This is a genomic window from Serratia sp. JUb9 (assembly GCF_014298095.1).
GTDB lineage: Bacteria > Pseudomonadota > Gammaproteobacteria > Enterobacterales > Enterobacteriaceae > Serratia_B > Serratia_B rhizosphaerae.
This window is the reverse complement of sequence record NZ_CP060416.1, coordinates 3,448,063-3,505,086: the sequence shown is the minus strand read 5'-3', so window position 1 is coordinate 3,505,086 and position 57,024 is coordinate 3,448,063. Positions and strand designations below refer to the sequence as shown.

54 protein-coding genes (2 of these 54 cut by a window edge) are annotated in these 57,024 nt (G+C 58.0%); 29 read left to right on the top strand and 25 right to left on the bottom strand.

What is annotated here, in order from left to right:
* Positions 1 to 1,134, top strand: partial view of a M3 family metallopeptidase gene (locus HF675_RS16470; RefSeq protein WP_111737480.1) — the 3' portion only. It extends 720 nt beyond the left edge of the window; 1,134 of the gene's 1,854 nt are visible here — the last part of the coding sequence; the start codon falls outside the window, past its left edge; it ends in the stop codon at positions 1,132 to 1,134.
* A 16-nt stretch (positions 1,135 to 1,150) separates the two neighbouring features.
* Here HF675_RS16470 and HF675_RS16465 read toward each other — a convergent pair whose 3' ends face one another.
* Entirely contained in the window at positions 1,151 to 1,786 is a 636-nt protein-coding gene (locus HF675_RS16465) for a flavin reductase family protein (protein ID WP_105230338.1), read from the bottom strand.
* A 142-nt stretch (positions 1,787 to 1,928) separates the two neighbouring features.
* Between HF675_RS16465 and rlmF the strand changes: the two genes are divergently transcribed.
* The gene (gene rlmF / locus HF675_RS16460; RefSeq protein WP_187043436.1) at positions 1,929 to 2,894 is read left to right on the top strand and encodes a 23S rRNA (adenine(1618)-N(6))-methyltransferase RlmF; all 966 of its coding nucleotides are present in this window, start codon (positions 1,929 to 1,931) and stop codon (positions 2,892 to 2,894) included.
* Between the two features lie 84 nt (positions 2,895 to 2,978).
* Here the strand turns inward: rlmF and HF675_RS16455 are convergent, their stop codons facing one another.
* Positions 2,979 to 4,037 carry a nitronate monooxygenase family protein gene (locus HF675_RS16455; protein ID WP_187043435.1) on the bottom strand — a complete coding sequence of 353 codons (1,059 nt, stop codon included), beginning with the start codon at positions 4,035 to 4,037 and terminating at the stop codon, positions 2,979 to 2,981.
* 89 nt (positions 4,038 to 4,126) lie between these two features.
* Here HF675_RS16455 and HF675_RS16450 point away from each other — a divergent pair, with 89 nt between their 5' ends.
* Complete coding sequence (locus HF675_RS16450; RefSeq protein ID WP_187043434.1) at positions 4,127 to 5,014, top strand: LysR family transcriptional regulator; 888 nt, start codon at positions 4,127 to 4,129, stop codon at positions 5,012 to 5,014.
* A gap of 36 nt (positions 5,015 to 5,050) precedes the next feature.
* Here the strand turns inward: HF675_RS16450 and glnQ are convergent, their stop codons facing one another.
* From glnQ to dps, 5 genes are all read right to left on the bottom strand, one after another.
* Positions 5,051 to 5,773 carry a glutamine ABC transporter ATP-binding protein GlnQ gene (gene glnQ / locus HF675_RS16445; protein WP_105230342.1) on the bottom strand — a complete coding sequence of 241 codons (723 nt, stop codon included), beginning with the start codon at positions 5,771 to 5,773 and terminating at the stop codon, positions 5,051 to 5,053.
* Positions 5,770 to 6,429 carry a glutamine ABC transporter permease GlnP gene (gene glnP, locus HF675_RS16440; protein ID WP_105230343.1) on the bottom strand — a complete coding sequence of 220 codons (660 nt, stop codon included), beginning with the start codon at positions 6,427 to 6,429 and terminating at the stop codon, positions 5,770 to 5,772. Before glnP ends, glnQ begins: the two co-directional genes overlap by 4 nt.
* 103 nt (positions 6,430 to 6,532) lie before the next feature.
* Positions 6,533 to 7,273 (bottom strand): glutamine ABC transporter substrate-binding protein GlnH, encoded by a 741-nt coding sequence (gene glnH, locus HF675_RS16435; RefSeq protein ID WP_105230344.1) that lies wholly within the window; start codon positions 7,271 to 7,273, stop codon positions 6,533 to 6,535.
* Between the two features lie 343 nt (positions 7,274 to 7,616).
* Entirely contained in the window at positions 7,617 to 7,883 is a 267-nt protein-coding gene (locus tag HF675_RS16430; protein WP_187043433.1) for a DksA/TraR family C4-type zinc finger protein, read from the bottom strand.
* Positions 7,884 to 8,002: 119 nt separating this feature from the next.
* Complete coding sequence (gene dps, locus HF675_RS16425) at positions 8,003 to 8,506, bottom strand: DNA starvation/stationary phase protection protein Dps (protein ID WP_105230346.1); 504 nt, start codon at positions 8,504 to 8,506, stop codon at positions 8,003 to 8,005.
* Between the two features lie 602 nt (positions 8,507 to 9,108).
* Here dps and HF675_RS16420 point away from each other — a divergent pair.
* Entirely contained in the window at positions 9,109 to 10,317 is a 1,209-nt protein-coding gene (locus HF675_RS16420; protein ID WP_187043432.1) for an aldose 1-epimerase family protein, read from the top strand.
* A 47-nt stretch (positions 10,318 to 10,364) separates the two neighbouring features.
* Here HF675_RS16420 and nanQ read toward each other — a convergent pair whose 3' ends face one another.
* Both nanQ and rhtA read right to left on the bottom strand, forming a co-directional pair.
* Positions 10,365 to 10,838 carry an N-acetylneuraminate anomerase gene (nanQ, locus tag HF675_RS16415; protein ID WP_105230348.1) on the bottom strand — a complete coding sequence of 158 codons (474 nt, stop codon included), beginning with the start codon at positions 10,836 to 10,838 and terminating at the stop codon, positions 10,365 to 10,367.
* A 90-nt stretch (positions 10,839 to 10,928) separates the two neighbouring features.
* Positions 10,929 to 11,816 (bottom strand): threonine/homoserine exporter RhtA, encoded by an 888-nt coding sequence (gene rhtA / locus HF675_RS16410; RefSeq protein WP_111737476.1) that lies wholly within the window; start codon positions 11,814 to 11,816, stop codon positions 10,929 to 10,931.
* Between the two features lie 398 nt (positions 11,817 to 12,214).
* On the opposite strand from rhtA, the gene ompX reads away from it, so the two are divergent.
* A complete protein-coding gene (ompX, locus tag HF675_RS16405; protein WP_105230350.1) occupies positions 12,215 to 12,733 on the top strand; it encodes an outer membrane protein OmpX in 519 nt (172 codons plus the stop codon).
* 85 nt (positions 12,734 to 12,818) lie between these two features.
* Here the strand turns inward: ompX and HF675_RS16400 are convergent, their stop codons facing one another.
* The 6 genes from HF675_RS16400 to ltnD all read right to left on the bottom strand — a co-directional run bounded on the left by HF675_RS16400 (position 12,819) and on the right by ltnD (position 18,494).
* Positions 12,819 to 13,358, bottom strand: a complete 540-nt coding sequence (locus HF675_RS16400; RefSeq protein ID WP_187043431.1) for a GNAT family N-acetyltransferase — start codon at positions 13,356 to 13,358, stop codon at positions 12,819 to 12,821.
* 76 nt (positions 13,359 to 13,434) lie between these two features.
* Positions 13,435 to 14,793, bottom strand: coding sequence for a GntP family transporter (locus HF675_RS16395; RefSeq protein WP_111737474.1), 1,359 nt, complete (start codon positions 14,791 to 14,793; stop codon positions 13,435 to 13,437).
* Between the two features lie 119 nt (positions 14,794 to 14,912).
* On the bottom strand, positions 14,913 to 15,689 hold the full coding sequence (locus HF675_RS16390) for an HPr family phosphocarrier protein (RefSeq protein WP_187043430.1): 777 nt from the start codon (positions 15,687 to 15,689) through the stop codon (positions 14,913 to 14,915).
* Positions 15,690 to 15,691: 2 nt separating this feature from the next.
* Positions 15,692 to 16,324, bottom strand: a complete 633-nt coding sequence (locus tag HF675_RS16385) for an aldolase (protein WP_105230354.1) — start codon at positions 16,322 to 16,324, stop codon at positions 15,692 to 15,694.
* Entirely contained in the window at positions 16,321 to 17,580 is a 1,260-nt protein-coding gene (gene otnK, locus HF675_RS16380) for a 3-oxo-tetronate kinase (protein WP_304573722.1), read from the bottom strand. Before otnK ends, HF675_RS16385 begins: the two co-directional genes overlap by 4 nt.
* A complete protein-coding gene (gene ltnD, locus HF675_RS16375) occupies positions 17,580 to 18,494 on the bottom strand; it encodes an L-threonate dehydrogenase (RefSeq protein WP_105230356.1) in 915 nt (304 codons plus the stop codon). The genes otnK and ltnD overlap by 1 nt, the downstream gene beginning before the upstream one ends.
* A gap of 266 nt (positions 18,495 to 18,760) precedes the next feature.
* Between ltnD and ygbI the strand changes: the two genes are divergently transcribed.
* From ygbI to HF675_RS16335, 8 genes are all read left to right on the top strand, one after another.
* Positions 18,761 to 19,525, top strand: coding sequence for a DNA-binding transcriptional repressor YgbI (ygbI, locus tag HF675_RS16370; protein ID WP_105230357.1), 765 nt, complete (start codon positions 18,761 to 18,763; stop codon positions 19,523 to 19,525).
* Between the two features lie 435 nt (positions 19,526 to 19,960).
* Positions 19,961 to 20,761 carry a winged helix-turn-helix domain-containing protein gene (locus HF675_RS16365; RefSeq protein WP_255427296.1) on the top strand — a complete coding sequence of 267 codons (801 nt, stop codon included), beginning with the start codon at positions 19,961 to 19,963 and terminating at the stop codon, positions 20,759 to 20,761.
* Positions 20,762 to 20,948: 187 nt separating this feature from the next.
* Positions 20,949 to 21,593, top strand: a complete 645-nt coding sequence (locus HF675_RS16360) for a response regulator transcription factor (protein WP_105230359.1) — start codon at positions 20,949 to 20,951, stop codon at positions 21,591 to 21,593.
* A gap of 613 nt (positions 21,594 to 22,206) precedes the next feature.
* A complete protein-coding gene (locus tag HF675_RS16355; RefSeq protein ID WP_187043429.1) occupies positions 22,207 to 22,740 on the top strand; it encodes a fimbrial protein in 534 nt (177 codons plus the stop codon).
* A 51-nt stretch (positions 22,741 to 22,791) separates the two neighbouring features.
* Positions 22,792 to 23,526, top strand: a complete 735-nt coding sequence (locus tag HF675_RS16350) for a molecular chaperone (RefSeq protein ID WP_187043428.1) — start codon at positions 22,792 to 22,794, stop codon at positions 23,524 to 23,526.
* Between the two features lie 95 nt (positions 23,527 to 23,621).
* Entirely contained in the window at positions 23,622 to 26,162 is a 2,541-nt protein-coding gene (locus HF675_RS16345) for a fimbria/pilus outer membrane usher protein (protein WP_370446997.1), read from the top strand.
* A gap of 10 nt (positions 26,163 to 26,172) precedes the next feature.
* Positions 26,173 to 27,528, top strand: coding sequence for a fimbrial protein (locus tag HF675_RS16340; protein WP_241967381.1), 1,356 nt, complete (start codon positions 26,173 to 26,175; stop codon positions 27,526 to 27,528).
* A complete protein-coding gene (locus HF675_RS16335; protein WP_187043426.1) occupies positions 27,528 to 28,259 on the top strand; it encodes a molecular chaperone in 732 nt (243 codons plus the stop codon). The genes HF675_RS16340 and HF675_RS16335 overlap by 1 nt, the downstream gene beginning before the upstream one ends.
* A gap of 53 nt (positions 28,260 to 28,312) precedes the next feature.
* On the opposite strand, the gene HF675_RS16330 is transcribed toward HF675_RS16335, so the two are convergent.
* Entirely contained in the window at positions 28,313 to 30,352 is a 2,040-nt protein-coding gene (locus HF675_RS16330) for a choline transporter (protein ID WP_105230364.1), read from the bottom strand.
* A gap of 403 nt (positions 30,353 to 30,755) precedes the next feature.
* On the opposite strand from HF675_RS16330, the gene betI reads away from it, so the two are divergent.
* The 3 genes from betI to betA all read left to right on the top strand — a co-directional run bounded on the left by betI (position 30,756) and on the right by betA (position 34,674).
* On the top strand, positions 30,756 to 31,352 hold the full coding sequence (gene betI / locus HF675_RS16325; RefSeq protein ID WP_105230366.1) for a transcriptional regulator BetI: 597 nt from the start codon (positions 30,756 to 30,758) through the stop codon (positions 31,350 to 31,352).
* A 22-nt stretch (positions 31,353 to 31,374) separates the two neighbouring features.
* Positions 31,375 to 32,847 (top strand): betaine-aldehyde dehydrogenase, encoded by a 1,473-nt coding sequence (gene betB / locus HF675_RS16320; RefSeq protein WP_187043425.1) that lies wholly within the window; start codon positions 31,375 to 31,377, stop codon positions 32,845 to 32,847.
* Between the two features lie 159 nt (positions 32,848 to 33,006).
* Positions 33,007 to 34,674, top strand: a complete 1,668-nt coding sequence (betA, locus tag HF675_RS16315) for a choline dehydrogenase (protein ID WP_105230368.1) — start codon at positions 33,007 to 33,009, stop codon at positions 34,672 to 34,674.
* A 99-nt stretch (positions 34,675 to 34,773) separates the two neighbouring features.
* Here the strand turns inward: betA and HF675_RS16310 are convergent, their stop codons facing one another.
* The 3 genes from HF675_RS16310 to HF675_RS16300 form a co-directional block, all read right to left on the bottom strand.
* Entirely contained in the window at positions 34,774 to 36,396 is a 1,623-nt protein-coding gene (locus tag HF675_RS16310; protein WP_105230369.1) for an FMN-binding glutamate synthase family protein, read from the bottom strand.
* 256 nt (positions 36,397 to 36,652) lie between these two features.
* On the bottom strand, positions 36,653 to 37,243 hold the full coding sequence (locus HF675_RS16305; RefSeq protein ID WP_105230370.1) for a LuxR family transcriptional regulator: 591 nt from the start codon (positions 37,241 to 37,243) through the stop codon (positions 36,653 to 36,655).
* Positions 37,244 to 37,265: 22 nt separating this feature from the next.
* On the bottom strand, positions 37,266 to 37,982 hold the full coding sequence (locus HF675_RS16300; protein ID WP_105230371.1) for an EAL domain-containing protein: 717 nt from the start codon (positions 37,980 to 37,982) through the stop codon (positions 37,266 to 37,268).
* A gap of 639 nt (positions 37,983 to 38,621) precedes the next feature.
* Between HF675_RS16300 and HF675_RS16295 the strand changes: the two genes are divergently transcribed.
* The 5 genes from HF675_RS16295 to HF675_RS16275 all read left to right on the top strand — a co-directional run bounded on the left by HF675_RS16295 (position 38,622) and on the right by HF675_RS16275 (position 44,150).
* Entirely contained in the window at positions 38,622 to 39,218 is a 597-nt protein-coding gene (locus HF675_RS16295; protein ID WP_105230372.1) for a fimbrial protein, read from the top strand.
* A 58-nt stretch (positions 39,219 to 39,276) separates the two neighbouring features.
* Entirely contained in the window at positions 39,277 to 39,978 is a 702-nt protein-coding gene (locus tag HF675_RS16290) for a molecular chaperone (protein ID WP_111738090.1), read from the top strand.
* A gap of 11 nt (positions 39,979 to 39,989) precedes the next feature.
* Positions 39,990 to 42,485, top strand: a complete 2,496-nt coding sequence (locus HF675_RS16285; RefSeq protein ID WP_111737466.1) for a fimbria/pilus outer membrane usher protein — start codon at positions 39,990 to 39,992, stop codon at positions 42,483 to 42,485.
* Positions 42,476 to 43,465 carry a fimbrial protein gene (locus HF675_RS16280; RefSeq protein ID WP_160027652.1) on the top strand — a complete coding sequence of 330 codons (990 nt, stop codon included), beginning with the start codon at positions 42,476 to 42,478 and terminating at the stop codon, positions 43,463 to 43,465. Before HF675_RS16285 ends, HF675_RS16280 begins: the two co-directional genes overlap by 10 nt.
* A 70-nt stretch (positions 43,466 to 43,535) precedes the next feature.
* Positions 43,536 to 44,150: a fimbrial protein gene (locus tag HF675_RS16275; protein WP_105230375.1), complete on the top strand. Its 615-nt coding sequence runs from the start codon at positions 43,536 to 43,538 to the stop codon at positions 44,148 to 44,150.
* Between the two features lie 88 nt (positions 44,151 to 44,238).
* Here the strand turns inward: HF675_RS16275 and HF675_RS16270 are convergent, their stop codons facing one another.
* The 4 genes from HF675_RS16270 to HF675_RS16255 all read right to left on the bottom strand — a co-directional run bounded on the left by HF675_RS16270 (position 44,239) and on the right by HF675_RS16255 (position 48,315).
* On the bottom strand, positions 44,239 to 44,694 hold the full coding sequence (locus HF675_RS16270; protein WP_111737463.1) for a helix-turn-helix domain-containing protein: 456 nt from the start codon (positions 44,692 to 44,694) through the stop codon (positions 44,239 to 44,241).
* 342 nt (positions 44,695 to 45,036) lie between these two features.
* On the bottom strand, positions 45,037 to 46,623 hold the full coding sequence (locus HF675_RS16265; RefSeq protein WP_105230377.1) for a malate:quinone oxidoreductase: 1,587 nt from the start codon (positions 46,621 to 46,623) through the stop codon (positions 45,037 to 45,039).
* Positions 46,624 to 47,068: 445 nt separating this feature from the next.
* Positions 47,069 to 47,665 (bottom strand): glutathione binding-like protein, encoded by a 597-nt coding sequence (locus HF675_RS16260; protein ID WP_255427295.1) that lies wholly within the window; start codon positions 47,663 to 47,665, stop codon positions 47,069 to 47,071.
* On the bottom strand, positions 47,626 to 48,315 hold the full coding sequence (locus HF675_RS16255) for a helix-turn-helix transcriptional regulator (protein ID WP_255427294.1): 690 nt from the start codon (positions 48,313 to 48,315) through the stop codon (positions 47,626 to 47,628). Before HF675_RS16255 ends, HF675_RS16260 begins: the two co-directional genes overlap by 40 nt.
* A gap of 88 nt (positions 48,316 to 48,403) precedes the next feature.
* On the opposite strand from HF675_RS16255, the gene HF675_RS16250 reads away from it, so the two are divergent.
* The 6 genes from HF675_RS16250 (at position 48,404) to HF675_RS16225 (ending at position 53,309) form a co-directional block, all read left to right on the top strand.
* A complete protein-coding gene (locus HF675_RS16250; protein WP_105230380.1) occupies positions 48,404 to 48,748 on the top strand; it encodes an antibiotic biosynthesis monooxygenase in 345 nt (114 codons plus the stop codon).
* Between the two features lie 371 nt (positions 48,749 to 49,119).
* Positions 49,120 to 49,974 carry a YPO3983 family protein gene (locus HF675_RS16245; RefSeq protein WP_187044758.1) on the top strand — a complete coding sequence of 285 codons (855 nt, stop codon included), beginning with the start codon at positions 49,120 to 49,122 and terminating at the stop codon, positions 49,972 to 49,974.
* Positions 49,961 to 50,422 (top strand): DUF943 family protein, encoded by a 462-nt coding sequence (locus HF675_RS16240; protein WP_255427293.1) that lies wholly within the window; start codon positions 49,961 to 49,963, stop codon positions 50,420 to 50,422. Before HF675_RS16245 ends, HF675_RS16240 begins: the two co-directional genes overlap by 14 nt.
* 61 nt (positions 50,423 to 50,483) lie before the next feature.
* Positions 50,484 to 50,945, top strand: a complete 462-nt coding sequence (locus tag HF675_RS16235; protein WP_187043423.1) for a DUF943 family protein — start codon at positions 50,484 to 50,486, stop codon at positions 50,943 to 50,945.
* 64 nt (positions 50,946 to 51,009) lie between these two features.
* Positions 51,010 to 51,468, top strand: a complete 459-nt coding sequence (locus HF675_RS16230) for a DUF943 family protein (protein WP_187044757.1) — start codon at positions 51,010 to 51,012, stop codon at positions 51,466 to 51,468.
* 248 nt (positions 51,469 to 51,716) lie between these two features.
* Positions 51,717 to 53,309 (top strand): ABC-F family ATPase, encoded by a 1,593-nt coding sequence (locus tag HF675_RS16225; RefSeq protein WP_105230384.1) that lies wholly within the window; start codon positions 51,717 to 51,719, stop codon positions 53,307 to 53,309.
* A gap of 71 nt (positions 53,310 to 53,380) precedes the next feature.
* On the opposite strand, the gene moeB is transcribed toward HF675_RS16225, so the two are convergent.
* Positions 53,381 to 54,142: a molybdopterin-synthase adenylyltransferase MoeB gene (gene moeB, locus HF675_RS16220; RefSeq protein ID WP_187043422.1), complete on the bottom strand. Its 762-nt coding sequence runs from the start codon at positions 54,140 to 54,142 to the stop codon at positions 53,381 to 53,383.
* A 2-nt stretch (positions 54,143 to 54,144) separates the two neighbouring features.
* Positions 54,145 to 55,383 carry a molybdopterin molybdotransferase MoeA gene (gene moeA / locus HF675_RS16215; protein ID WP_187043421.1) on the bottom strand — a complete coding sequence of 413 codons (1,239 nt, stop codon included), beginning with the start codon at positions 55,381 to 55,383 and terminating at the stop codon, positions 54,145 to 54,147.
* 113 nt (positions 55,384 to 55,496) lie between these two features.
* Between moeA and HF675_RS16210 the strand changes: the two genes are divergently transcribed.
* Both HF675_RS16210 and HF675_RS16205 read left to right on the top strand, forming a co-directional pair.
* Positions 55,497 to 56,033, top strand: a complete 537-nt coding sequence (locus HF675_RS16210; protein ID WP_187043420.1) for a DUF924 family protein — start codon at positions 55,497 to 55,499, stop codon at positions 56,031 to 56,033.
* 322 nt (positions 56,034 to 56,355) lie between these two features.
* On the top strand, positions 56,356 to 57,024 hold the 5' portion of the coding sequence (locus tag HF675_RS16205) for an isoaspartyl peptidase/L-asparaginase family protein (RefSeq protein WP_187043419.1). Its footprint extends 291 nt past the window's final position; the window shows 669 of its 960 coding nt (coding positions 1-669); the start codon lies at positions 56,356 to 56,358; its stop codon lies beyond the right edge, outside the window.

Sequence of the window (57,024 nt, the reverse complement as noted above, 5' to 3'; positions counted from 1 at the left end):
CAGCCGTGGAACATCCGTTTTGCCAGCGCCGGCGACGTTACGCGGCAGCTCGATCCCTACTTCCCGTTCTCGCAGTCGCTGGAGCGCTGGGTGAACAGCTTCAAGCGGCTGCATATCAGTTTCCGCGGCGCAGCGCTGAATCTGGATCTGCTGGTGCGGCCGGGCAAATACGAAAACGGCTTTATGCACGGCCCGGTGCCGCCGTTCGTGCAGCAGGGGCAGTGGCTGCCGGCGCAGATTAACTTCACCAGCCTGGCTCAGCCGGGGCAGGTGGGCAGCGGCGCCTACGGCCTGAATACCCTGTTCCACGAGGGCGGTCATGCGGCGCATTTTGCCAATATCGCGCAGAACGCGCCGTGCTTCTCGCAGGAGTTTCCGCCCACGTCGATGGCCTATGCGGAAACCCAGTCGATGTTCTGCGACAGCCTGCTGGACGACGCCGACTGGCTGAAGCGCTATGCGAAAAACGCCGCCGGCGAGGCGGTGCCGGATGCGCTGATCAAGGCCGGCATCGACGCGCGCCAGCCGATGCGCGCCTTTAACGAACGCCATATTCTGCTGGTGCCTTACTTTGAGTGGGCGCTGTATCAGTGGGATGATGCGCAGCGTACGCCGCAGGCGATAGCACAGCTGGCGCGTGACGTTGAGCAGCGGATCCTCGGCGTCAGCGGCAGTCCGCGCCCGACGCTGGCAATTCCGCATCTGTTGTCGCTGGAGTCGGCCTGTTCGTATCAGGGTTACCTGCTGGCGCTGATGGCGGTAGAGCAGACGCGCCACTTCTTCCTGCAGCGTGACGGCTACCTGACCGATAACCCGGCCATCGGCCCCGATCTGGCGCATCACTACTGGCTGCCGGGCAACAGCGTCAGCCACGACGACACCCTGCGCAGCCTGACCGGCGAAGGCTTTAACCCGGACTACCTGGCGACAGCCTGCAACCAGACGGTGGAGCAGGCCTGGCAGGCGGCGCAGCAGACGATGGCCGCGGCGGCGGCGCGTCCGCAGCCGGCGGCGGATTTCAATCTGCAGGCGCATATCCGCGTGGTGGATGGCGATCGCGTGCTGGCGGATAACGCCGACGGCGACGCGCAGATGTGCCGCGACTTTGCCGCAGCGATAGAGGAACGCTCGTAAGCGGCGTGCGGGCGCGTTACTTCAGCGCGTCCGGGCGCACCAGATCGAAACGGTGGCTTTCCTCGATGGCGTAGTACGCCGTCGGGCCGCCGGCGCGCAGGATCGGCTGTGCGGCGGCGGTCTGGTAGACGCCGTGCTCATCCAGCAGCGCGCGCTCGATATGCACTGCCACCACTTCCCCCAGCACCAGCCAGGTATCGACCTTGTCGCCGGCTGCGCTCTGCAGCTGGATGCACTGGCTCAGCCGGCACTCAAAGTGCACCGGACTTTCCGCCACCCGGTCGACCTTGACCTTGCGGCCGGCCAGCGGCGTCAGGCCGGCGAAGGCGAATTCATCCTCATGGCGCGGCAGCGACGCCGAGCTGTTGTTCATCGCCTCGGCCAGCGGGCGGGTCGCCAGATTCCAGACGAATTCGCCGGTTTCCACGATATTGGCCACGCTGTCTTTCCAACCGGAGCTGGCGAAGCCGATGATCGGCGGCCGGTAGTTGAAGCAGTTAAAGAAGCTGTAGGGCGCCAGATTACGCTGTCCGTCGGCGCTGACGGAAGAGATCCAGCCGATCGGGCGCGGCCCGACAATGGCGTTCAGCGGATCGTGCGGCAGACCGTGGCCGGCGGCGGGTTCATAGTAATAACGTGATTCACTGCTCATACTGTCTGTGCCCTCCCGGGCTGAATGGCGGCATCCTGACGGATAAAAACCCCTTTATTCTGGCGTGTTTCCCGCAGGCTGCAAGTTTACCCGGCGAATATGCTATCTTATGCCGCAGTTCCCGCCAGTAAGAGTACGTCAGGTGCAAAAAAAGAAAACCTTCCCGCAGCAGAAAAACGGCCTGCATCCCCGCAACCGCCACCGTTCCCGTTATGATTTTCCGCAGCTTATCGCCAGTTGTCCGGCCTTGGCGCCGTTTGTCACGCCGAATCAGTGGGGCGATGAGTCGGTAGACTTTGCCGACCCGGCGGCGGTGAAAATGCTGAACCGCGCCCTGCTACAGCATTTTTACGGCATCGAGCACTGGGATATTCCGGCCGGCTATTTGTGCCCGCCGATCCCCGGCCGCGCCGACTACCTGCATCATCTGGCGGATTTACTGGCGGCCGGTAACGGCGGCGCGATCCCGCGCGGTAAGGGCGTGGCGATCCTCGATGTCGGCGTGGGCGCCAACTGCATTTACCCCATCGTCGGCGTGCGCGAATACGGCTGGCGTTTTACCGGCTCCGAGGTCGAGAGCGGGGCGCTGCAGTCGGCCAAAATGATTGTCGCGATGAACCCGCAGTTGAAAAACAGCGTGCGTCTGCGGCAGCAAAAACAGCCGGAGCGGATTTTTGACGGCATCATCGGCGCTGCCGAGCGCTTCGATGCTACGCTGTGCAACCCGCCGTTCCACGCTTCCGCCGAGGAAGCGCGCGCCAGTACCCGACGCAAGCTGCATAAGCTGGGCAAAGGCGAGGTGGCGGCGAAGCCGGTGCAGAATTTCGGCGGCAAGAACAATGAGCTGTGGTGCGCGGGGGGCGAAGAAGCCTTCGTGTGTGCGATGGTGGCGGAGAGCGTCGGTAAAGCGCAAAACTGCCTGTGGTTCACCTCGCTGATTTCCAAAAGCAGCACGCTGCCGGCGGTCTATCAGGCGCTGCGGCAGGCGGGGGCGGTGGAAGTGCGCACCGTTGAGATGGCGCAGGGGCAAAAAATCAGCCGCTTTGTCGCCTGGACGTTCCACACGGCGGAGCAGCAGGCCGCCTGGGCCGCCGAACGCTGGCGCTGATCCTGTCCCGTTTACGCGCCGGCATCCTCGCCGGCGCAAATAGTGTCCTGACTGTTCTTTCCTTTTCGCCGGCTTGGGTGATGCTCAGCCGGCCTGCCACTCGGCGACCAGCGTTTGCACCAGCTGCGCCGCGGGCATTTCCCGCGCCAGCGTTGCGCCCTGGCCGGCCCACTGGGCGCCGAACCCCGGCTCGCCCCGGGCGGCGGCAGCGGCGGCAAGCGCTTTGCCCAGCGCATAGGTCAGCGGGTAGGGCGGAATGCTGTCCTGCGCGACGTCGCGGGTAAACCGGCAGAATGCGTTATTGATGCATCTGGCCGGCCGGCCGGAGATGGCGGAGACCATCACCGTATCGGCGGCCTGCGGGCTTTGCAAACTGCGGCGGTAAGCCTGATTGGCGGCGGACTCCGGGCACAGAATAAACGCGGTGCCCATCTGGACGCCGGCCGCGCCCAGCTTCAGCATCGCGGCCATCCCCGCGCCGTCCATAATGCCGCCGGCCGCAATCACCGGCACGTCGGTGACCCGCCGTATCGCCTGCACCAGGGTAAAGGTGGTTAGCCGGCGGTCGTCATCCTGCAGATTAAACTGGCCGCGGTGCCCGCCGGCCTCAATCCCCTGCGCCACAATAAAGTCAATCTGGCTGGCCGCAATCCGGCTGGCTTCTTCCGGCGTGGTGGCGCTGGCGAAGGTGACGATACCGTGCGCTTTTAACCGGGCGATAAACGCGGTGGACGGGATGCCGAAGTGGAAGCTGACCGCCGCCGGGCGCAGGGTTAACAGCACTTCCAGCATGCGCGCGTTATCCTGGAACGTTTGGTAGATCTCGCTTAATTCAGCGGGCGGCTCGGCACCGTACTGGCGGAACAGCGGCGCGAAGCGTTGGATCCACGCCTGCTCCAGCGCCGCATCGCGCTGCACCGGCGGGTGGCAGAATACATTGACGTTTATCGGCCCGGCCGTCAGCGCCTGCGTTTTGCCGATCATCACTTCCGCCTGCTCCGGCGTGGAGGCGCCGACGCTGATGGAGCCTAACGCGCCGGCGTTGCTGACTGCCGCCGCCAGCTCAGGGGTGGAGACGCCCGCCATCGGCGCCTGAACCAACGGGTACTGCAGATTAAGCCGGGTACACAAAATGGTTTTCATCGTTACACCTGCTTGAGTTCACGGTAAGGTAGATAAAATCTCGTGTAGAGACTTAAAAATCAATATCGTTTTCAAAATGAGAATGAAAGATGAACCATACTTCACTGGAAATCTTCAAAGTGGTGGCGGAAGAGCTGAGCATTAACCGTGCCGCCCGACGGGTGGGGCGGGTTCAGTCCAACGTCACAACGCGCATCCAGCAGCTGGAAGAAGAGCTGGAGGTTCAGCTGTTTATCCGTGAGAACCGGGCGCTGCGGCTGTCGCCGCAGGGCAAGAAATTCCTGGCGTATACCAAAAGAATGCTCAGCCTGGCGGAGGAAGCGCGCCAGTCTCTGCATCCCCACAGCCCGAGCGGCCAGCTGGCGTTTGGCGCGATGGAGTGCACCGCCGCCAGCCGGCTGACGCAGCCGCTGGCGACGTTCAGCCAGGCCTGCCCGGCGGTGCGGCTGAGCTTTACCACGCTGCCGACGCGCCAGCTGACGGAAAAGGTGCAAGAGTGGGAACTGGACTGCGCGCTGGTGGCGCTGCCGGCTGATGAAGAAGGGGAGGTGATGTGCCCTGACGGACTTGCCTGCCAGCCGATGTTTGTCGAGCGGCTGATGCTGCTGCAGGCGGCGGAAGGCTGCGACGCCGGGAATGGGCGCACCGCCCGGAAGCTGGCCGCCTTTGTTGACGGCTGCACCTACCGGGAAATTGCTCTGCGCCTGCTGGCCGGCGGCACGGGCGATCGACCGCCTGAGGTGCAGGCAGTCGGTTCTTACCATGCGATGCTGGCCTGCGTCGCGTCGGGCAGCTACTGCTGTGTGCTGCCGCAAAGCGTGCTTGAGCTGCTGTCGCTGCCGGCGGGGCTGAGCGTGACGCCTGCCGGAACGGCCGTTACCCAGTTTATCTGGCGGTCGGAGGGCCGTTCGCCGGCGGTGGAAAGTCTGCGCCGCACGCTGCTGGCGACGTCCAATATGGCGGAGATGTCACGGTGATGAGGGGGCCGGCCGTATGCCGGCCCCGTACCGGCGTCAGGAAACGTGCTGCAGGAACTCCTGCAGGCGCTGGCTTGGCGGGTGATTGATCAACTGATGCGGATCGCCGTCCTGCGCGATGCGCCCTTTGTCGATAAAGATCAGCCGCGAGGCCACCTTCTCGGCAAAGCCGACTTCGTGGGTGACGATCACCATGGTCATGCCCTCCTCGGCCAGATCCTGCATCACCTTCAGCACCTCGTGGCGCAGTTCGGGATCGAGCGCCGAGGTGGGTTCGTCGAACAGCATCATTTTCGGTTTCACCGCCAGCGCGCGGGCGATGGCCACACGCTGCTGCTGGCCGCCGGACAGTTCGGACGGATAGTGATGCGCGCGCTCCGCCAGCCCGACCTTTGCCAGCAGCTCACGCGCCAGTTTATCGGCGTCGGTTTTACTCAGGCCGCGTACGCGGATCGGGCCGAAGGCGACGTTTTCCAGCGCCGTCAGGTGCGGGAACAGGTAGAACTGCTGGAACACCATCCCGGCTTCCTGACGGATCAGCCGTTCGTCGACGTGCGGATCGTTGGCCTTTAAGCCGTCGACGATCAGATCGCCGGCGGTGATCTCTTCCAGTTTATTGATGCAGCGCAGCAGGGTGGATTTGCCGGAGCCGGACGGACCGATAATCACCACCACTTCCCCCTGATCGATCTTCAGGTCGATATCGTGCAGCACCTGGGTTTGCCCGAAGTGCTTGGAGACGTTTTTAAATTCAATCACAGGATTTTCATCCTTCTTTCCAGACGACGCAGCACAAAGCTCAGCACCAGCGTGATGATCAGATAAATGACGGCGACGGCGCTCCAGATTTCCAGCGCGCGGAAGTTGCCGGCGATGATTTCCTGCCCCTGACGGGTCAGTTCGGCGACGCCGATGACGATAAACAGCGAGGTGTCCTTAATGCTGATAATCCACTGGTTGCCCAGCGGCGGCAGCATGCGGCGCAGCGCCAGCGGCATGATCACATGGCGGATGGTTTCGCGTCGCGACAGGCCGAGCGCCAGCCCGGCTTCGCGGAAGCCGTTATGAATTGACAGCACCGCGCCGCGGGTGATTTCGGCAATATAGGCGCCGGAGTTGATCATAATGGTCACCACCGCGGCGGTGAACGGGTCGATGCGCAGGTCGGTAAACGCCATGGGCAGGGCGAAGTAAATAAACATCACCTGCACCACGATCGGCGTGCCGCGGATCACTTCGATAAAGACCAGGGCGATATGGTTGGCGATCCAACCGCCGTAGGTGCGGGCGAAACCGGCGATGAGGCCGATAATCAGGCCGCCAATCAGACCGAGGACCGAAATCCACAGGGTCATCTTGGCGCCTTCTAACAGAATGGGTAGGGCGGGCCAGATGGCGCTCCAGTCGAACTGCATGGTGTTTACTCCCGGTGTTCCCCAATGGGGGATCAGAGACAACAGCACACGGCGGGCCGGGTGACGACGCCGCCGTGTGCGATGAACACGCGGTCAGACGTGATTATTTGGGTTCGCTACCGAACCATTTTTTATAGATTTCGTTGTAGGTGCCGTTTTCACGCAGCGTTTTCAGCGCGCCGTTGACCTTCTCGCGCAGATCGCTGCCTTTCGGGAAGGCGATGCCGTATTGCTGTGCTTCCAGCGAGTCGCCCACCGTTTTGAATTTGCCGGCGCCGGCGGTCTTGATAAAGTACAGAATGTTCGGCGTGTCGTGCACCACCGCGTCGGCGCGCTTGGTGCCCAGCTCCATATAGGCGTTGTCGATATTCGGGAACTGGCGCAGATCCTTGGTTTTGACGTGTTCCTTCACGTAATCCACCGAACCGGTGCCGCTTTTCACCGCCACCACTTTGCCGTTCAGGTCGTTGACGTTTTTCACCTCGTCATTATCGGCGTTGACCATCACCAGCAGGCCGCTTTTGTAGTAACCGTCGGAGAAATCGATGGCTTTCTGGCGCTCTTCGGTAATAGTGATACCGGCCAGCGCCACATCAACGTTTTTGGTCTGCAGCGCCGGGATGATGCCGCCGAAGTCCATCGGCTTCAGGCTGTAGTCCAGCTTCAGCTCTTTGGCGATGGCGGCCCACAGATCGATATCGAAACCGACGTATTGGTTACCCTGTTTGAATTCGAAAGGAACGAAGGCGGTGTCGGTGGCGACCACCAGTTTGTCTGCTGCGTGAGAACTTACGGCAAAGGCCAGCGACAGGGCGGCCAGCGAGGTTTTAAATATTGACTTCATGAGAGGAATTTCCTGTACAGGTTGTGATTGACCCATTTTTTTATTGCATTATCGCCATGAAATAATCGTGCCACGTCTGCGATTTCTATAAAAACAAAGGGTTAAGATGTGATGTTGTGCCGTTACGGCGAGTTATTATGATTACGCTCTCAACGGGTGCCCAATAATGATGCGGGCGATCGCCGTTGGTGCGTTGGCTTATGATTAACTAAAAAGTGGTGGCAAAACAACCGAAAGTTAACAATTACGCATCAATACTGATAACTAAATCTAACTTTTTGGCGCAACGCAGGGGATGTCGCAGCGCAAAAAAACCGCTCAGGTGGCCCTGAGCGGGGGAAGATTAGCGTAGTTGGCTGTCTTTACTGCCGCGGCGGTTGTACAAACTGCCGGCAGCGTGTTTTTTATCCAGCGCGTTCTGGCAGTTCAGGCAGTAGCGTACGCCTTGTAAAGCCTGGCGGCGCGCCAGCGGGATTGCTTCCCCGCACTCCTGACAGTATTGTTCGCTTTCGCCGTGTCCCAGCGCCTGCCGGGCGCGCTGTACGGCGTCGTCGACGGTGGAGTCGATTTGATCCTGAAGCGCGCCGTCTGCCGCCCATCCGCTTGCCATAAGCCACCTCCTGCCGTAAAAGACCTCTCAACAGAATATGGTGTTTTTTTCGCCGATTTCAAGCGTGGTTCGCAGATGACAACAGGCTGACGCCGCAGCGACAGCCTGCATAAGCAGGGTTATTCGATATTGGCTTCAATAAACCACAGGAATTTATCCAGATCGCGCGAAGCGGCGGTAAAGATATCCGCGGTGTCTTCGTCATCCACGGCGCTGATTGCCTGGCGGATGTCGTTCGCCACGATGCCGTAACGGTCGGCCAGCGCTTTCAGGTGTTCCTGTACGCTGTGGATATGGGTCGGGTAGCTTTTCAGCGGCGTGGCCGCGTTGACGGTCTGCACGGTGCCCAGCGCAATGCCGCCCAATTGGACCACGCGCTCGGCGAAGATATCCAGATGATCGGTAATCGCGGTGCGGAAGCCGTCGAGCATTTCATGTACGGCGATAAAGTTGGCGCCGCGCATGTTCCAGTGCGCCTGTTTGGTGATTAGCGACAGGTCAATAAACTGTGTGAGCTGGTGGTTCAGGATGCTGATAGTTGCCAGCTTGGTTTTGTCATCCATATCATTGCGGGTATACAGAAGGTCAGAAGATTTCGTTTTCACCAGTTTTGCGGTACTCATAAAGATATCCTCTTAAATTGTTGTCCCAAATTCATTACGGAATAATTATAGCAGCGTCGGGTTATTTTATCGGCTGATAAAGGCTATGGATTAAATAGGCGGAGGCGATGTAATGGCGTGTTGGTGTTAAATGAATGTTAATACTGACTCGATTTTAGTTATTGATAAATAGTGATTTTTTATTTTAAGTGGTATGTGGAGGCATTATTTATCGGGTGTTGCTTTGGCACGATGTTTAATGACTCGTTGATAATCAACGGATAAGTTCTTCTCCCACGGTTAATCATCCTGGTTATGTTTTTTAAACCAGCATCAAGGCGATATGCTGTTTTTGAGAACATCCTCTCCGTGCGTCGTGCGCGTCCGAGACGTCAGGCTGCGGCGCAGCGCTGACACCGTTCAGCTTTATGGTGATATTTGGCACGTTTTATCTGCAACAGGTCATTTCCATTCACAATAAAACTTGCATCAGATAACGTCTGAACGCCTTGCCTGCCGCCCATTATAGGAAGAGTGACTCGCTTCGCATTTTCAGCACCGGTGAAAATCTACTTTGTTACTGCTTTAGCTAAAACCTTTCAGCTAACCACAAGGGCAGAATAATGAAGACGCTAACCGCAGTTTCAATCGCTATCTCTTTGATTTCAGGCTATGCCTCTGCGCAAACCATCGTGTTGACCGACAGTGAAAAAGGCATTGAACAGGGTAACTGGCAGACCGACAGCCACAAGCTGAAGCTGGGCGGCGCCGATTTCAGCCTGCGTCAGCAGGTGTTGCACGGTGGCAAACAGGAGGGGTCGAAAGTGATTACCCTGACCAGCCCCGGTGGGTTGACCATCGCGCTCAGTCCGACACGCGGCATGGATATTTTGCATGTCAACGGCGCCGGCGTACGGCTGGGGTGGGATTCGCCGGTTGACGAGGTGGTTAACCCGGCCTATATCAATCTGGAAAGCCGCAACGGTCTGGGCTGGCTGGACGGCTTTAATGAAATGATGGTGCGCTGCGGCTTTGCATGGACGGGGCACCCGGGCGTTGAGGACGGCACGCTTTATACGCTACACGGCCGCGCCGGCAATACGCCGGCTTCCAAAGTGCTGGTGGAGATTGATGAAAAAGCGCCATATACGGTGCGCATCCGCGGTTTGCTGAAGGAAAACACCTTTAAGAAAAGCAACCTGGAAACCTGGACCGAGCTGCGCTACGTGCCGGGAAGCACCGCCTTTACCATTGAAGATAGCCTGACCAACCGTGCGGACTACCCGCGGGACTATCAGATCATCTACCACAGCAATTTCGGCAAGCCGTTACTGGAAGAAGGCGCGCGATTCAACGCGCCGATCAAGGAGATCTCGCCGTTTAATGACTATGCCCGCGCCGGTTTGAAAAACTGGTCGCAGTATCAGGGGCCGACCAAAGGCTTTGATGAGATGGTGTTTAACATCGTGCCTTACGCCGATGCCGAGGGGAAAACCCTGGCGATGCTCAGCAACCGGCAGGGCGATCGCGGCGTTTCTATCGGCTTTAATACCCGTCAGTTGCCGTTGCTGACGCTGTGGAAAAACACCGATACCGAGCGGCAGGGCTACGTCACCGGCATTGAGCCAGGCACCAATTACGCTTATCCGGTAAACATCGAGCGCGAACAGGGGCGTATCAAACAGCTGCAGCCGGGGCAGAGCACGCAGTTCGCGCTGACCTACACCCTGTTGCAGAATGCGCAGCAGGTTAAGCAGGCCGAGGAGCGGGTCAAGGCGCTGCAGGGCGACCGCGATGTCAAACTGGTGGCGCAGCCGATAGCGGTGGAATAAGGAAAACGCCGTCAGGCCGGCGTAACGGCTGGCCTGACGGCATGGCGTTAGAAATCATACGGTGGTTCATAGAGCACTTTGACGATCGCTTTCTTGATGTGTTGCGGGCTTTGCAGCTGACAGCCGGCTTTATGAGGTTCAAACGGGAAGAACAGCACGAACATGCCGGGCGTCATATGCAGCGTCTGCCACGGGCGGCGGATATCGGCCCGCTGACAATCCTGCTGCTGCTGATAGGCCTCACAGTGGATCTCGCTGCCCGGCAGGCCGTAGTCGATACGCTCCTCACCGCTCAGCAGTATCTGGATATCCAGATACTGGTAGTGCAGTTCGGCGCGTTTTTGTTCGGCAGGTTCGGTGGTTAGTTCGACCACTTCCATAAAGATGCGATCGCCGTCAATGTTATGGCGTCCCAGGGGCAGATTAGGCAGATCTTGCTGACGTACCTGCGTCAGAATGTCAGCCAGATCTGAAGACAGTCCCTGTCCATAACGGGGATTAAATAAACTATTTAAAATCATTCAGCTTCTCCGTTCCGTCGATAAAATTCCTATACTTATTGTGGCTATTTTATCGACGAAAAACAGTTAAGCCGTCCGCAATCCGATGATTTAAGGCAGACTTTCAATACGCGGTTTGGGCTTGATGGTCAGCGTCGCGCCCATGGAGGCGGTGATAATGGCGCTCAGCGCCAGCCATTGCACCTGCGTCAGGTGCTCGCCAAGGAAAAGCATGCCGGAAAATGCCGCCATCGCCGGCTCCAGGCTCATTAAGGTGCCGAAGGTGCGCGCCGGGATTTTCGGCAGCGCGATAATCTCCAGCGAGTAGGGCAGCGCGGTGGACAGAATAGCGACGCCCAGCGCCAGCGGCAGGATATCCACGTTAAGCAGCGCCGCGCCGGTGTGCCAGGCGCCGATGGGCGCGAACACCAGGGCGGCGATCAGCGAGCCGACCGCCACGGTGCCCGGGCCATGATCGCCGCCGGCTTTCTGACCGAAAATGATATATACCGCCCAGCAGGCGCCGGCGCCCAGCGCACAGGCGGCGCCAAGGGGGTCGATGCCGCCGACGCCGTGGCCGAACGGCAGCAGGAAGATCAGCCCGGTGATGGCCAGCGCTACCCAGACAAAGTCGATCGCCCGGCGGGATGAGAACATTGCCACCGCCAGCGGGCCGGTAAACTCCAGCGCTACGGCGATGCCCAGCGGTACGGTGCGCAGCGACAGATAAAACAGATAGTTCATCGCCCCCAGCGCCAGGCCGTAAATCAGCAGCGGCAGGCGGTTACCGGCGCAAAAACGCATGCGCCATGGGCGGAAGATAATAAACAGGATCAGCGTGCCGATGCACAGACGCAGCGTGGTGATCCCTTCGGCGCCGACCAGGGGAAACAGACTTTTCGCCAACGAGGCGCCGCCCTGAATCGACACCATGGCGACCACCAGTAAACACACCGGCAGCAGTATAGAAGACGCTTTTGCAGAAACCGACGAGGACATCCTTTTAAGCCTTATTATGCATTCCCGCAGCAGGGGAGATCGGAGAAAAACCAGACAGGCCTCAGTGTAATGAATCGCCGACGTTCTGTCTGCGAAATAGCGTACTGAGGAGATTTTTAAACGGTTTGTTTAAGTAAAACTGGTGCGTTAGCACAAAAAGTGCGCATTTTATTAAGAAAAATCTGGATATTAAGTAGGTGATTTTTGTCACGCTTGAGGATAGAATACGTCCGAAAATTAAGCGAAAAGAAGCGGATACAATGTTCTTGTAATTTTCTGTTACACGATATCAAGTGTTAGACACTCAAATCGGGGCAGAGTTTCACGCTAATTTTTGTTATATTTTCATCGTATAGACAAATGGATGTACTTAATAATAAAACGCGTTTGAGGTGGTTATGAAAAAAATTGCATGTCTTTCAGCAGTAGCAGCTTGTGTATTAGCAGTGACCGCAGGTACCGCGTTCGCTGGCCAGAGCACCGTAACCGGTGGCTACGCTCAGGGCGATTTCCAAGGCGTTGCTAACAAAGCTGACGGCTTCAACCTGAAATACCGTTACGAGTTCGACAACAACCCACTGGGTGTGATCGGCTCTTTCACTCACGTAGAGAAAGACCGTGCTGAGAACGGTACTTACAACAAAGCTCAGTACAACTCTATCACTGCAGGTCCTGCTTACCGTTTCAACGACTGGGCAAGCATCTACGGCGTGATCGGTGTGGGCTACGGTAAAAACGTTGCTAACGCACAAGACGGTTCTCACCGTGGCGGCAGCAGCGACTACGGCTTCACCTACGGTGCTGGCCTGCAGTTCAACCCAATCCAGGAAGTTGCTCTGGATGTTGGTTACGAGCAGAGCCGTATCCGCAACACCGACATCGGTATCTGGAGCGTTGGCGTAGGCTACCGTTTCTAAGAATTATCGTTAGCGGCCTGCCATCGGCAGCCGTTTACGACAAAAAATCCGCCTTCGGGCGGATTTTTTTTGCCTGCGGATCGGCTCAGAGCGTCTGCTCCATCACCAACACCGTCCGCTGATGGTATTCGGCGCGGTGGGTTTCACGAAAGCCCAGCTTATGCGCCAGCTTAATCGAAGGCTGGTTGTGCGGTGAAATGATGCACTGCGTTCTGCCGCCCGGCAGCGCGCTTTTGCCCCAGGCCAGCACCGCCCGCAGGGCCTCCGTCGCGTAGCCTTTGCCGTGGGCGGCAGAGCACAATGTCCAGCCCATCTCCGGGGCCTCCAGAGCCGGTGTGATATCGCGCTGATAGTTGGCGAAGCCGAGGCTGCCGATAAACTGGCCGCCGTGTTTCTCCCGCACCGCCCAGTAACCGTAACCCAGCAGCTGCCAGTGGCCGATATAGCGCAGCAGGCGTCCCCAACTCTCTTCTCGATCGCGCGCGGCGCCGCCGCCAATATAGCGCATCACCTGCGGATCGGCGCTCATCGCCGCCACGGCGTCGAAGTCATTCAGGGTATAAGTGTCCAGGATTAAGCGTTCGGTGGTGAGGCGGGGAGCTGCAGTAAAGCGGGGTGAATTCATGATTCCTTCTCTCTGAAACGTTGCGGGCGCACACGGCGCGCCCGCTGGGGAAAAGATAAGGTGTGAATTCAGTATGCTATATCAGCAGCCATAAAAGCCAGGTAAACAGGAAACCGCTGACGCTGAGTACGGTGGTCAGCACCGTCCAGGTTTTCAGCCCGTCGGCGACCGACAGGCCGAGGTATTTGGTGACAATCCAGAAGCCGGAGTCGTTTACGTGCGACAGCCCCAGCCCGCCGAAGCAGGTGGCCAGCGTCACCAGCACCAGTTGGAGGTGATTAAGCCCGCCGACCGCTTCCGACAGCAGCCCGCCGGTGGTCAGAATCGCCACCGTCGCGGAACCCTGCGAGGCGCGCAGCGCCAGCGAGATGATAAACGCCGCCGGGATCAGCGGCAGGCCGATGGTGGTCAGTACCTCGGCCAGCGCCTTGCCGACGCCGGATTCCACCAGCACTTTACCGAATACCCCGCCGGCGCCGGTCACCAGAATCACCACGGCGGCGGTCGGCAGCGCTGCACCCATCACGTCGCTGGTATGCTGCAGGCTCCAGCCGCGACGCACCGCCAGAAAATAAAAAGCCAGCGCCAGCGCGATCATCAGCGCCACCGCCGGCGACCCCAGCAGCGCCAGCGTATCGCGCAGGCCGGAACCCGGCTCGAGCAGCGTGGCGGAGACGGTGCCGGACATAATAATGGCGATGGGGATGATAATCAGCGCGGAGATCAGCCCGGCGCCCGGCGGGTTGAGGCGGTCGCTGAGCGGCGCGCTGTTCTCCGGTGCGGCCAGCTGCAGCTGTTCCAGCACCTCGACCGACAGCGGGTAGGATTTGCGGTTGAGGTAGCCGGCGACGACGTAGCCGATAATGCCGACCGGTATGCAGATCGCCAGGCCGATAATGGTCAGCCAGCCGATATCGCTGCCGAGCAGGCCGGCTGCCGCCACCGGGCCGGGATGCGGCGGCAGCGCCACGTGCACCGTCAGCATCACGCCGGCCATCGGCAGGCCGAATTTGAGCGGCGACACCTTCGCCACCTTGGCGAAGCCGTAAATAATCGGCGCCAGAATAATAAAGCCGACGTCGAAGAACACCGGAATACCGAGGATAAAAGCCGCCATGGTCAGCGCGGCGACGGTGCGCTTTGGCCCCAGCGCCTGACTGAAGCGCTGCGCCAGCGACTCAGCGCCGCCGGAGTGCTCGATCATGCGCCCCAGCATCGCCCCCAGGCCGATAATAATCGTGACCGAACCAAGCACGCCGCCCATACCGGCGGTCATTACGCCCATCACTTCGCCGGTAGGGATGCCGGCGGCCAGCGCCACCAGCAGGCTGACCGCCAACAGCGCGATAAACGGCTGTACCTTGGCCTTGATCACCAGCAGCAGGAGCAGCATGACGCCGGACAGCGCAATTAACAGTAACATTGTGGTAGACATGGTGTTGCCTTTAAGCAGGATCCCCGCATTTTCGGGGTACAGAAGCCCAGGCGCCGCGATCGCCGGGGAACCGGCGATACGGGCGCACGTATTGTTATAGGGTGTGGCTGCGTTAACGGTTACAGATAGGGTCTGACCCACGCCAGCCCGGCGTCGGTTGCCGCGCGCGGCTGGTATTCACAGCCGATCCAGCCGCCGTAACCGAGGCGGTCCAGCTGTTCGAACAGCCAGGGGTAATTCAGCTCGCCGCTGTCCGGTTCGTGACGATCCGGCACCCCGGCGATCTGGATATGGCCGTAGCGCCCGGCCAGCGCCTGCATCAGGCCGCTGATGTTGCCGTCCACCAGCTGTGCGTGGAAAAAGTCGAACTGGATAAACAGATTAGGGCGATCGACCTGCGCCTGTAGCACCGCCGCCTGATGCTGGCTGGAAAACAGATAGTTCGGCTTCACCTGCGGGCTGAGCGCCTCAATCATCACGTTAACGCCGTGCGGCGCGAACGCGTCGGCGGCATAGCGCAGGTTGTCGATAAAGGCCGTGCGATAGGCCGCCGGATCCGCGCCGGCGGGCACCACGCCGGCCATCACGTGCACGTTGGGGCAGCCCAGCGCCAGCGCATACTCCAGCGCGCAGTCGATATCGGCGCGCGCCTCGGCTTCACGGCCCGGCAGCGCCGCCAGGCCCCATTCGCCGGCGGCGGCATCGCCCGGCGCGGTATTGAACAGCACCTGCTGCAGGCCGTGCTGACGCAGCTGTTCCGCCAGCTGCTCGGCGGGGTAGTCATAGGGGAACAGAAACTCGACCGCTTTAAAACCGGCGTCGGCTGCGGCGGCGAAGCGATCCAGAAACGGCAGTTCGGTGAACATCATCGATAAATTGGCGGCAAATTTAGGCATGATCAGCTCCGTAACTCGGCAATTTCATCATCGGTCAAATAACGGATCGGGCGGTCGCCGAGGGTGAAAATCAGCTTCGCCGCGTCCTCCATCTCTTCGGTGTTATCCGCCGCGGCGCGCAGGTCTTTCCCGGTCACCACCGGCCCGTGATTGGCCAGCAAAAAGGCGCGGTAGGACGGCGCCAGCCGTGCCAGATCCTCGGCCAGACGTTCATCGCCGGGGCGGTAGTAAGGTACCACCGGCACCTGGCCGACGCGCATCACCACATAAGGGGTGAAGGGTTTGAGGGCATTACGGGTGTCCAGCCCCTGCAGGCAGGAGAGGGCGGTCAGATAGGTGCAGTGCAGGTGAACCACCGCTTTGCATTCCGGGTTATTCAGGTACAGCGCGCGGTGGAAGCTGATCTCTTTCGACGGCTTGTCGCCGGAGATCCATTCGCCGTGCAGGCTGACCTTGGACAGGCGTTCTGCCTGCAGTTCGCCCAGGCAGGAGCCGGTCGGCGTGGCCAGCAGGTTGCCGTCCGGCAGCAGCAGCGACAGGTTGCCCGCCGAGCCGGTGGCGTAGCCGCGCTGGAAGAACGAAGCGCCGAGGCGCACCATCTCTTCGCGCGCCTGTTGTTCGGTGGTGTGCGTCATAGCGGGAACTCCGTTTGTGCTCTGGCAAAGAAGTTTTCGTCGCCGAAATTGCCGGATTTCAGCGCCAGGGAGACCGGTTGTTCAATGGCGCGCACCCAGGGTACGCCGGGAGAAATGCACGGGCCGATATGGAAGCCGCGGATGTCCAGCGCCTGTGTCACCACGCCGGAGGTTTCGCCGCCGGCGACGATAAAGCGCCGGAAGCCGGCCTGATACAGCCTCCGCACCAGCGCGGCGAACAGCGCTTCGACCGCCTGGCTGGCGGCCTCGACGCCGTATTGCTGCTGGGTCTGCCGCAGCGCGTCCGGCTCGGCGGTGGCATACAGCAGCGGCGCGAGATCGCCGCTCTGTTGCTGCACCCAGTCGCTCAGTTCGCGGGCGTAGCGCTCACGCTCGGCGTCGCTGATGCAGCGCGCCACATCGATGGCCTGCGCCGCCGCCTGCTGGCGGTAACGGACGACCTGTTTATTGGTCATGGTAGAGCAGGAGCCGGACAGCACCACGGCCTTCTCCCCCTGCGGCGCGCCGGCGGCCTGAGCCTGCGTCTGGCCCGGCTGCGCCCACTGGCGGGCCAGGCCGATCGCCAGGCCGGAGCCGCCGGTGACCAGTTTCATGTCCTTCAGTGCTGCGCCCTGGGTCAGCAGGTGTTGTTCATTCAGCGTATCAAGCACCACATAGCGTACACCCTGTTGCGCGAGCTGCTGCAGCCGCTCGCGCACGCCGTCGGCGCCGGTATCCATGGCGGCGGCGTCGATCAGTCCGCAACGGCCGCTGGCCTGCGCTTCCATCAGCCGCAGCAGGTTGCTGTCGGTCATCGGCGTGACCGGGTGGTTGCGCATGCCGGATTCAGACAGCAGCTGATCCATCACGAACAGGTAGCCCTGATAGACGGTGCGGCCGTTAACCGGCAGCGCCGGTGAAATCACCGTTTGGCTCTCTCCCAACGCATCGAGCAGCGCATCGGTCACCGGGCCGATATTGCCGCGGGCGGTGCTGTCGAAGGTGGAACAATACTTGAAGTAAAACCGTTGGCACCCCTGACGCCGCAGCCAGTCCAGCGCCTGCAGTGATTGTTCGACCGCCTGTTCGGCCGGGCAGGAACGCGATTTAAGGCTGATCACCACCGCCTGTGCGTGTACGGCGTCGTCGTTGTCCGGTACGCCGTTCAGCTGTACCGTCGACAGGCCATTTTCCACCAGAAAGCTGGCGATATCGGTGGCGCCGGTAAAATCATCAGCAATTACGCCAAGCAACATTATGGCAACTCCTGTTTTTGCGGCAGTTCAATGCCGGTGAAGATTTTGATCACTGCGCTGTCGTCTTCTTTACCGTAGCCGGCGTTGCTGGCGGAGGTAAACATATTCAGCGCGGTGGAAGCCAGCGGCAGCGGGAAGTGCAGCGCCTTGGCGGTGTCGGCTACCAGTCCCAGATCCTTGACGAAAATGTCCACCGCCGATTTTGGCGTATAGTCGCCGTCGACTACGTGGCGCATACGGTTTTCAAACATCCAGGAATTACCGGCGGCGTGGGTAACGACGTCATACATCACATCCAGCGGAATACCGGCGCGGGCGGCCAGCGCCATCGCTTCGGCGCCGGCGGCGATATGCACGCCGGCCAGCAGTTGGTGAATGATTTTCACCGTAGCGCCGAGGCCGATTTCGTCGCCGACGCGGTACACTTTGCCCGCCACGGCGTCGAGCAGCGGCTGTAGCCGGGCGAAGGTGGCTTCACTGCCGGCGGCCATTACCGTCATCTCTCCGGCGGCGGCTTTGACCGCGCCGCCGGAAACCGGCGCATCCAGCATCGCCAGCCCCTGCGCGGCCAGACGTTCGGCGATATCGGCGGCGTCGGCGGCGGAAATGGTTGAGGAGACCATCACCGGCGTACCGGGTTTCAGCTGCCCGGCCAGACCGCGCTCGCCAAACAGGATCTGTTTGACCTGGGCGGCATTCACTACCAGCAGCATCACCGCGTCCAGTTCGGCGGCAAAATCATCGGCGCTGGCGGCAACCTGTTTTGCTCCTGCCTGTTGCAGGGTGGCGCGCGCCTGCGGATTGAGATCGACGCCGTAGGTGGTTAAGCCGGCGTTGATACAGGATTGCGCGGCGCCCATGCCCATGGAGCCGAGGCCCACGATGCAAACGGTATAGTTAGCGGCTTGTGTCATACTGACTCCGTGTTAATTTTAGTGATATTTTGTTCTCATGTGTTAAATGTAAGCGTTTTTAAGCGCGTTTATGGTGACCGCCTTCACAAAATTTAACGAATAATGGCGCGGGATTAACGGCGATGTATCAGGCTGAAAGTGGTAATTATTTGTTTAATTGACAAATTATGGGTTTGCCATACTTTTATACCCGGTGCGACGTTTGCTGCCGCAGAACGAAAATTGACGTAAAATCACAATAATTATCAGCCGTAAGGAGAAGCCCTGTGATTCCGGTAGAACGCCATCAACAAATTCTGGCCCTGGTTGCCGAGCGCGGCGTGGTCAGTATCGCCGAGCTGACGGAGCGGCTGGCGGTGTCGCATATGACCATCCGGCGCGATCTGCAGAAGCTGGAAGAGCAGGGGGCGGTGATCGCGGTATCCGGCGGGGTGCAGGCGGCCGAACGGTTGGCGATTGAACCGTCGCACCAGGATAAGGAAGGAATGTTCAGCCAGCAGAAGGCAGCGATCGGTGCGCTGGCGGCCAGCCTGATTCCGGCCAACAGCTGTATTTATCTGGATGCCGGCACCACCACGCTGGCGCTGGCGAAGCAGATCGGCGAGCGCGGCGATTTAACGGTGGTCACCAACGATTTTGTGATAGCGGCTTACCTGCTGGAAAACAGCCAGTGTGAGCTGATTCACACCGGCGGCACGGTATGTCGGGAAAACCGCTCCTGCGTGGGAGAGGCCGCGGCGCAGGCGCTGCGCCAGTTATTTATCGATCTGGCCTTTATTTCCGCCTCCTCCTGGAGCATGCGTGGCCTGTCGACGCCGAGCGAGGATAAGGTGGCGGTGAAAAAGGCCATCGTTGACGCCAGCCGGCGGCGTATTCTGCTGAGCGACACGTCAAAATACGGCAAGGTGGCCACCTATCTGGCGCTGCCGATCGCGGTGTTTGACGCCATTATTACCGACAGCCATCTGCCCGACACCGCCCAAACTGCTATTCAGCAGGCGAATATCACTCTGCATATGACCGGCGAGTAGCCGGGCAATATTCTGGTGCTTTCTGGCCCGACCATGAGCGCGTTGCAGGCGGTTGTGGAGATACGGGCCAGCGCGGCCGCATTTTCTGCTGCGCCAGGGGCTGAACGCATGAAGCCGTGCGCGATATTTATATTAAATTTTGTGGTTAATGGGGGATTAACCTTACTTTTTAGCTTAAATTTTATTAAATGCCCTATAAAAAACTAACTTTACCGATATTGGTTTTTGAATATATCCATTCGGATTGCCTTTGTATACTCTACCCGAATGTGGCAAGAAAATTCCTATTGTTGCCGGTGGTGATTACAGGTATTAAATTCCCGTTTTTATTCATTTTGAACGCAACGTTTTCTCTTATCATCAACGCGGCCGGCAACGCATTTAACGTGGTTTTGGGTTAACATCCGCCTGGCATTTTTTGCTAACGGTGAATGCTTGAATATAGTAGGCAATATGAAATATAGAATTAATGGACAGATTCTTTTTGATACGGACAGCGGCAGCCTGGGATTGGAGGGATTCCCGGAAGAATCGCTGGCTATTTCTAATCCGTCAAAGCGGCTATTGCTTTTACTTATTGCGCACCACGGCGAGCAGGTCAGCCGCGAGTTGATATTCCGCAAGGTGTGGGATGATTATGGCATGGTGTCCAGTAATAATAACCTTAACCAATGCGTGAGCAAATTACGGCGGGTGCTGAAAACGTTAGGTATTGATGACGAAGTCATTATTACCGTACCCAAAGTCGGATTTATGCTGGCGCATAATATCACGCTGGAGACGGATGAACCGCACATCACGCCGCCGCAGAACATAGCAGCCGAACAGGGTGAGCGGCGCGCCGTATCCTGGCGCAACGCCGGGCGGCGTTTGCGTACGGGCGTGGCGCTTGGTGCGTTGCTTTTGTTGGTTATCAGCGTTGGCATCTGGCTGATTTATCGTAACAGTGCGGTCAGACAGGAGCATTTAATTGGTGAGGTGAATAACTGCAAGGTATTTTTATCGGCGCCGCGTGCTGCGCTGAATGGTAATGCGGATCAGGTTAACGATATGCTCGCGTATATTAATGCCAATCCTGAATCGTGTAAGAGCGGCGAATATTTACTGTTGCTCAGCAGTAATCAGGTAGGGTCCTATATTAAAGGCGTTTCCCGGCTGTTTATTTTGAAATGCCGGGTGGCGCGAGAATACCGTGTTGAGGTGTGCCGCAGTCAGAAAGACGGACCGCTGTTTTAGTCCACGCAGCGGAATAACACATTTACCGTGTTTTATAGATCTCATTATAACGAATTATTAACATTGCGCCGGCTGTCAACGGCAAACCATTCTTCAGGTATATATTATTTGTTTTCAGGTGCTGTATTTATTATATGACCGTAGGCTAACGTACCGTGGCCGATAAGTTTTATCGCACGAGGGGAAAATGAAAAATAACGATCGGAGCCGCCATTTTATTTTATATGATGCGATGCCGTGGGTTGGCATGGGGCTGGAGGCTTTTCTACGCCCGCTGAGTGCGACGACTCAACCGGTTGCCAGCCTCAGCGAGCTGAAGGCGATACTGATGCAGCAGCCCCGGCAAACGGTGATTATGGAGCTGTACGGTGCGCAGGAGTGCCTCTATGACGGCCTCTATTTTATACTGCATGAGAAAGCCTTCTGGCCGAATACCCCCTGGGTGGTGCTGACGGATATCGAGAATCACAGCGTTTTGCGCCTGCTGGCGTCGATACCGGATAGCGTACTGGTATCCAAACGCGACGGCTTAGAGGCGATTTTGGACGCCATCTCTGCGGCGCATCATGCCGTGCACTATCTCAGTCCGGCCATCCGGCGCAGTATCGCCGGCCAGCAGGAGAGCGGAACGTTCAAGCACCTGTCCGGCAGTGAATGGCGCATCCTGGCGTTAATGGCGGCGGGCTTCTCTGCCAAAAGCATCGCGACCACCACCTATCGTTCCTACAAAACGGTGAGCACGCATAAACTGAATATCATGCATAAACTTGGCCTTAATCAGAGCGGCTTTATCCACCTGCTGCTTTCTCTGCGTACGCGTTGGCCGTGCTGAACGGTCGCTAATACTGCGGGGGCTTCCGGTGTGATAGCGTTGCCCCGCTTGCCTTCCTTTCTCCTGCTGCCTTCTCCTGCATTCGGTGCGCCAGCGCATCACCGTTCCGGCCATGGGTTCGCCATGGCGCGGGATTGGCTTGCCATAATATCCGTTTTATCTGAACGACATGCGCGCTATTCATGACCGGAAGGCCGCTCTGTCGGCGGCTGAAAAAAACGACCGACATGTCGGTTAATTAAGCATAAACAACAGAAGCGGAATCTACGGTGAAATCCCATTTGATGGAATTTATTTATTAATATCCGAAGATAACCGCTTATTGTCGATATTTAAATCTAAACATTTACGTTTTTATAGTTAATGAATCTATTGATTGAGTTTCGATATAAGATTTTTCTCGTCAAGGCAGGCTAATCAATACAAGGGGCGCTTGGCGCATTTTCAAAGATTGGCTGGCCGCGATGTAGTCAGTTTATTCCCGTTTTTCAGCGTGCTGTAGCGGGGATAAGCCGTATGTCGCCAAAGGAAAGTGCATGACTCTAGGAATCGGCGGAAGGGAACATTGTTCAACGACCCGCCTCATACTCAACTTGAAGGGAAATTACATTCTATGACTATCACCAAAATCGCTCTCGCTGTTGCCGCCATGATGCTGTCCGGCGTCGTCGCCGCCGCCAACAATACCATTCAGTTTCAGGGCGAAGTCTCAGACCAGACCTGTACCGTGAGCATCAACGGCAATGCCTCCACCCCGGTGGTGCTGCTGCCGACGGTATCCAAGGCTGACCTGGCGGCCGCCGGCGCCACCGCAGGCCAGACGCCGTTTACCATCGGCCTGACCGGCTGCACCGCCGATGCAGCGAACGCCACCGCCGTTAAAACGGTATTCGTCGCCAACAACCTGACCGCCGACGGCCGGATGGGCAACACCGGCAGCGCGACCAACGTTTCGCTGGAGCTGATTGATCCGGCAACGCCGGCTGCGCCGCTGGATCTGAGCGGCCAGGCGGGGACGCCGGGGTTGAGCCTGGCGGCCGGCGCGACCTCCGCCTCTTATGACTTTGCCGTGCGTTACTACTCTGAGGGCAGCGCGACCGCCGGGTCGGTATTGGGCAGCGTGCAGTACGCGGTGTCGTATCAGTAAGCGTATTTCCCCTTCCGCCAGTGCGGAAGGGGGTTTTGAGAGGCCGTTTATATGACGAACAAGGGATTTTGTCAGTCACTTTGTCTCACCGCCGCGCTGCTGGCCGGGCCGGCGATGGCCAGCGTGGTGATGCTGAATACGCGGGTGATTTATCCGGCGGACGCTCAGTCGCAGACCGTACAGTTCACCAACCATAGCGACATCCCCTATGTAATGCAGATGTGGACCGACGTGAATAATCCGTCGTCAACGCCGGAAAATGCAGACGGGCCGTTTGTCACGGTGCCGGCATTGTTCCGCGTTGAGCCGAAGACCGGCCAGTCGGTCCGGCTGGTGTTTACCGGCAAGGATCTGCCGCAGGACCGTGAGTCGGTGTTCTATCTGAATTCGGCGCAAATCCCGCCGAAAAACGCCGTCAACGGCGCCGAGAACCAGATGCTGGTGGTGCTGCGTAACCGGGTGAAAATTTTCTATCGGCCGAAGAATTTGCCGGGCAATGCAGACGGCGTCGGCGGACAGCTGCGCTTTTCCCTGCGTCAGCAGGGCGGGCAGTGGCGGCTGAATGCCTATAACGATTCCAGCTATTACGCCTCGGTAATTGGCGCAGCGGTGCTGGTCGGCAAGCGGGCCGTGCCGTTCAAAACGGACATGATCGCACCTAAATCACAGGCCAGCTGGCCGTTATTGACGCGTACGCCGTCGCCGGCCGGCGCGCAGAAAGTCACATTTACCCTGATCAATGACTACGGTGGCCATATCAAGGCGGAAGCGCGTCTGAGTCAATAAAACGCGCGGTGCGGTTTTGCACGTAAGGGACTGAAGGGATGCAAACAACAATCACATATTCCGGCAGCGCGCGGAAGAGTACGTCGCCAGGCGTGATGCCTGGCTGCGGCGCGCGTCTGAAACCGCTGGCGTTGACGCTGGGGCTGCTGACGCCGCTTGCGGCCGGCGCCGGGCAGTTTGAATTTGACGACAGTATGCTGGTGGGCAGCGCGGGTCAGCAGAGCCTTGCCCGCTTCAGCCGTGCAAATACGGTGACGCCGGGCGACTATCAGGTCGATATTTTTATCAACGGCGCTTTTCTCTCCCGCCAGACGCTGACGTTTACCGCGCAACCCGGTCAGGACGTCGTTTTCCCCTGTTTTAGCCGCGACGCGCTGATTGCCGCCGGCATATTAGCCGTCAATATTAAAAGCAGCGCCGAACAGGCCACTGCCAATCCTTGCCTGCCTCTGGAACAGCAGGTCGCCGGCGCCGGCAGCCGCTTTGATTTTGCCCGCCTGCGGCTGGATATGTCCGTGCCGCAGGCGCTGATGAAGCGTGTGGCGCGCGGTTCAGTGCCGCCTGAGGAGCTGTCCGTTGGCGAAACGCTGGGGTTCGTCAATTACGACAGCAACTATTACCGCAGTAAAAGCAGCGGTACGACCAGTGACTCGACCTATCTCGGGCTGAACGCCGGCTTTAACCTGGGGCTGTGGCAGCTGCGTCAGCAGTCGAGCTATACCCGCTACACCAGCGACCATGCCCCTACGCTCAGCAGTTGGAAGTCGGTGCGCACCTACCTGCAACGGCCGCTGCCGGCGCTGAACAGCCAGCTGACGCTGGGCGACAGTTTTACTTCCGGCAACCTGTTCAGCAGCCTCGGTTTTCGCGGCGTGCGGCTGGAAACCGACGATCGCATGCTGCCGGAGTCGCAGCGCGGCTATGCGCCGACCATCCGCGGCGTGGCGTCGACCACCGCCAAAGTGAGCATCACGCAGGCCGGCACGCAGATTTATCAGACCACGGTGGCGCCGGGCGCCTTTGTGATTGACGATCTCTATCCCACCAGCTATCAGGGCGATCTGGTGGTGGAAATTCAGGAAGCCGACGGCCGGGTGTCGTCATTTACCGTGCCGTTTTCGGCGGTGCCGGACTCTTTGCGCCCGGGGCGCTCACGCTTCAACCTGTCGGCCGGGCAGGTGCGCAACCTGGGCGACAGCGATGATATGTTCGCCGAACTCAGCTACCAGAGCGGGTTGAGCAACGCTGTAACCGCCAATAGCGGCGTACGCATTGCCGACGGCTATCAGGCATTGCTCGGCGGCGCGGTGCTGGCCAGCCGCTACGGCGCGCTGGGGATCAACGCGGTGTATTCGCGCGCCGATATGTGGGGGGATACGCTGGACGGCTGGCGCGTCGGTGCCACCTACAGCCGTACCTTTACCCCCACTAACACCACGCTGGCGCTGGCGGGCTACCGTTATTCCACCGAAGGCTACCGCGATCTGGGCGACGTGCTGGGGCTGCGCAACGCGCGCGATCGCGACGCGGTCTGGAGCTCCAGCACCTATCAGCAGAGCGAGCAGTTTGTCGCCACCGTCAGTCAGGGGCTGGGGGCGTACGGCCAGCTCTATTTTTCCGGCTCGACCAGCAGCTACCGTGGCGGGCGCGGACGCGACACGCAATACCAACTGGCGTATTCGCACAGCTACCGCAGCCTCAGCTATAACCTGTCGCTCAGCCGTCAGCAGACCGGCAGCACCCGCTATGGCCTGCAGGATGCGACCTATGTTGCGAGCGGCACGACGCAAAACGTGGTGATGCTGTCGGTATCACTGCCGTTGGGCAGTGGCTCGCGCTCGCCGATTCTGTCGGCCGGCGTCAGCCATCAGAGCGGCGATCGCGGCTATAGCCATTATCAGTCGGCGCTGTCCGGCACGCTGGGCGACGACCAGAGCCTGAGCTATGCGCTGAACGGCGCGTATGACACGGCCGGCGCTGGCAGCAGCTTCGGCGCCAACCTGACCAAGCAGACGTCGGTCGCCACGCTGGGCGGCAACCTGTCCCACGGTAAACATTACACCCAGGGCGGCCTGAGCGCGCGCGGCGCGCTGGTGGCGCATGCGGGCGGCGTCACCCTCGGGCCGTACCTGAGCGATACCTTTGCGCTGGTGGAAGCGGAAGGCGTCAGCGGTGCGGAAGTGATGAACGGCATGGGGGCGAAGATCGACCGTTTTGGCTACGCCATTGTGCCGTCGCTGGTGCCTTACCGTTACAACGACGTCACGTTGGACGCCAAAGGGGCGGAAAACGTCAACGCCGAACTGACGGAGAACCAGCAGCGCATCGCGCCGTACGCCGGGGCGGCGGTGAAAGTGCGCTTTAAAACGCTGGAAGGCTACCCGCTGCTGATCAGACTCAGCCCGTCCGGCGGCGTGCTGCCGCTCGGCGCTAATGTGTATGACGAGAACAATGCGGTGGTCGGTCTGGTCGGCCAGGGGAATCAGGTTTATGCCCGGGCGCAGAAAGCCCGTGGCGAGCTGCGGGTGAAATGGGGTGAGTCGGCCGGCGCGCAGTGCACGCTGCGCTACGACTTACGCGCTCAGGCTGTAAAACAGTCGCTTTATCGTCTGGCGTTGCCATGCGCGGGCCAGTAACGAACGGATAATGATGATGAACATATTCTCGCGCGCCGCGCTGCTGATGCTGGCCGGCAGCGTGTGGCTCGGTCAGGCGCAGGCGACCTGCTACCGGATTACCGCCACCAACACTAACGCCAGTTCGAACTATTATACCGATCCGAGTAAAGGCATCGGCGCCGCCTGGAGCGGCTCGACCGATACCTCCGGCTCTATCGGCACACTGCCGACGACGGTAAATATCAATAACAGCCTGTTTCAGCCGGACGGTACGCCGATCGCCAGCGGCACCGTCAGCGCGCTGGAGGCCGGTTCCGGCAGCTACAGCGCCGATCAGATCCTGTTCCGCTGTACCGCCGATGAGGCCGGTAAGCTGTATGAATACTATGCCACCAACGGCGACTCGGAGTGGGCCGGCAAGGTGGAGGTCGGAGCGGCGTCCGGCCTGCCGGAAACCTACCGCACCTATGCCAACGGTATGGCGCTGCGGGCCACCAATCTGGCGACCGGCGAATACTATTCCCGCTACTGGAAAGCGCGGCCGTTAACCAACCTGGAAACGGATTCGCAGGGATGGATATTGGTGAAAGCCAAGAACTTCAGCGATACGAAGGTGGAGCTGTTCCGCCTGAGCAACTCCACGGGGCCGATGACCGCCACCGGCGTCTATCCCCAGTCGCAGCCGGCCACCTATATCGCTTTTCAGGGCGGCGGGCTGTCGCCGTCCCTGAGCGTCGGCGCGGATTCGCTATCGCAATTCAGCGGCTGGTACGGCGCCTGGCCCGGCGCGGTGAACCTGTATAACCGGTTATATATTCGCCGCTCCGCCACCTGCTCGGTAACCAATGTGACGCCGCTGGTGCGCTTTACGCCGATTACCGCCACCCAGTTGCGCGCCGGTGAAACCCGCCAGATGCCGATCACCATTCAGTTTGACTGCCAGACTGGTACGCCGGCGACCAGCGGCGTCGGTGCGTTTGCCAGCGGCATCGCCGCCAACCAGACGGCGATGGGCATTCTGGTCAACCCGGCGAATGCCGCTGCGGCGGTGGCGGAAGGCGTAGGCACCGCCGGCTCCGGCGTCAGCTATCTGCTGTCGGACGGCTACGGCGTCGATCCGAACGTCGCCACCGGCGTCGGCATCCGGATTTCCCGCCCCGGCGGCGCGATATTAAACCTGCTCAGCACGCTGAGCGGTGCGGTGGCCGGCGGCAACCGCGCCGGCTGGTATCCGGTGCTGGATGACGCCAGCGCCGGGGCGGTAACCAACGGGGTGACCCGCTACAGCAAAACCCTGACCGCCACGCTGCAGGCGCTGCCGGGAAAAACGGTCACCGCCGGCAGCGTGAGCGCCAGCGCCCAGGTGATTATTCAGGTGCAATAATGATGATGAAATGTTTGAAGGCCGCTTTGTGCGCCTGGCTGGGCCTTGGCGGTTACGCATATGCCGGGGTGATTGTCGAGTCGTCGCGCGTGGTATTTGCCGCCGCCGATCGTGAACGCTCGCTGCTGTTGGTCAACGGCAACGACTATCCGGTGGTGGTGCAGACCTGGGTGGACGACGGTGCGCCGGACGGAACGCCGGAAACGGCGGGCGAGGTGCCGGTGATGCCGTTGCCGGGCATTTTCCGGCTGGAGCCGGGGGAGAAGAAAAACCTGCGCCTGCTGGCAACGCAGGTGGCGCAGCCGTCGGATCGTGAATCGCTGTACTGGCTGAACGTGTATGAAATCCCGCCGACCGATGCGCATTTGCCGCCGGGCGTATCGGCGCTCAAAGTAGCGGTGCGGCTGCAGCTGAAGCTGTTCTACCGGCCGGACGGGCTGCAGGGGCAGGCGGAACAACTGGCGGCGCGTCAGCGTTTCAGCCTGACGCGGCTGCCGGGCAAGCTGATGCTGACGGTGAGTAACCCGACGCCGCTGTACGCCACCTACGGTCAGGCGCAGCTGAATGGCGACGGCCGACAGACGGCGTTGGCGATCGGCATACTGGCGCCGTTCGCCAGCAAAACGCTTGATGTGGATGAGCAACGCGACGGCCGGCCGGCGAGCGTCAGCTATGTGCTGATCGACGATGACGGCTACGGCGTCGCCGAGCGTGCCGTACTGAAGCCATAAAAAAGGCGCGTCATCAAGACGCGCCTTTTAGCGATCGCAGCCGGATGGCGGCGTTACATATCCGGGAAGGTCAGGGTATTGCCCGGTGCTTCACGGTGAATATGCAGGAAGTTCAGGTGTTTTTCGTACTGGTCGAGAATATCGCCAATCACCTGTTCTTTGCTGTAGTCCATCAGGTCGTTGCCCTGGGTGCCTTCCATCAGGAAGGTTTCCAGACGGTAGTAGTGCGACTTGCCGGAACGAGCGCGATAGGTGAAGCCCGGTACCGAATAGCGCTGCGGCCAGATCTGGTAGATAAAGTTTTGCTCTTCCCCCAGATGCACCAGCAGCTCCAGGTGCGGCAGGCGCTCTTCTTCCATCGGCGGCACTTCGTTGAACTCCACTTTTGCGCCGCGCAGCTCCAGCTCACGCGCCACTTCCTGCATCGCCGGGAGGCAGACGCGATCCAGCATTTTCTGCGTGTACTTGGTGCCCGGATAGTTCATCACGCGCGACAGACGTTGTTTCCAGTTCAGCACTTCATTGCTGGAGGCCGGCGTCGGCGCCGAGGTGCTCAGCGCACCGGCCTTGCGGTAATCCTCAACCTTCAGCGATTTATACAGCCCGGCCATCACGAAGAAGATCACAAAGCTGAACGGCAGCCCCATAATCACCGTGGCGTTCTGCAGCGCGGAGACGCCGTTGGTCATCAGCATGCCGATGGTCAGCAGGCCGATGGTGACTGACCAGAAGATACGCAGCCAGTTCGGCGCATCGTTATTGATATCGCTCAGCCGTGAGGTGAAGTTACCGAGCACCAGCGAGCCGGAGTCCGCCGAGGTAACGTAAAACAGCAGGCCGGTGATGGTGGCGACCGAGGCGCTGAAGGTGAAGGCCGGGTACTGGGCCAGCAGGCTGTAGAAGCCGTGCGCCGGGTACTGCATCACTTCCTGAGCGAACGCGGTGTTGCCGTGGATAATCTGGTACAGCGCGCTGTTGCCGAAGATCGACAGCCACAGCAGGGTAAACACGAACGGGATGATCAGCGTACCGACCACAAACTGGCGGATGGTGCGGCCGCGGGAAATACGCGCCAGGAACAGGCCGACAAACGGCGACCAGGCAACCCACCAGGCCCAGAAGAACAGCGTCCAGTTGTTCATCCACTCTACCGGGCGGTCAAAGGCGAAGCTGTTGAGCGTCATGCCCATAAAGCGGTTGATGTAATCGCCGACGTTGAGCACCAGCGCGTTGAGCAGGAACTCGGTGTCGCCGAAGAACAGCACGAACGCCATCAGGCCGACCGCCAGCCAGACGTTCAGCTCCGACAGGATGCGGATGCCTTTATTCACCCCGGAGGTCACCGAGATGGTCGCCATCACTACCGACAGCAGGATCAGCGCGCTTTGCACCGTCAGGTTTTCCGGCAGGTCAAACAGCACTTTCAGCCCGTAGTTCAGCTGCACCACGCCGATGCCGAGGGTGGTGGCGATACCGAAGATGGTGCCGACCACCGCGGCGATATCCACGCTGTGGCCGATCGGGCCGTTGATGCGCTTGCCGAAGATCGGGTACAGCGCCGAGCGGATGGTCAGCGGCAGGTTATAGCGGTAGCTGAAGTAGCCGAGCGCAATCCCCATCAGGGCGTACATCGCCCAGCCGGTCAGCCCGTAGTGGAACAGCGTCCAGACCATCGCCTGCCGTGCGGCTTCCAGCGTCTGGCCCTGGCCTTCCGGCGGCATCATATATTGCGTGACCGGTTCGGCGACCGAGAAGAACATCAGGTCGATGCCGATACCGGCGGCGAACAGCATCGCCGCCCAGCTCATCAGGCTGAATTCAGGTTTGGACTGTTCCGGCCCGAGCTTGATCGAACCAAAACGCGAGGCGGCGATACATACCACGAATACGATATACAGGGTGGCGGCCAGCAGATAGTACCAGCCGAAGGTTTTGGACACCCAGTTCAGGGTGCGGGTAAGCCAGGTTCCGGATAAATCAGTGAAGAAAATCGTCATCAGCGAGAAGGCCAGGATCAGCCCCGCCGAGACGAAGAAAACCACAGGGTTCAGTCTGTCCTGCTGCGGTTTTGAGGAGGTGTCGTGTGTTGTCATCGTCTTCCTCTGGTGTTTAACAACTGAGTAGAATCGAGCCTTTCGTCGGCGGCGTTCACCTCCGGCGAAATACGGCAGACAGCCCGACGGCAATCATTACCTTTGCTTTCTAAAAATTACCGCCGCAACTCTTTAGCGCAGCAAAAAACACTGCGCGGCGGGAACCGCTTACAGCCACTGATTTTGGTCAGGTTTGTTAAATACCTCACAAAAATCAGCCAGTTCCACAACCGAATATTACACTTTAGTAACCAAGCGGTAATAAAATATATGCAATTTTTATTGAACGTTCAATCAAAAAAAAGTTTAATAGTCAGGCGACGTTTCTTAATTTTTGCTAAAAACTGCCATACTTGGGCAGGAAACGCCGTCTTACAGAAGACCTGTTTTGAGAGTCGGAGCCATGCCAAAAGTAGGAATGCAGCCGATACGAAGGCAGCAGTTGATTGATGCCACGTTGGCCGCAGTAAACGATGTCGGAATGCATGATGCCACTATCGCGCAGATTGCGCGTCGGGCCGGCGTGTCGAACGGCATTATCAGTCATTACTTCAAGGATAAGAACGGCCTGCTGGAAGCGACGATGCGCTATCTGATCAGCCATCTGGGCGAGGCAGTCAGGCGGCGATTACAGGCACAGACAGACCAGAGTCCGGCTGCGCGTCTGCAGGCGATTGTCGCCGGCAACTTTGACGACAGCCAGATCAACAGCGCGGCGATGAAAACCTGGCTGGCTTTTTGGGCCAGCAGTCTGCATCAGCCGCAGCTCAACCGGTTGCAGCAGGTTAACGGACGCCGGCTGTATTCCAATCTGAGCGCCGAATTTCAGCGCGCGCTGCCCAAAGCGCAGGCGCGGCTGGCGGCAAAAGGGCTGGCGGCACTGATTGACGGCCTGTGGCTGCGCGCTGCGCTGCGCGGCAGCGAGTTTAATCAGGCCAAGGCCATCGCGCTGACCAGCGAATACATTATGTTTCAGCTCCGGGGGCATACGCCGCCCTGAGGACAGCAATAAAGGAGAACCTATGTCCCGTTTTGGCTTACAGAAGCTCTATATTCATGGTGCCTATGTAGACAGTACCGAGGGTAAAACTTTCAACGCAGTCAACCCGGCCAACGGCGAAACGATCGCCGAAGTTCAGGCCGCCAGCGCTGAAGACGTCAACCGGGCGGTGGCGAGTGCAGCCAGCGGACAGCAGGTGTGGGCGGCGATGACGGCGATGGAGCGTTCGCGCATTCTGCGCCGTGCGGTGGATATCCTGCGTGAGCGCAATGACGAACTGGCGGCGCTGGAAACCCTCGATACCGGGAAGGCGCTGTCGGAAACCACCGCGGTGGATATTGTCACCGGCGCCGACGTGCTGGAGTATTACGCCGGCCTGATCCCGGCGATCGAAGGCCAGCAGATCCCGCTGCGCGACTCCTCATTTGTTTACACCCGCCGCGAACCGCTGGGCGTGGTTGCCGGCATCGGCGCCTGGAACTATCCGATCCAGATCGCCCTGTGGAAATCGGCGCCGGCGCTGGCCGCTGGTAACGCGATGATCTTCAAACCGAGCGAAGTCACTTCGCTGACGGCGCTGAAGCTGGCGGAAATCTACACCGAAGCCGGCCTGCCGGACGGCGTGTTCAACGTGGTGACCGGCAGCGGCGCGGAAGTGGGCCAGTACCTGACCGACCATCCGGGCATCGCCAAAGTGTCCTTCACCGGCGGCGTAAAAACCGGCAAGAAGGTGATGGCCAACGCTTCCAGCTCGACGCTGAAAGAAGTCACCATGGAACTGGGCGGTAAATCGCCGCTGATCGTGTTTGACGACGCCGACCTGGATCGCGCGGCGGATATCGCCATGATGGCCAACTTCTACAGCTCCGGCCAGGTGTGCACTAACGGCACGCGCGTCTTTGTGCCGGCGGCGCTGAAATCCCAGTTTGAAAGCAAAATCCTGGAGCGCGTGCAGCGCATTCGCCTGGGCGATCCGACCGATCCGGACACCAACTTCGGCCCGCTGGTCAGCTTCCCGCATATGGAATCCGTGCTGCGCTTTATTGAAAGCGGCAAGAACAGCGGCGCGCGCCTGCTGTGCGGCGGCGAACGCGTAACCGACGGCGAGTTCGGCAAGGGCGCTTACGTGGCGCCGACGGTGTTTACCGACTGCAGCGACGAGATGGAAATTGTGCGCGAAGAGATCTTCGGGCCGGTGATGAGCATCCTCAGCTACGACAGCGAAGAGGAAGTGATCAAACGCGCCAACGACACCACCTACGGTCTGGCGGCCGGTCTGGTGACCCGCGATCTGGCACGCGCCCACCGGGTGATTCACCAGTTGGAAGCCGGCATCTGCTGGATCAACACCTGGGGTGAGTCACCGGCCGAAATGCCGGTCGGCGGTTACAAACACTCCGGCGTCGGTCGTGAAAACGGCCTGACCACGCTGGAGCACTACACGCAAATCAAATCGGTGCAGGTTGAACTGGGCGACTTCGGTTCCGTGTTCTGATCCCCACCGTCGCATTCAGGCTGCGGCGCCGTGCGCCGCAGCCTGAATACCCGGGCTATGCCCGTCTTTTTACGTCAAGCAACGCTATTTTGACTGCACAGTATGCGGGCCTGCAGGCCGTTTGCATCACTCAGCTATATCAATGAAAGGAGATAATTGATGGAATACGATTACATCATTATCGGGGCCGGTTCCGCCGGTAACGTATTAGCCACCCGTTTAACCGAAGACGCCGACGTGAGCGTCCTGCTGCTGGAAGCCGGCGGCCCGGATTACCGGATGGATTTTCGTACGCAGATGCCCGCGGCGCTGGCCTTCCCGTTACAGGGCCGCCGTTATAACTGGGCGTATGAAACCGATCCTGAACCGCACATGAACAACCGCCGCATGGAGTGTGGGCGCGGCAAAGGGCTGGGCGGCTCCTCGCTGATTAACGGCATGTGCTACATTCGCGGCAATGCGATGGATTTTGACAACTGGGCGAAAGCGCCGGGTCTGGAAGACTGGAGCTACCTGGACTGCCTGCCGTACTTCCGCAAGGCGGAAACCCGCGATATCGGGCCGAACGACTACCACGGCGGCGACGGCCCGGTCAGCGTTGCCACGCCGAAGGCCGGCAATAATGAACTGTTCCACGCGATGATCGAAGCGGGCGTACAGGCCGGCTATCCGCGCACCGACGACCTGAATGGCTATCAGCAGGAAGGCTTCGGGCCGATGGACCGCACCGTCACGCCGAAAGGCCGCCGCGCCAGCACCGCGCGTGGTTATCTGGACCAGGCGCGCCCGCGGCCGAATCTGACCATCGTTACCCATGCGCTGACCGATCATATCGATTTTGCCGGCAAGCGTGCGGTGGGCGTCAGCTACCTGAAGGGCGACGGCAATGAACTGCATACGGCGCGTGCGCGCAAAGAAGTGCTGCTGTGCGCCGGCGCTATTGCCTCGCCGCAAATTCTGCAGCGCTCCGGCGTAGGCCCGGCGGCATTGCTGAAGCAGCTGGATATTGATGTGGTGCACGATCTGCCGGGCGTCGGCGAGAATCTGCAGGATCACCTGGAGATGTATCTGCAGTACGCCTGTAAGAAACCGGTATCGCTGTATCCGGCGCTGCAATGGTTCAACCAGCCGAAAATCGGTGCGGAATGGCTGTTCAACGGCACCGGCGTCGGCGCCAGCAACCAGTTTGAGGCCGGCGGTTTTATCCGCAGCCGCAAAGAGTTTGACTGGCCGAATATTCAGTACCATTTCCTGCCGGTAGCGATTAACTACAACGGCAGCAACGCGGTGAAAGAACACGGTTTCCAGGCGCACGTCGGTTCCATGCGTTCGCCGAGCCGCGGCCGGGTGCAGGTGAAATCGAAAGATCCGCGCCAGCATCCGAGCATTCTGTTCAACTATATGGCGACCGAACAGGACTGGCAGGAGTTCCGCGATGCGATCCGTATCACACGCGAAATTATGGCGCAGCCGGCGCTGGATGAGTATCGCGGCCGGGAGATCAGCCCGGGGCCGGAGGTGCAGACCGACGAACAGCTGGACGCCTTCGTGCGTGAACATGCAGAAACCGCCTTCCATCCGTCCTGCTCGTGCAAAATGGGCGAAGATGAGATGGCGGTGGTAGACGGCCAGGGTCGGGTGCACGGTATGGAAGGGCTGCGCGTGGTGGATGCCTCCATTATGCCGCAGATCATTACCGGCAACCTGAACGCCACCACCATTATGATCGCCGAGAAAATCGCCGACCGTATCCGTCAGCGCACGCCGCTGCCGCGCAGCACGGCGGATTACTACGTTGCCGGCGACGCGCCGGTGCGCAAGCAGTAATCAATTTCCCTCTTCGCCGCCCGGCGAGGAGGGAATATTCCCCCGGCGCGTCCTGCACCGGGGTTATTTCCCCGTTTTACCCGGGGCATCACCGATACGTTAAGCCGACAGGGCGACCGCCTGGTCGAAGCTGCTTGGCGTTGCCATACGCCACATGCGGGCGTAAAACTCACTTTTAATCTCTTTTTCCAGCAGCGCGCCCGGTTCCAGATAGTAGTAGATATCGGCGTAGACCTTGATTTCCGTCGGGGTGATGCGGCGCAGCATATGGTGCGACGTTAGCTGTTCCGGACGGCTGACGCCCGCCGCCGCCAGCATTTCGGCCAGCGCCTTCACCGTATTCTGGTGGAAGTGGTACACCCGCTCCGCTTTATTCGGCACCACCAGCGCTTTCTGCCGCAGTGGATCCTGCGTGGCGACGCCGGTCGGGCAGTGGTTGGTGTGGCAGCTTTGCGACTGGATACAGCCGACGGCGAACATAAAGCCGCGCGCCGAGTTCACCCAGTCGGCGCCGAGCGCCATCACGCTGGCGATATCAAAGGCGCTGATGATTTTACCGCTGGCGCCGATCCTGATGCTGTCGCGCAGGCCGCAGCCAACCAGCGTGTTGTGCACGAACAGCAGCCCTTCGCGCAGCGGCATGCCCATATAGTTGGACAGTTCCAGCGGCGCGGCGCCGGTGCCGCCCTCTTTGCCGTCAACCACGATAAAGTCCGGCAGAATGCCGGTGTGCAGCATCGCTTTGACAATGGCGACGAACTCCCACGGGTGGCCGATGCACAGTTTAAAGCCGACCGGTTTGCCGCCGGAGAGCTGCCGCAGCTGCTGGATAAAGTGCATCATTTCGATCGGCGTTCGGAAGGCGCTGTGCGAAGAGGGGGAAATGCAGTCCTGCCCTTCAGGCACGCCGCGGGTGGCGGCGATCTCCGCATCAACCTTTTTCGCCGGCAGAATGCCGCCGTGGCCCGGCTTGGCGCCCTGGCTGAGCTTGATTTCAATCATGCGCACCTGCGGGCTGGCGGCCTGTTCGGCGAAGCGCTGCGGATCGAAGTGTCCGTCGGCGGTGCGGCAGCCGAAATAGCCGCTGCCCAGTTCCCAGACCAGATCGCCGCCGTGTTCCCGGTGATAACGGCTGATGCTGCCTTCGCCGGTGTCGTGGTAAAAGTTGCCTTTGGCCGCCCCGAGGTTTAGCGCGCGGATAGCGTTGGCAGACAGCGCGCCGAAGCTCATGGCGGAGATGTTGAAGATGGAGGCCGAATAGGGCTGGGTGCAGTCCGGGCCGCCGATGGTGATGCGGTAGCTGGTGGGATCGGCGACCGGCACCGGGCACATGGAGTGACCGATGCACTCATAGCCGGTTTTATACACGTCGATAATGGTGCCGAAGGGTTTATCCCCCATCTGGTTTTTCGCCCGGCGGTAGACTAGCGAACGCTGGGTGCGTGAAAAGGGGATCTGCTCGTCATCTTCTTCCAGCAGATACTGGCGCAGTTCAGGGCGGACAAATTCGAAGAAGAAACGCAGCCGGCCGATAATCGGGTAGTTACGGCAGATGGCGTGGCGCTGCTGGCTGAGGTCATACAGGCCCAGCGCGGTCAGGGCGATAAACGCCAGGGCGGGCAGCCAGAACCAGGGCTGTTCCAGGGCCATAAAGAAGAAGGCCAGCGCCAAGATAATGCTCAGCATAAAGCAGGTATAACGGCTGAATAAGGATGATTTCATAACATCTCCTGATGTTTATTTTTAATCCAGACGACAATGCTGATAGAAGCGGCGAAGAAAGCGAAAAACGCCATCATGCCAGCGGGAAATCCCGTGGTGGAAGAGTAACCAAATTGCGGCGACAGGATGTGGCTGTTACTGCTTGTTTACTTGTTGTTACATTAATTTAACTTAATCGGTGGCGTTGGAGAAGGCATCGATCCGCATGCTTGGCAGGCGGGTAAGAAGGAAGGGGGCGCGAAGACGCCCCTTCAGATTATTTGGCCGCAACAAAAATGCTGCTCATGCTGCGCAGGCGCAGCTTGCGCATGGCGCTGTATTTCTGAGAAAAGATGGTTTTTGGATGCGTGCCGCGCTTTTGCGCGATACACAACAGGCTGTCGCCGCGCAGCAGGTTAAACAGCACGTCGCTTTCCGCCGGGCTGAGCTCACGGGTTTTCTGCACCCGGATGCCGCCGGCCATCGGGCTGTCGAACAGCTGCTGCAATTTTTCTTGCAGCGAATAAAGCGGCATGCGCGCGGAGATCAGTTCGACCGTGATCCCCAGCACCGACAGCAGATTGACCACCCGTTCATCGTCGTAGAACACCACAATGCGGGTATTGCTGCGATAACCGTTGTGCATGGCGACCAGGCTCTCGATAACATTGACGCTCTGCTCCAGGTTCTGCGAGGTAAAGATCAGCGCGATGTCATGTTTGACGATCTTCTCCGCCTTGGCGCCGCCGTGCATAAAGTCGGAAAACAGGCGGATATCATATTGGCCGTAATGTTTTTTCAACAGCACGGACAGGCCGACGTAGCTGTATTTACACTCACTAATGACAAGGACATTATTTTTAGGCATAAGGGCTGACCCCAACAATAAGTTAGAAGTATTCAGCTGTCAGAAGCGAATTTAAGTCCCTGATGTCGGACTCCTTCCACAGCTTTCCTTGCAGTGCGTAATAGGGCATTTCGTTCAACCACCTTTTATGGTCGGGCGTTTCCACACCTTCGATAATGACCTTATAATTATTCAGGTAAAAAAAACGCAGTAATGCGCGCATTAAACCTTCGCCGCCGGGCCGTTGCATAAAATTCCACAACAGGAAGCGGTCGAGTTTAACGAAACGGAAACGGCTGTTATAAAGTGCGGAAAAGCCCGCGTAGCCGGAACCAAAATCATCAAGCCAAAACGAATATCCCTCCAGCGTCGGATCGAGGTGGACGCGATCTTTTACCAGGCGCGTCGCGCTTTCGCTGATTTCAAAATGGATGCAACGTATGGACTTTATTCTTTCTGCAAACTGGCTGCTGGCTAATGAAGCCAGTGAGTGATCGTCAACATTTAGCGTGACAATCACCTGATGTTGATTGAACCAGGCCTGATATTTCTCTATCAGTTCGACCTGCTCTTGCAGGATTTCGATGCGGGTCAGGCCGTCCGCGCTTTTGAAGAACTGCTCCGGCGAGCAATGAGCGAATACGCTGTCCAGGGTAAAACGCGACAGGCATTCAACGGCGATCAACTGCCCCGTTCTGGTGAACATCGGCTGAAAGGTAAAATAGATACCGTTATTTCTCTCTATAAAAGAAGTGCTCATTTACCAATCCTTGGATTGAATTACAGTTCATTGTTTTTTAACTGGTTAATAATTTCTTTGGCAGGTTTTATTGGTAAGATTCTTATTTATAACCGCCTTTGCCTTTTCTTTGGTGAAGTGGGTGTCAAAATGCATGCCTGATTTTCACTTCTCTTTTAAAATCAGAAAAGTTGCACTCATCGCTCTGCCGTAATGCACTGATTTAACGTTAACTTGCCGTTAGTTTTGTTTATCTCCCGTGTAAAATACAGACTATTCCTATCTTTTAGAATCGTCAATATCGATCGATGGGTAATCGTTGATAGATTTTTCCTATCAAGGGGGCATTTATGAATGTTATAAACGATTTTAATTTATTGGGGTGGTGAGACTAGGATACTTCCGAAATGGAACATGTTAGCGGCGGAATTAAATCTATTCCTCGTGATTCTGTCGTTTATAACTTCGGAATTCTACCTATAGGTAGTGACAAATATTGCCTGCAAATATGGATATTTAATGTATTGCCTGGGTGACAGTCAGCATTTCCATTTTAGTTAACGCATAGTGACGGGACGGCAAGATTGTATTCCTTAATCTTCTGTGCGGACTAACGACTATATCAATCATTTTCGATAAATTCCGACATAGGATATTACAATGAACAAAGTATTACTCTCCGCAGTAGCGACCGCTTTTCTGGGAATGTCTGCCGCACACGCTGCATCCGAAAATGTTGGCGGCGGTCAGGTTGACTTCTACGGCAAAGTAACCGACGTATCTTGTACTGTTTCTGTTAACGGTCAAGGCAGCGACGCCAGCGTTTACCTGTCGCCGGTAAGCCTGAGCGAAGTGAAAAACTCAGGTGCCAACACTTACCTGAAACCTAAGTCTTTCACCATTGACGTTACCAACTGCCAGGCGGCCGATACCGAAGTCAGCGCTGACAAACTGGGCGTTAACTGGACCGGCGGTAACCTGCTGACCGGCGCAAGCGGCACCACCGCAGGCTACCTGGCCAACACCGAAGGTACCGGTGCGCAGAACATCCAACTGGTGCTGTCTGCTGACGATGCGAAAAACCTGACCAACAAAATCATCCCGGGCGATGCCAACCAGAAAGCAGCGACCAGCGTTGCTGACCTGGACGGCGGCAAGCGCTTCACCTACTACGTAGGCTACGCTACTGCGACCCCAGACACTGTAACCAGCGGTGTGGTCAACAGCTACGCGACTTACGAAATTACCTATCAGTAATAATCTTTTGCTGAACAAAAGCGGCAGCGCGTCTGCCGCTTTCATTTCTGAGGTTATGATGAAATTTATTGCCCTTTTTTTCTGTTTCATTTTCAGTTTCTCTGCTTCCGCCAACAATATTATCGCTAACGGCACGCGCTTTATTTATCCGGGAAATGAAAGAGAAATAACGGTGCAGCTGTCCAACTCAGCTGATCGACCGGCGCTGGCGCAGGCCTGGCTGGATAATGGCGACGCGAATGCCACGCCGGATACTATCGTGACGCCTTTTTTAATTACGCCGCCAATTTCCCGTGTGGATGCGAAAAGCGGTCAGACCCTGCGTATTAAGCTGGCGAATAAATCTGGCCTGGCGACGAATAAAGAGAGCCTGTGGTGGCTGAATATTCTGGAGATCCCGCCAAGCAATACCGAGCGCCAGCAGGAAGGGCAGAACGTACTGCAGCTGGCGATTCGCTCACGCTTTAAATTCTTCTATCGTCCGAGCGGGTTGGGCAATCGCGACGCCGCGCCGCAGCAGCTGGTGCTGAAGGCGGCGGGTAATAGCCTGACGCTGAATAATCCGACGCCGTTTTATATCACCGTGACCAAGGTTTCACGCGATGGCAAAACGGCGCTGAACGACCGCACTCTGATGCTGGCGCCGCAAAGCAGCGGAACGCTGAACACCAAGACGGCGTTCAAAGCGGGCGAAACTCTGGTTATTAACAATATCAATGATTACGGCTCAGACGTTGCCATTAAACTCGCGGTAAAATAGGGATATTTCAGATGAAACAGTGGGTGCCGATAAAAGCATTGGGTTGCAAGCTCTCTGTGACGATCGTGGTTTCGGCTTGTATTTCTCCGGCCGGCGCGGCGGAGCCGCAGGAAAATCAACAGCCGCTGTATCAATTTAACGATGGCTTTATCGTCGGCAGCAAGGAGAAGGTCGACCTGACGCGCTTTAGCACCGTAGCGATCAGCGAGGGAACCTATTCCGTCGATGTCTACACCAACGATGAGTGGCGCGGGCGTTATGACCTGCAGATCACCCGCGATAAACAGTCCAAACTGGGCGTCTGCTACACCGCCAAAATGCTGTCGCAGTTTGGCGTGGCGGTGGAGAAACTCAATGAGGCGCTGAGCAAAAATCCTGAGTTTTGCGGCCGCCTGAGCGAGTGGCGCCAGGATGACAACCTGAAAGACAACTTTAACCAGTCTTCGCTGCGTCTGGATCTGTCGGTGCCGCAGATCTATGAAAACCGCATGTACAAAGGTTATGTAGCGCCGGAGTTCTGGGACGAAGGCGTCCCGGCGCTGAACCTGGCCTATACCGCCAACTACTACAACAACCATGTCTCTTCCGCGCAGGGTTCAGATGACTCCAGCGCTTATCTGGGCATCAATGCGGGTTTCTCCTATGACGGCTGGCTGCTGAAACACATCGGCAACCTGGATTGGCAGCAGCAGCGGGGCAGCGCGCGCTGGAACTCCAACCAGACCTACCTGCAGCGGCCGATCCCGCAGATGAAGTCGATCTTTACCGGCGGCCAGTTCTTTACCAACGGTGAGTTCTTCGACAGCGTGGGGCTGCGCGGGGTGAACCTGGCGACCGATGACAACATGTTCCCGGACGGCATGCGCTCCTATGCGCCGGAGATTCGCGGCGTGGCGCAAAGCAACGCCCTGGTCACCGTGCGCCAGAGCGGCAATATCATTTATCAGACCTCGGTGCCGCCCGGGCCGTTTAACATCAACGATGTGTATCCGTCCGGCTATGGCAACGATCTGGAAGTGACGATCAAAGAGGCCGATGGCTCCGAGCAGCACTTTAACGTGCCTTACTCGTCCGTTACCCAACTGCTGCGTCCGGGCATGATGCGCTATACCTTCGCCGTCGGTAAGGCCGACGCCGATGACCTGCGTAATAAGCCGGCGATTGTGCAGGGCACCTATCAATATGGCGTGAATAACCTGTTCACCGGCTATTTCGGCGTCAGCGGTTTTAACGACTATCAGTCGGTGCTGCTGGGCAGCGGTATTAATACCGGTATCGGCGCGCTGTCGCTGGATATGACGCAGTCGCGCCTGAAGCTGAAAGATGAAGATAAAACCGGCCAGAGCTTCCGCCTGAGTTTTAACCGCATGTTCTCCAGCACGCAGACCAGCATCGTACTGGCGGCGTACCGCTACTCCACCAAGGATTATTACAACCTGAGCGATGCGCTGTACACCATCGACAGGGAGAAGAGCGGTAATAACCGCGAAATCTGGCGGGAGAAAAACGGTTTCAGCTATACCGTCAACCAGGATCTGCCGGAAGGCTGGGGCGGCTTCTACTTTACCGGGCGGATTGCCGACTACTGGAACCGCAGCGGCACCGAGAAGCAGTATCAGCTGAGCTACAACAACATGTGGGGCCGCATGACGTATAACGTCGGCGTGCAGCGTGTCTACTCGGCCAATAACGGCGGCAACAACAAAGACGATCGCATTTCGCTTAACTTCAGCTATCCGCTGTACTTCGGCGAAAACCGCCGGGCGAACCTGAATTCGAACACCGTCTTCAACAACTCGCACTTCGGCAACTCGCAGGTGGGTCTGAACGGCTCCTTCGGCGAAGAGAACAACCTGAGCTACGGCGTGACCACCTCGGTGGCGCGCGGCGGCGACCACAACGTCGGCCTGAACGGCAGCTATCGCGCGCCTTATTCAACGCTGACCGCCAGCTACAGCCAGGGCGAAGGCTATCGTCAGAGCGGCCTGGGCGCCAGCGGCTCGCTGATTGCCCACGGCGGCGGGGTGACGCTGTCGCCGGAAACCGGCACCACCATGGCGCTGATCGAAGCCAAAGACGCCAAGGGCGCGATGCTGCCCGGCTCGCCGGGCACCCGGGTGGACGGCAACGGCTATGCGGTGCTGCCTTATCTGCGGCCGTACCGTATCAATGCGGTGGAAATTAACCCGAAAGGCAGCTCGGAAGACATCAACTTTGAGAAGACCGTTGCGCAGGTGGTGCCGTATGAGGGCAGCATCGTGAAGGTGAAATTCAACACCACCGTTGAGAAGAACCTGAACTTCCGCGCGCGGCAGAGCAATGGCGAACCGCTGCCGTTTGGTGCGGATATCGTGGACGAAAACGGTAAATATATTGGCGTCGTGGGCCAGGGCAGCACGCTGTTTATCTCCTCGGACACCGCGAAGCAGGCGGTAATCACCTGGAGCAACGGTCGGTGCACTATCGCCCTGAACCCGGCCTCAACTAAGGATGCGGTATGTCAGTAAAAAATCTCTGTCGTTGGCTGGTGGTGATTGCCGCTCTGGCCGCCGGGCAGGCCTATGCCGCCTGTACCCGCTACAATACGCCGACCGTGCAGCTGGATATGGTGGTCGGCCGTGTGGTGGTGGACCCGAACGCGCCGATTGGCTCGGTGCTGTATGAAAAGAGCTGGACCATGAGCCAGAGCGGCATCAACTACTACTGCACCGGCCGCAACGACTTTTCCGCCAGAATTGTCGCCACCGGCGTGCAGGATCTGGGCAACAAGGTATATTCCACCAACGTGCCGGGCATCGGGTTGCGTTTCCGGCGCGGCGGCGAGATCCAGTTCACCTATCCGGAAGTGAAAAACTTTAACGCTGGTCGCGGTACGCGCTACTACCTGGCGGGTTCCACCTTTACTCTGCAGGTGATCAAGACCGCGGCGGTAACCGGCAGCGGCAGCGTTGCCAGCGGTAAATATACCTCGTACGACTATGTGTACGGCTCCAACCCGATTCTGGAAACTTACCTGAGCGCCAATGCGCTGACCATCGTTTCGCCGTCCTGTACGGTGATGGGCGGCAATAACTTCAGCGTGGATATCGGCGCGATTAAAACCAGCGACCTGAACGGCGTCGGCACCTTTGCCGGCGGGCGAAAATTCCCGATTCAGCTGCAGTGCAGCGGCGGCGTCAGCGTGGCCGGCTATGCCAACGTCAATATGACCTTTGACGGCAACCTGGCGACCGGCACTGCGCTGAGCCAGGGGGTGCTGAAAAACGAGCGAACCGACAGCAGCGCGGCGCAGGGCGTCGGCGTGCAGGTGCTGGACAGCCGGATGAACCCGCTGCAGTTTAAAAAGGCGTATAACGTCGGCCGTCTGGCAAATAACCAGATGCAGTATATCGACCTGTCGTACACCGCGCGTTTTTACCAGTACCTGTCGAAGATTACCTCCGGCGCGGTTGAAGCCCATATGGTGTTTAACCTGACCTACGACTAACGGAAACGGACTCGCCTCCGTCCGGGCGCAGCGCTTCTGCCTGCGCCCCTGTATATAAAGGAACGCTATCATGAAACGCTGTGTATCATTGCTGATTGCCGGAATGGGGTATTGCGCGTTGGCACAGGCTGCGACGCCGAATGCCGACGGCGGCCGGGTGGATTTTCTGGGCAAAATCACCGATACCTCCTGCTCCGTCTCGGTCAACGGCCAGGGCAGCGACGCCAACGTTTATCTGGCGCCGGTCTCGCTGCAGGAAGTGCATAACCGTGGCGCCGGTGCTTATCTGAAGCCGAAGTCTTTTACCATTCAGCTGAGCAACTGCCAGATTATGGAAGGCTCTGCGGAAACGCTCTCGGAGGCCGATCTGCGTAACATCAGCGTCAGCTGGGTGGGAGGCAATCTGCTGCAGGGCGCGAATGAGGACGCCGGCTATCTGGCGAACAGCCTGAGCGACGGCGCGAGTAATATTGCGCTGGCCCTGTCGGTAAACGGTAACGATACCCTGGACAAGTCGAATAAAATTATTCCGGCCGATCCGGATCAGAACAGCGTGCAGCCGGAAATCGGCGCCAAGGACGTCGGCACCTTTACCTATTACATCGGCTATGTGACGCAGGCGCCGAAAAAAACCACCTCCGGGCCGATTCATAGCTACGCTACCTATGAGATTCGCTATAACTAACCGATCGTCCGGCCGCGTAAGCCGCAAACAATCAGGGCGCCGTTATCATGACGGCGCCCTTTTTTATCGGCGGATACGGCGGGTGAGGCTAGCGCTGCCCCATCCAGTTGCTGCATTTGCCGTCGACGCACTGTTTGGCGTACAGCAGCTGTAGCCCTGGCGAATCCTGATGTTGTGCCGGCTGCGCAGCGGCAGGCAGCGGCGTGTCGTCAAAGCTGCCCCAGTCGCTGCGACGGTAAACCGCCGGCGTTTTGCCGAACTGTTTTTTGAACGCACGGGAAAACGAGGGTTGGGAATCAAAATGATATTGCAGGGCGATATCCAGGATCGGGCGGGGCGTCGATCGCAGCGCCTGAGCGGCTTTCGACAGCCGGCGTTCGCGGATGTAACTGCCGAGGGCGTGGCCGGTGGTGCTGCGGAACATGCGTTGCAGGTGCCATTTGGAGTAGCCCGATTTTGCCGCCACGTTATCCAGCAGCAGCGGTTGGTCCAGGTGAGTTTCAATCCAGTCCAGTAAGTCGTGAATGATATTGGCGCGATCCATTATTTAAATTCTCCCGCAGGTACGACATTCAGATCTCAAGAGATAAGGCGTCGCCATTCATACGTAAAACCGGTGTTTCAGGTATGAACAGGCTAATTATCCAAGTTTGTGCTTTGATAATAGGCGGGCAAAATCCATTACGCAAGAGGGAACTTGGTAAATCAGGGGAGCGAAAAATGCTCTGCTGGCGGTAGGGGCATATCAAGGCGATATGAGTGATTGCCGGTGGCATTGAATATTCCCGCGAATCCGGCGAGATAATACGGCATAAAAAATGCCAGTCAGCGTTGACTGACTGGCATGTGCGGTTACCGGAGCGGGGCCGTTGCCGGCCGCGTAGGTTTACTGCGCTTCAGCAGCTTCCGGTTTCACTTCAACATAGTTCAGCTGCAGCGTGTTGCTGGTGTAGCTGCGGATCTTGTTGGTCATTTCCACGTTGCCGTTCAGCTTTTGGCCGTAGGACGGGATGATCTCTTTCAGCTTGGCCTGCCACTGCGGCGTTGCCACTTTGTCTTTGAACACTTTTTCCATCAGGTGCAGCATGATTGGCGCAGCGGTGGAAGCGCCCGGTGACGCGCCCAGCAGTGCGGCGATGCTGCCGTCCTGCGAGCTGACCACTTCGGTGCCGAACTGCAGCACGCCGCCTTTATCAGCATCTTTCTTGATGATCTGTACGCGCTGGCCGGCGGTCCACAGTTTCCAGTCTTCCTGCTTGGCGTCCGGGTAGTACTCTTTCAGCGCGGCAAAGCGATCGTCGTCGTTCATCATCAGCTGACCGACCAGGTATTTCACCAGATCGAAGTGATCCAGACCGACGTGGGTCATTGGCATCAGGTTTGAGCTGTTCATGGAAACGATCAGATCAAACAGCGAACCGTTTTTCAGGAATTTGCTGGAGAAGGTAGCGAACGGTCCGAACAGCAGCACGCGTTTGCCGTCCAGCATACGGGTATCCAGGTGCGGTACCGACATTGGCGGGGAACCGACGCTGGCCAGGCCGTAGGCCTTCGCCAGGTGCTGATTGGCAACTTCCGGGTTGCTGGTAACCAGGAACTGACCGCCGACCGGGAAGCCGCCGTAGCCGTCTGCTTCCGGAATGCCGGACTTCTGCAGCAGGTGCAGCGCCGCGCCGCCGGCGCCGATAAACACGAACTTGGCGTTGGTGGTGGTTTCTTTACCGCCGTTGTTCAGATCGGCGATGGTCACCGCCCAGCTGTTGTCCGGGTTGCGTTTGATATCGCGTACTTCATGGCCCAGGCTCAGGTTGAATTTTTTGTCTTTGGACAGGCTGTCCACCAGCTGATGGGTGATCACGCCGAAGTTAACGTCGGTGCCCAGCGGCATGCGGGTGGCGGCGATTTTCTGCGCCGGATCGCGGCCTTCCATCATCAGCGGCGCCCACTGTTTGATCTGCGCAGGGTCTTCAGAGTACTCCATCCCGCGGAACAGGGTGCTGTGCTGCAGCGCGGCGTAGCGTTTGCGCAGGAAGTTGATGTTATCGTCTCCCCAGACAAAGCTCATGTGCGGCACGCTGTTGATAAAGGATTTCGGATTGCCCAGGACGTTGTTTTTGACCTGATAAGACCAGAACTGGCGGGAGATCTCGAAAGATTCGTTAACGGTCACCGCTTTGCTGATATCGATGGTGCCGTCTTCTTTTTCCGGGGTGTAGTTCATTTCACAGAACGCGGAGTGGCCGGTGCCGGCGTTGTTCCAGCCGTTGGAGCTCTCTTCCGCCACGGAGTTCATGCGCTCGACCATATCGATGGTCCAGTCCGGCTCCAGTTCATGCAGGTAAGTGCCCAGCGTGGCGCTCATGATACCGCCGCCGATCAGCATAACGTCGACGTTTTTATTTTCTGCGGCGACGGCCTGCTGGCCAAGGCCGAACAGGTTGGCGCAGAAAAACAGAACGAGTAATTTTCTCATTAAATTAAATCTCTTTTGTGTAAATTCTACTCATTGCAGGTGAAAGAATTTATCGGTAATAACCCTGGATATTCGTGAAAACGCGCATTGTCCTCGGCGCGTAAATAGCGATAAGCCCTTTTTGTTAACAGGGTATTTAACGAAAAGTGGCTTATTCGTAGCGACGCTGAAGAGCAAATGTGCGGTTCACGTTTACTGGCGGGGTATTATTCTTTACAGGAATGTTAAAAACTACTTTTGTAACTAAAAAAAGTTTCAAAACTTACAGAAAATATAAGGTTTAATGCGAATTTAATTTAAGTTTTGCAGTAATTGTATTATTCGCCGGCTAAGCATCCCCTCTTTGCCGGCAAATTAAGCGGTGAAGCGTATGCGGCGTCTAATTGCCAGCCGCGTCAGGTAACAAAAAGATAACGGCCGCCGGGCAGGCGACCGGTGATACGGCTTATGGTCGCGCCGGGATGTTCAGGCCGCGCTGCACCGCCGGGCGTTCCAGACCGCGCTCCAGCCAGGCGCCGACGTGGGGGAAGCTGTCGAACGACACCAGTTCGCGCGCTTCGTAGAAGCCAATCAGGTTGCGCACCCAGCCGAGCAGGGAAATATCGGCGATGGTGTAATCTGCACCCATGATCCACTCGCGGTTTTCCAGCCGGTCATTCAGCACGCCGAGCAGGCGCTGCGACTCCTTCTGATAGCGCTGCAGCGGGCGTTTGTCTTCATATTCGCGTCCGGCGAACTTGTGGAAGAAGCCGAGCTGGCCGAACATTGGCCCTACCGCCGCCATCTGGAAGAATACCCACTGGATGGTTTCAATGCGCTGTACCGGATCCTGCGGCAGGAACTCACCGCATTTCTCTGCCAGATACAGCAAAATGGCGCCGGATTCGAACAGCGCCAGCGGTTTGCCGTCCGGCCCGGCCGGATCGAGGATCGCCGGGATTTTGCCGTTGGGGTTCAATGACAGAAACTCCGGCGTCCAGGTTTCGTTCTGGCCGATATCAATCAGATGCGCCTCATAAGGCAGGCCGGTCTCTTCCAGCATGATCGACACTTTGACGCCGTTGGGCGTCGGCAGGGAATAGAGCTGTAGCCGTTCCGGATGCTGCGCCGTTCGAAGGCGGCCAGCAGCGCTGCGCCCAGCGCGCCGCCCAGATGTTCTCGTCGTTCGCTCCAGTCCAGGCAGCCGCAGGCGAAACGGCGGCGGGAGGCGGGGAGCGCACAGTCGACCCCCAACCGTTCCAGCGCGCTGCGTCCTTGCGGCGTTAGCTGATAGTCGTCGCCGCACAGCCACTCCTGCGCAAACAGCCGGTTATGCAGGCTGACCGCTACCTCGCCGGCCATATGGTCATAGCAGGTGCGGGCCAGCTGCAGCGCCGTCGGCGTGCTGCTTTTCACCACCGGTCGCGGCGCGCCCGCCAGCGCCATCAGCGATTCCAGCGCGGCGGCCACTTCACCGTCCGCCAGACGAAAATAGCGGTAGCGCCCCTGTTTGACGCAGGCGATCAGCCGCTGATCCTGCAACCGCGCCAGATGGCTGCTGGCGGTCGACGGCGCTACATCGACCGCGACGCTCAGTTCCGTAGCCGTATAGGCGCGGCCGTCCATCAGCAGGCACAGCATGCGCGCCCGCGAACGGTCGGCGATAGCGGCGCCGATTGCCGCCAGCCGCTGGTCGATTTCATCGTGATGCATATTTCGCTCCATGGCGAAGTGTCGTGGTAAGGATGAGTTTAGGCTGGCGTCAGCTTATCGACAAGGCGCGCTGCGCCGGGAGGAAAAGATGATTGCGGTAATCTTTGAATTGCACGCGGCCGAAGGGCGGCAGGAGACCTATCTGGCGATGGCGGCGCAGCTGAAGCCGCTGCTGGCGCAGATTGACGGCTTTATTTCCATCGAACGCTTCCAAAGCCTGGCCGAGCCGGACAAACTGCTGTCGCTCTCCTTCTGGCGTGATGAAGAGGCGGTGCGGCAGTGGCGCAATCTGGAGGCGCACCGTGCGGCGCAGGCGCGCGGCCGCGATGGCGTATTGCACGATTACCGGTTGCGGGTAGCGCAGGTGGTGCGTGATTACGGCGACAGCCAACGTGAACAGGCGCCGGCGGACAGCCGGCAGGCGCATGGCTGATTGCGCACGCGCAAAAGAAGGAGGGCGGTTGCCGCAGCGGCGCGCATCGACGGCGCCGCAGTGATGGGGAAAAGGAGGCATCGGTGGCGGCAAGAGAAACATCGGCCGCCCTGTGTTTCTGAAAATAACCACGGTTTCCCCATGCTGCAGTAATGAAACGTTGCCCGTTGTTTCTTAATAAGGAAGCGTCAGGGGGAAGAGCCGCCTCCGGAGGCGCTGAAAATCCAGGAATAAACTTATCTTTTTGGTGTTAATAGCAGCATGAATCCTGTTTTTCGCCGCAGTTGCGTGCAATATCTATACTAAGTTTGGCTGCTGAGTATCATTCGCTTGTGACGATCATTGGACGATGACACAAGGAATGTATCATGATGGCTGCACTGCAGTTCCCCTGCACGATATTTAAAACGCAAAAGCGCATGGACGATTACGGAGCGAGCGATATGCGTTGTGGAGACCTGTCCGCATCACAGCTAAAAACGCATTTTCGACTGGCGGACGTTTCCGCCACCGTAGACCCGTGGACGCTGACCAGAAAACGTCTTCACCAGACGCACCCGCGCGCCTATGCGATGGTCAGCCGCCTGTCCGCCCCGCAACAGACGCTGACCCGCCGGGAGTGCGCCGCCATACTATTTGATGAGCTGCGCCAGCTGTCGCGGATGTTTGCCCTTTATGGCCCCTACAAGTACCTGATCGGCAAAATGATCGACCATCTGCAATACGGCAACGGCACACCGTTTGCCAGCCCGCATCTGGACAGGGCGTTGAGGGAGCATATTTTGGGGGATAATACACAAGATAGTTCTCGTTTGCTGCTAAAAGATGTATTTAACAAATATATAAACTGGGAAAATAAATGCTATCCAAAAGAGCATAAGGAGAAGTTAAGAAAATATATATCTATTAGTAGACTACCAAAATTCGATCGATTCCAAGATAACTTTAATGGTATGGGTATCACTGTACATGATACTTGGGCTACTGACATTACGATTAAGTCTCTGCAGGTTGATAATAATCGTTATCGTGCAATAGTACATTATAAAGTACAGGATCACTTTGGCCTGGATAACGAGGATGTTTTAAAGATTAAATTCAAACAGTTTCGTTTTTTCCGTATTTGGTTTGTTCTGCAGCGATACAACCAGTTTGGTTTTAGACCATTTATAACGAATATGGATGCTATCGTCGAAATTACCGGAGAGCGTAATGATAGTAATTAAAAAAAACTTGCTAGGATTGATATCACTTGGCGTCGTCTTATTAGTTTTCTTTTTCTGGTGGTTTTCTCACCCAGTGATGATTGTTGACGTCCATAAGGATGATGATTTTAGCTTTGTGTTGGTGAAAAACTTCCCTCTTACCGACAAGGGCAAGATCGATTGGTGGATGGATAATAAAGACATGTTGGAAAAACGATATGGTATTCCTCAATCTACATCCTCTGGTTTTTTCGTCATTACCTTCTGGGATTTTAGTGATGGTTATAAAGAGGCGGGTAAGTACGATAGGTTATGTTTCAATGATATACCGACAAATAAAAAATGCATCGATAAAAATAAGTTACTTACCGTTGAAAATAATAAAAGGAAAGAATTATTGTTTACTGTTGACGATGGCAGATACCTGATGAAGGGAAGTGGTGAAACTATAAAAATAAATAGGGAATAATAGATGTTTATTCCATTTTTTATGTGAGATTATTTACCGTTAAGTTTCTTGGAAGATCTTCATGGCAATGATGAATAGGAAAAGATTATTTTCACTACTAATGTTCTGCATTCTAACTTTTTATATCGCTTGGTTATTGTTACGGCCGGTAGATATTGTTGCGGTTCATGAAAATAGGCACTTTAGCTCAGTGTTGGTCAATAACTTCCCGCTTACTACCAGGGGGAAAATAGAGTGGTGGTTGCAGAATAAGGATATGCTAAAAGAGCGCTATGGCATCCCCAAACCGGCATCTTATGGTGATTTTAGCATCACTTTCTGGCTGTTTGGTGACGGCTATAAAGAGGAAGGTAAGTACGACAGGCGCTGTTTTAATGATATGAAGACCAAGGTTAATTGTATTGAAAAGGATATCGTTTTAAATGTGCGCAATAGCAAAAACATGGGGGTTGTGTTTTTTGCGAATGGAGGAATATACCGAATCGATAAAAACGGTAAGATAACAAAGGTAAATATAGACTAAGGATGATGATTTATCTTTATTCTGCATGGGAGAATCAGGGAGGAAAGTCGTGTCGATAAGATCTATGGATATGAGGGTTAAGTTAGTCCTGTTAGTGATGGCCGGTGTTTTAATTGGTTATGCTTTTTGGCTTCTTTTGCGACCGGTAGAGATTGTTGCCGTTCATCAGCGGAATAATTTCAGCGCTGTGTTAGTCAAGAGCTTTCCACTTACCGATAAAGGTAAAATATCCTGGTGGCTGAAGAATAAAGATATGCTGAAAATTCGCTACGGAATCCCTAAGCCTGCATCTTATGGTAGTTTCACCATCACATTTTGGCTGTTTGGTGATGGTTATAAAGAAGAGGGTAAGTATGACAGGTTGTGTTTCGATGATATAGATACAAAACTTAACTGCATTGAAAAACATGCGGTTTTTTCAGTAAATAATGATAGTCGAAATAGAATACACTTCACGGCATATGGTGGGGGTAAATACTTGCTTAAAGAGAATGGCGAAGTGGTTAGCTATGAGTACCGGTAATTAACGCTTTTATCGCGAGCGAACTTCCCCGTCGGATCGGCCAGCACCCAATCGCACGTCAGCCTCCGTAGCAGCACGCCACCGGCAGCACGTTTCGTCGCTCACTGTCGGCTAATCCACATTGTCAGCCATGCGTCATTCCCCCTCACTGGCCGCGTGTGGTAAAAATGAACACACTATGGGCGATCCCGGCGGCCCGTTGTGGCATAATGCGCGCCAAATCACATTCCCAATTAAGAGCGAGCGTTGTGTTAAGTACTAACAACATCACTATGCAGTTCGGCAGTAAGCCGCTGTTTGAAAACATTTCCGTCAAGTTTGGCGGCGGTAACCGTTACGGTTTGATCGGCGCCAACGGCTGCGGCAAATCCACCTTTATGAAGATCCTCGGCGGCGATCTGGTGCCGAGCGGCGGCAACGTTGCGCTCGACCCGAATGAGCGTCTGGGTAAGCTGCGTCAGGATCAGTTCGCCTTTGAGCAGTACAGCGTGCTCGATACCGTGATCATGGGCCACACCGAGCTGTGGGAAGTGAAAGAAGAGCGCGACCGCATCTACGCGCTGCCGGAAATGAGCGAAGAAGACGGCTATAAAGTGGCCGATCTGGAAGTTGCCTACGGCGAGATGGACGGCTACAGCGCCGAAGCGCGCGCCGGCGAGCTGCTGCTGGGCGTCGGCATTCCGGTGGAACAACACTATGGCCCGATGAGCGAGATCGCCCCGGGCTGGAAACTGCGCGTGCTGTTGGCGCAGGCGCTGTTCTCCGATCCGGAAATTCTGCTGCTCGATGAACCGACCAACAACCTGGATATTGACACCATCCGCTGGCTGGAGCAGGTGCTGAACGAACGCAACAGCACCATGATCATCATTTCGCACGACCGTCACTTCCTGAATATGGTGTGCACCCATATGGCGGATCTGGACTACGGCGAACTGCGTGTCTACCCGGGCAACTACGACGAATATATGACGGCGGCCACCCAGGCGCGCGAACGTCTGCTGGCGGACAACGCCAAGAAGAAGGCGCAGATTGCCGAGCTGCAGTCGTTTGTCAGTCGCTTCAGCGCCAACGCCTCCAAGTCCAAGCAGGCCACCTCGCGCGCACGTCAGATCGATAAGATCCAGCTGGACGAGGTAAAAGCCTCCAGCCGTCAGAACCCGTTTATCCGCTTCGAGCAGAACAAGAAACTGTTCCGCAACGCGCTGGAAGTGGAAGCGCTGACTAAGGGCTTCGACAACGGTCCGTTGTTCAACAAGCTGAACCTGATGCTGGAAGTCGGCGAGAAGGTCGCGGTGCTGGGTACCAACGGTATCGGTAAAACCACATTGCTGAAAACGCTGGTGGGCGATATGCAGCCGGACAACGGCAGCGTCAAATGGTCGGAAAACGCCAAGATTGGTTACTACGCCCAGGATCACGAATATGAGTTCGATGAGACGCTGACGGTATTCGACTGGATGAGCCAGTGGAAGCAGGAGAACGAAGACGAGCAGGCGGTGCGCAGCGTGCTTGGCCGTCTGCTGTTCAGCCAGGACGATATCAAGAAGAAAGTGAAGGTGCTGTCCGGTGGTGAGAAGGGGCGTATGCTGTTTGGCAAGCTGATGATGCAGCGTCCTAATATCCTGATTATGGATGAGCCGACCAACCACCTGGATATGGAATCCATTGAATCGCTGAACATGGCGCTGGAAATGTATGAAGGCACGCTGATCTTCGTTTCCCACGACCGTGAGTTCGTCAGCTCGCTGGCAACGCGCATTCTGGAAATCACCCCGAACAAGGTGATCGACTTTACCGGCAACTACGAAGACTATCTGCGTAGCCAGGGTATTGCCTAATCCTCTGACGGATTAACGGCGCGGCGGGTGCACTTCAGGCGCCCGCCGCGCCGTCTCTCTCTTTTCCCCGCTTATTCGGCCTCTGCGCCGCACACCTCGCACTGCGGGTTCTTCGGCAGTTTCATTTCGCGGAACTGCATGCTCATGGCGTCAAACATCAGCAGTTTTCCCACCAGCGGCTGCCCGTAACGGGTCAGCAGTTTGATGGCTTCCATCGCCTGCAGGCTGCCGATGGTGCCGACCAGCGGCGCCATCACGCCGGCTTCCACGCAGGTCAGCACGGTGTCGCCGAACAGCCGGCTCAGACAGCGGTAGCATGGCTCGCCCGGCTGATAGGTGAACACGCTCAGCTGGCCCTCCATACGGATGGCCGCGCCGGAAACCAGCGGCTTGCGCTGCGCGTGGCACAGGCGGTTCAGCTGATCGCGGGTGGCGACGTTATCGGTGCAGTCCAGCACCACGTCGCAGGCGGCGATCAGCGCCGCCATCTGTTCATCGTCCGGTTGTTTGTCCACGGTGTCGATCGCCACGTGCGGATTCACTTCGGCCAGCGTTTGTCGGGCCGAGGCCACCTTGCTCATGCCGATGCGCTGGTCGCTGTGCAGGATCTGGCGCTGCAGGTTGGAGAGCGCCACGCTGTCGAAATCCACCAGCGTCAGCCGGCCGACGCCGGCGGCGGCCAGGTAAGGCGCCGCCGCGCAGCCTAACCCGCCCAGGCCGACGATCAGCGCATGGGAGGCTTTCAGCTGCTCCTGCCCGTCGAAGTCGAAACCGCGCAGGACGATCTGGCGGTTATAGCGCAGGGTTTCGGCATCGGTTAATTCCGGCAGCATGATCAGCTCCTCAGCAGCGCATTAAACGGCTCGATCTCCACCATCTCGCCGGCGGCAACGGCGCCGCGCTCACGCTCCAGCACGATAAAGCAGTTGCCCTGGCTGAAGGAGCTGAACACGTGCGAGCCTTGGTGGCCGGTGGTGCTGACTTCCAGTTCACCCTGCGCATTGCTGGCGAACAGCCCGCGCTGAAAGTCGAGGCGGCCCGGCGATTTCTTCAGCGGCGTCAGGGCGCGGGCGCGCAGGCGTGGCGGCATACGCCATTCGCTGTGGCCGGCCAGTTTTGCCAGCAGCGGCTGCACCAGCTGATAGAAGGTCAGCGCCGCGGAGACCGGGTTGCCCGGCAGGCCGCAGAACCAGGCGTGCTGCAGTTTACCGAAGGCGAACGGTTTGCCCGGTTTGATCGCCAGCTTCCAGAAGCCGACCTCGCCCAGTTCGTCGAGCATCTGTTTGGTGTAATCGGCCTCGCCGACGGAGACGCCGCCGCTGCTGATCACCACATCGGCCTCACTGTCGGCCTGGTTGAAGGCAGCGCGCAGCGCCGTCTGATCGTCGCGGATAATGCCGAGGTCAAGCACCTCGCAGCCCAGCTGTTCCAGCATCAGGCGCACGGCAAAACGGTTGGTGTCGTAAATCTGGCCTTCCTGCAGCGGCTGGCCGACCGGCTGCAGCTCGTCGCCGGTGGAAAACACCGCCACTTTCAGTTTGCGCATCACACGCAGTTCGGCAATCCCCAGCGAGGCCAGCAGCGGCAGCTGCGCGGCGCCCAGCTTCACCCCGGCGGGCAGTACGCTGGCGCCCTGGCGGATATCTTCGCCCGCCAGACGGATATTCTGCCCGGCGTGTACCACGGCGTTGAAACGCACGCCGTCGTCGGTCACTTCCGCCTGCTCCTGCATAATCACCGCTTCGGCGCCGGCCGGCACCGGCGCGCCGGTCATGATGCGCACGCAGCTGTGGGCGGGCCATGCGTCATTGAAAGGGGCGCCGGCAAACGCCTTGCCGGCCACCGGCAGCGGGGCGTTGGCGTTGAGGTCGCCCAGGCGCACCGCGTAGCCGTCCATCGCCGAATTGGCGAACGGCGGCACGTTGAGCGGTGAGATCACCGGCGTGGCGGTAATGCGCCCGGCGGCGTCGGTCAGCGCCACGGCTTCGGTTTCGCTCAGCGGCGTCACCTGGCTGAGCATGTTGTCCAGCGCCTGTTCAAGGGAAATCAGATCGGCAGTATGGCAATGGTCCATAAAAAAGAACTCCATAATCAGAGGGCGCGAAAATATCGGCGAAGTGGGTCTATTATGGCAGATAACCCCTGACGGGAGAATGACCCGGCTAATCACGCGTGAAGGAGAAAAAGATGCATAAGCAGGTGATAGATTTCTGGTTTGAAGAGATTGATCCGGCGATGTGGTTCCGCAAAGACGATGACTTCGATCGTCAGCTGCATCAGCGTTTTTCCGCACTGTGGCATGCGGCGGCGGCGGGGGAGCTGGCCGCCTGGCGCGATAGCATCGAAGGCCGGTTGGCGGAGGTGGTCGTGCTCGATCAGTTCAGCCGCAATCTGTTCCGCGGTACGCCGCGCTCATTTTCCTGCGACGGCATGGCGCTGATTCTGGCGCAGGAGGCGATACGCAGCGGCGAGTGCGAACAGCTGACGCCGGTGCAGCGCGGCTTTCTTTATTTGCCGTTTATGCATTCGGAATCGCCGCTGATTCATCAGCAGGCGCTGGCGCTGTATCAGGAATTAAATAACCCCGAACAGCTGGATTATGAAGTGCGCCATAAGGCGATTATCGATCGGTTCGGTCGTTATCCGCATCGCAATGCCATTTTAGGCCGCCGCAGCACGGCGGAAGAAGAGGAATTTTTACGCCAGCCCGGTTCGTCATTTTGACGGCATAAAGAGGCAAAATAATGCCCCACGTCCCGCCCGGCGAATAGTTTTTCGGCAGGTGGGACGTAGTGCCGTGATATTTGTCTGCACGCGCGTTCAATAAAGCCCTGTGGCCGGCGACTGTGCCGTTTTGTTTAATTAACCCGCTGTTTTTATTCCATAAAAAAATATTTATGCGCAAAAGAATCTAATAAAAAGTTAGGCGGTACGCCACGGGGATGAAAGGCTTTACATCACCCGCTGCGCTAAATATAGTCAAAAAAGAATAATAATCGTCCCGTCATATCAATGGGATCTGAGCGTTAAGACAGGGTGACAGGCCATGAGCAAACCAGTGATTGCCATTCACGGCGGCGCGGGCGCAATCAGCCGTGCGGCAATGAATGCGGAGAAAGAGCAACAGTATATTCAGGCATTATCGTCCGTGGTGGCGGCCGGGCAGGCGGTGCTGGCCGACGGCGGCAGCGCGCTGGACGCGGTGACCGAGGCGGTCAGGCTGCTGGAAGAGTGCCCGTTGTTCAACGCCGGCAAGGGCGCGGTGTTCACCCATCAGGGCACCTATGAACTGGACGCCTGCGTGATGGACGGCCGCGGCTGCGACGCCGGGGCGGTCGCCGGCGTCAGCCGGGTGCGCAATCCGGTGCTGGCGGCGCGCGCGGTGCTGGAACAGAGCCAGCACGTGATGTTTGCCTGCGACGGGGCGGAAAAATTCGCCGCCGCCCACGGTCTGGAAATGGTGGAGCCGGAATTCTTTTTTACCCAGGAACGCTTCGATCAACTGCACCGCGCTCAGGCGGAGCACGGCCGGGTGCTGCTCGATCATGACGGCGCCGCAGCGCTGCATGACGATCCTATCGATCCCGACCGCAAATTCGGCACCGTCGGCGCGGTGGCGCTGGACGCCGCCGGCAATCTGGCGGCGGCCACCTCGACCGGCGGCATGACCAACAAACAGGCGGGGCGCATCGGCGATACGCCGATCGTCGGCGCC

Excerpts from the sequence above, each read along its gene's own strand:
- rhtA (WP_111737476.1), bottom strand. The coding sequence starts at position 11,816 with ATGTCCTCGTCGGTTTCTGCAAAAGCGTCTTCTATACTGCTGCCGGTG.
- HF675_RS16300 (WP_105230371.1), bottom strand. The coding sequence starts at position 37,982 with ATGAGCACTTCTTTTATAGAGAGAAATAACGGTATCTATTTTACCTTT.
- HF675_RS16210 (WP_187043420.1), top strand. The coding sequence starts at position 55,497 with ATGCATAAGCAGGTGATAGATTTCTGGTTTGAAGAGATTGATCCGGCG.
- HF675_RS16305 (WP_105230370.1), bottom strand. The coding sequence starts at position 37,243 with ATGCCTAAAAATAATGTCCTTGTCATTAGTGAGTGTAAATACAGCTAC.
- HF675_RS16385 (WP_105230354.1), bottom strand. The coding sequence starts at position 16,324 with ATGACGCACACCACCGAACAACAGGCGCGCGAAGAGATGGTGCGCCTC.
- HF675_RS16255 (WP_255427294.1), bottom strand. The coding sequence starts at position 48,315 with ATGCATCACGATGAAATCGACCAGCGGCTGGCGGCAATCGGCGCCGCT.
- HF675_RS16355 (WP_187043429.1), top strand. The coding sequence starts at position 22,207 with ATGACTATCACCAAAATCGCTCTCGCTGTTGCCGCCATGATGCTGTCC.
- ompX (WP_105230350.1), top strand. The coding sequence starts at position 12,215 with ATGAAAAAAATTGCATGTCTTTCAGCAGTAGCAGCTTGTGTATTAGCA.
- HF675_RS16335 (WP_187043426.1), top strand. The coding sequence starts at position 27,528 with ATGATGATGAAATGTTTGAAGGCCGCTTTGTGCGCCTGGCTGGGCCTT.
- nanQ (WP_105230348.1), bottom strand. The coding sequence starts at position 10,838 with ATGATTTTAAATAGTTTATTTAATCCCCGTTATGGACAGGGACTGTCT.
- HF675_RS16240 (WP_255427293.1), top strand. The coding sequence starts at position 49,961 with ATGATAGTAATTAAAAAAAACTTGCTAGGATTGATATCACTTGGCGTC.
- HF675_RS16465 (WP_105230338.1), bottom strand. The coding sequence starts at position 1,786 with ATGAGCAGTGAATCACGTTATTACTATGAACCCGCCGCCGGCCACGGT.
- HF675_RS16350 (WP_187043428.1), top strand. The coding sequence starts at position 22,792 with ATGACGAACAAGGGATTTTGTCAGTCACTTTGTCTCACCGCCGCGCTG.
- HF675_RS16450 (WP_187043434.1), top strand. The coding sequence starts at position 4,127 with ATGAACCATACTTCACTGGAAATCTTCAAAGTGGTGGCGGAAGAGCTG.
- ltnD (WP_105230356.1), bottom strand. The coding sequence starts at position 18,494 with ATGACACAAGCCGCTAACTATACCGTTTGCATCGTGGGCCTCGGCTCC.
- HF675_RS16290 (WP_111738090.1), top strand. The coding sequence starts at position 39,277 with ATGAAATTTATTGCCCTTTTTTTCTGTTTCATTTTCAGTTTCTCTGCT.
- HF675_RS16360 (WP_105230359.1), top strand. The coding sequence starts at position 20,949 with ATGAAAAATAACGATCGGAGCCGCCATTTTATTTTATATGATGCGATG.
- HF675_RS16395 (WP_111737474.1), bottom strand. The coding sequence starts at position 14,793 with ATGTCTACCACAATGTTACTGTTAATTGCGCTGTCCGGCGTCATGCTG.
- HF675_RS16245 (WP_187044758.1), top strand. The coding sequence starts at position 49,120 with ATGGCTGCACTGCAGTTCCCCTGCACGATATTTAAAACGCAAAAGCGC.
- betB (WP_187043425.1), top strand. The coding sequence starts at position 31,375 with ATGTCCCGTTTTGGCTTACAGAAGCTCTATATTCATGGTGCCTATGTA.
- HF675_RS16345 (WP_370446997.1), top strand. The coding sequence starts at position 23,622 with ATGCCTGGCTGCGGCGCGCGTCTGAAACCGCTGGCGTTGACGCTGGGG.
- HF675_RS16270 (WP_111737463.1), bottom strand. The coding sequence starts at position 44,694 with ATGGATCGCGCCAATATCATTCACGACTTACTGGACTGGATTGAAACT.
- betI (WP_105230366.1), top strand. The coding sequence starts at position 30,756 with ATGCCAAAAGTAGGAATGCAGCCGATACGAAGGCAGCAGTTGATTGAT.
- HF675_RS16260 (WP_255427295.1), bottom strand. The coding sequence starts at position 47,665 with ATGCTGGAAGAGACCGGCCTGCCTTATGAGGCGCATCTGATTGATATC.
- HF675_RS16285 (WP_111737466.1), top strand. The coding sequence starts at position 39,990 with ATGAAACAGTGGGTGCCGATAAAAGCATTGGGTTGCAAGCTCTCTGTG.
- HF675_RS16250 (WP_105230380.1), top strand. The coding sequence starts at position 48,404 with ATGATTGCGGTAATCTTTGAATTGCACGCGGCCGAAGGGCGGCAGGAG.
- HF675_RS16420 (WP_187043432.1), top strand. The coding sequence starts at position 9,109 with ATGAAGACGCTAACCGCAGTTTCAATCGCTATCTCTTTGATTTCAGGC.
- glnH (WP_105230344.1), bottom strand. The coding sequence starts at position 7,273 with ATGAAGTCAATATTTAAAACCTCGCTGGCCGCCCTGTCGCTGGCCTTT.
- HF675_RS16275 (WP_105230375.1), top strand. The coding sequence starts at position 43,536 with ATGAAACGCTGTGTATCATTGCTGATTGCCGGAATGGGGTATTGCGCG.
- HF675_RS16340 (WP_241967381.1), top strand. The coding sequence starts at position 26,173 with ATGATGATGAACATATTCTCGCGCGCCGCGCTGCTGATGCTGGCCGGC.
- HF675_RS16455 (WP_187043435.1), bottom strand. The coding sequence starts at position 4,037 with ATGAAAACCATTTTGTGTACCCGGCTTAATCTGCAGTACCCGTTGGTT.
- HF675_RS16235 (WP_187043423.1), top strand. The coding sequence starts at position 50,484 with ATGGCAATGATGAATAGGAAAAGATTATTTTCACTACTAATGTTCTGC.
- HF675_RS16280 (WP_160027652.1), top strand. The coding sequence starts at position 42,476 with ATGTCAGTAAAAAATCTCTGTCGTTGGCTGGTGGTGATTGCCGCTCTG.
- HF675_RS16230 (WP_187044757.1), top strand. The coding sequence starts at position 51,010 with ATGGATATGAGGGTTAAGTTAGTCCTGTTAGTGATGGCCGGTGTTTTA.
- glnP (WP_105230343.1), bottom strand. The coding sequence starts at position 6,429 with ATGCAGTTCGACTGGAGCGCCATCTGGCCCGCCCTACCCATTCTGTTA.
- dps (WP_105230346.1), bottom strand. The coding sequence starts at position 8,506 with ATGAGTACCGCAAAACTGGTGAAAACGAAATCTTCTGACCTTCTGTAT.
- HF675_RS16390 (WP_187043430.1), bottom strand. The coding sequence starts at position 15,689 with ATGCCTAAATTTGCCGCCAATTTATCGATGATGTTCACCGAACTGCCG.
- HF675_RS16330 (WP_105230364.1), bottom strand. The coding sequence starts at position 30,352 with ATGACAACACACGACACCTCCTCAAAACCGCAGCAGGACAGACTGAAC.
- HF675_RS16295 (WP_105230372.1), top strand. The coding sequence starts at position 38,622 with ATGAACAAAGTATTACTCTCCGCAGTAGCGACCGCTTTTCTGGGAATG.
- HF675_RS16430 (WP_187043433.1), bottom strand. The coding sequence starts at position 7,883 with ATGGCAAGCGGATGGGCGGCAGACGGCGCGCTTCAGGATCAAATCGAC.
- moeA (WP_187043421.1), bottom strand. The coding sequence starts at position 55,383 with ATGGACCATTGCCATACTGCCGATCTGATTTCCCTTGAACAGGCGCTG.
- HF675_RS16310 (WP_105230369.1), bottom strand. The coding sequence starts at position 36,396 with ATGAAATCATCCTTATTCAGCCGTTATACCTGCTTTATGCTGAGCATT.
- moeB (WP_187043422.1), bottom strand. The coding sequence starts at position 54,142 with ATGCTGCCGGAATTAACCGATGCCGAAACCCTGCGCTATAACCGCCAG.
- HF675_RS16400 (WP_187043431.1), bottom strand. The coding sequence starts at position 13,358 with ATGAATTCACCCCGCTTTACTGCAGCTCCCCGCCTCACCACCGAACGC.
- HF675_RS16265 (WP_105230377.1), bottom strand. The coding sequence starts at position 46,623 with ATGAGAAAATTACTCGTTCTGTTTTTCTGCGCCAACCTGTTCGGCCTT.
- otnK (WP_304573722.1), bottom strand. The coding sequence starts at position 17,580 with ATGTTGCTTGGCGTAATTGCTGATGATTTTACCGGCGCCACCGATATC.
- betA (WP_105230368.1), top strand. The coding sequence starts at position 33,007 with ATGGAATACGATTACATCATTATCGGGGCCGGTTCCGCCGGTAACGTA.